Raw genomic sequence first — 55209 nt, 5'->3', positions numbered from 1 at the left:
CCTGACGGTGCCGGACGAGCTGACCGAAGCCGCGCGCATGGACGGCGCCGGCGCGGTGCGCTTCTTCATCGACATCCTGCTGCCGCTGTCGCGCAACAACATGGCGGCGCTCGGAACCATCATGTTCCTGTGGGCGTGGAACCAGTATCTGTGGCCGCTGCTCATCACCACCGATCAGTCGCATGCGACGGCAGTGACCCAACTCAAGCAGCTCATCCCGAATGTCGGCGGCATACCGGAATGGAACATCGCCATGGCCGGCACGCTCATCGTCATGCTGCCGCCACTGGTCGTCGTCGTGGTCATGCAGCGCTGGTTCGTGCGCGGCCTGATCGCCACCGAGAAGTAGGAGACGAAAAGATGGCCTCCATCACCATTCGCGACGTCTACAAAAGCTACGCCAAAATGCAGGTCGTGCATGGCGTCGACCTCGACATCGTGTCGGGCGAATTCGTCGTCATCCTCGGTCCATCCGGCTGCGGCAAGTCCACGCTGCTCCGGATGATCGCCGGGCTGGAGGAGATTTCCGGCGGCACGATCGCCATCGACGGCACCGTGGTCAACAAGCTCGAGCCGCGCGAGCGCGGCTGCGCCATGGTGTTCCAGAACTATGCGCTCTATCCGCATATGAGCGTGGCGCAGAATATCGGCTATTCGCTGAAGGTCGCCGGCGTTCCCACCGCCGAGAGCACCCAGCGCATCCAGGCAGTCGCCCGGATCCTGGAGCTAGAACAGCTGCTCGACCGCAAGCCGATGGCGCTGTCGGGTGGCCAGCGCCAACGCGTCGCCATGGGCCGCGCCATGATCCGCGAGCCCAAGGTTTTTCTCTTCGACGAACCGCTTTCCAACCTCGACGCCAAGCTGCGCGTGCAGATGCGTTCGGAAATCCGCAAGCTGCACCGCCGGCTGAGCGCAACCTCGGTGTTCGTCACACACGACCAGGTCGAAGCGATGACACTCGCCGACCGGCTGGTGGTGATGAATGGCGGCCGCGTCGAACAGGTCGGCACGCCCAGCGAAATCTACAGCCGGCCGGCGAGCCGCTTCGTTGCCACCTTCGTCGGCGCGCCAGCCATGAACATGCTCGAAGGGACCGTCACGCTCGACGGGCTGTCGCTTCTCGATGGCAGCCGCAAGCTCAACGTGTCACGCGCGGGCCTGCCGGTCGGCACCAAGGTCGCGGTGGGTATCCGGCCGGAAGCCGTGCGCCTGGTCGCGCCCGGCACGCCGGGCGCGCTCAATGCCACCGTCGATCTAGTCGAGGAACTGGGCGCGGGCCGCGTCGTCTATGTCGACCTCGACGGCGCGGCGTTTTCCGTGATGACGTCGGAGGCCGTCCATCCGGCGCCGGGCAGCTCGGTTGGCCTGCAGTTTTCCGAGGCCGACCTGCATTTCTTCTCCTCCGAGACGGGAAGCCGCCTCGACGTCTTCAAGGCATCGGTGCCGGTCCCCGCACTCTGATCTTCGCGGCCGTTCGCAAGATCATTCCTGCCCTCTCCGGGCGTTCAGAAAATTCCCCCGTCGGATCGAAGAAGGGCTGCGCAATGAAAATCATCCAGGTCACCGACGTGCATCTCGGCCGGCGAGGCGAAATTCGCCACGGCGCGGATCTGCAGGAGCGGCTCCATCGCTGCATCGCACACATCAACGCGCGTCACGGTGATGCAGCGCTCTGCGTCCTCACCGGCGACCTGACCGAATCCGGTGAGATCCAGAGCTATGCCGATCTGAAATCGGCCCTGGGCAGGCTTTCCCTACCTTACCGGCTGCTGCCCGGAAATCACGACAGGCGCGCCAACCTCGTCGCGGCATTTCCCGAAAACCCGGTCGACGACAATGGCTTCGTGCAGTCGGTCTTCGAGACGCCGGAAGCGTCGCTGCTGTTCCTCGACAGCCTGGCCGAAGGCCGCGTCACCGGCGAATTATGCGACAAGCGGCTTGGCTGGCTCGACGCGCGGCTCAGCGAAGCGGCAGGACGGCAGGCCTACATCTTCCTGCACCATCCACCGGTCGAGCTCGGCCTGCCGCTGCTCGATCCGCTCGGGCTCGAACAGCCCACTCGCTTCCTGGAACTGCTCAAGCGCCACGGCAATGTCGGCCACATCTTCTTCGGCCATGTCCATCGCGACATTGCCGGCACCGTCGCCGGCATCCCGTTTACCGCGCAACGCGGGCTGCATGCCCGCTTCGTGCTCGATCTGGTGGGAGAGGAGGTGGTCGAGCAGGCGCCGCCCACCTACGCGATCGTGCTCATCGATGCTGCCGCCCGACGGGTGGTCGTGCACAATTGCGACTTCCTCGAACAGTGGCCGACCTATTCGACGGCGACGGGCAAGCTCGTCGCCTAAGGCGTGTTGATATCTTAGTAGTCTACCGCTGTCGCACGAGATCCTGTGCGGTCAGGCAAATACATGCGCCTTGCCTGAAACCGTCAGCCGCACGATCTCGCCAAGGGCCGGCGCGTCCATGCCGGGCTTGCGCAGGGTGAGCGGCGTGTTGCCGATTGCGGCGGCGTCCGGCGGATCGGGGCTGTTCAGGAGCCGCACGGCGATGGTGCACATCGAACCGGCGAATTCGGATTCCGTAACCTCGCCGAACAGCATGTCCGGCGTGCCCGACATGCCTTCGCGCGACGTCCTTTTCAGCAAGATCTGTTCCGGCCGCAGCATGATGCGGGCGACGTCGCGCCGCTCGGAGGTGTCGACGGCGATGCGGCCGAGCGGCGAAGTGGCGAAGCCGTCCGCTATCCTTGCCGGCAGGATGATGGCGTCGCCAAGGAACTCGGCGATCATCCTGTCCTTCGGCTGGAAATAGAGCTCGCGCGGCGTGCCGACCTGCGAAAACAGGCCGTCGCGCATCACCGCGACCTGGCTGGCGAAGGACAGCGCCTCGGCCTGGTCGTGAGTGACCAGGATGGTGGTGATCCCCGCTGCTTCCAGAAGCTCGGCCACGGCCTTGCGCATCGAGGCGCGCAGGCCGGTGTCGAGGGCCGAGAACGGCTCGTCGAGCAGCATCAGCCTGGGTTTCATCGCCATGGCGCGGGCCAGCGCCACGCGCTGCTGCTGGCCGCCGGAGAGCTCGTGCGGGCGGCGTTTGAGGATCGCCTTGTCCAGCCCGACGATATAGGCAAGCTCGACGATGTGCTCGGCGCGCCTGTCGGCGCCGCGCGCCATGCCGAAACCGATATTGTCGGCAATGGTCAGATGCGGGAACAGGGCGCCGTCCTGCGCCACCACGCCGATGCCGCGGCGATGCGCCGGCACGGCGGCACCGCCGTTGGCCAGCACCTCGCCGTCGAGCGTGATGCGGCCCTGGTCGGGCGCTTCGAAACCGGCGATCAGCCTGAGCAGGGTCGTCTTGCCGCAGCCGGACGGTCCGACGATCGCCGTGCGGCTGCCGCTGGCGACGCTGAGGTCGACGCCGGCAAGTGCCGCCACCGGGCCGTAGTGCTTTTGCACGCCGCTGAGTTCGAGAAAGCTCATCGTCCGGCCATCCTTTTCGACTGGACGTAAAGCAGCCAGGTCAAAGGCAGCGACATCGCCACCATGATGAGGGCGTAAGGGGCGGCCGAGGCATAGTCGATCTCGCCGCTATAGGACCAGAACGCCATCGCCAGCGTGCGGGTGCCGTTGGGCGCCAGCATCTGGGTTGCGGTCAGTTCGTTGGTGATGCCGAGCGCCACCAGCGCCATGCCCGCCGCAGCACCGGGCGCCGACAGGCGGATCGTCGTCGCCCACAGCGCCTTGAGCGGCGGCCGGCCGAGGCTCGAGGCAGCGCGTTCGAGTTCGACCGGCGCCTGCGCGATCGACGCCCTTAGGCTGATCAAAGCGCGCGGCAAGAACATCAGCGCATAAGCGAAGAGGATGGTGAACAGGGTCTGGTAGAGCGGCATGGCGATGCGCACCGTGATGGTGACCAGCGCCAGCGCGATGACGACGCCGGGCAGGGAGCCGACGATGTAGTTGCAGCCTTCGAGAAGGCGTTGCAATGGTCCAGGCGCGCGGATCGAGATCCATGCCATCGGCATGGCGGCGATCGTTGCGAGCAGCGCGCCGCCAAGCGCCAGGAACAGGGTCTGGCCGAGCGCAAGGCCGATCTCGTCGAGGCGCCAGACATCGGCGCCGCCGGCGATCAGCCAGCGGCCGATGGTGACGAAAGGCACGCCGAGCGAAAGCAGCGCGGTGACGGCGGGCAGCGCCAGGCAGACAAGCGTGGCGCGGCCGAGCCGCGTGCGCTGCTGCTGGCGCGCCGCACCGGAGCCGACGCGGGCATAGCGCTCCTCACCGCGCACCAGCACTTCCACCCCGAGCAGCACGAAGCAGCACGTCACAAGCACCGCGGCCAGCATGTTGGCGGCCGGTCCGTTGAAGGTCGATTGGAACTGGTCGACAATCGCGGTGGTGAAGGTGTCGAAGCGGATGAAGACGTAGAGGCCGTATTCGGCAAGCAAATGCAGGCCGACCAGCAGCGAGCCGCCGCAGATGGCGAGCCTCAGCTGCGGCAACACGACACGGGCGAAGACCCGCCATGGGCCGAGACCAAGGGCAGCGGCGGCATCCTCAAGCGCGGGGTCGAGACGACGCAGCGCGGCCGCGATCGGCAGATAGAGGAACGGGAAATAGGCAAGGACCGAAACCAGCACCCCGGCCCACAGGCCGTGCAGCCCCGGCACCAGGCTGATCCAGGCATAGGAGTGGACGAAGGCGGGGATGGCGAGCGGCGCCACCGACAGCCACGCCCACAGGCGGGCGCCGGGCATGTCGCTGCGTTCGGTCAGCCAGGCCAGCGTCACCGACAGCACGATCGAAATCGGAACCGCCACCGCCACCAGAAGGACGGTGTTGACCAGGAGCTCGCCGACGCGTGGACGGAAGAACAGCGCCGATGCGGTTTCCCAGCCGGTCTGAACCGCCACCCAGACGATGAAGGCAAGCGGCAGCAATGCAAGCAGCGAGACAAAAGCGGCCGCGAGCAGGATCCAGGAGAGGGGCCGACGGCGCGTCCCGTGCCCGGCCACGAGGCCGGCCGGCAGGTCCGGACGCGGAAGATCGACCGCTTGCATCAGGCCGGACGCCGCGCCGCTTCCGCCTGCTGGCGGAGGTCATCGAAGGCACGCCGAAGGCGGCCAGAAACGCAGCTTGTCGTCATCGACGAATGCCACCTCGAAAACAGAGCGCTCCCGCGGAAGGCGTATTCCCGCGGGAGCGCAGTCGGTTGCCCTTTTAGGACGAACGCGAACTAAAGCAAGCCGACTGCCGTCATCAGGTCGGTGACCTTCTTCGGGTTCAGCGTCGCCGGATCGACCTTCGGCGCCTGCAGATCGGCCAGCGGCACCAGTTTCGGATTGGAGTCGGCGCCCTTGCCGACCGCATATTCGAAGGATGTGCCGTTCTTCAGCACCTCCTGGCCACCCTTGCCGGTGACCCACTTCAGGAAGGCCTGGGCTTCCTTCTGGTGCTTGCTCGAGGCCAGCACGCCGCCGCCGGAGATCGAGACGAAAGCGCCCGGGTCCTGGTTCTTGAAATAGTGCAGGGCGACGTTCTTGCTGTTCTCGCCGGTCTTGGCCTGATCGCCGAAGGAGTAGTAGTGGTAGATTACGCCGCCCTCGATCTCGCCGGCGTTGACCGCCTTCATCACCGTGCTGTTGCCCTTGTAGGCGGTGAAGTTTTCCTTCATCGCCTTCAGCCAGTCCGCCGTAGCGGCCTCGCCCTTCAGCTGCAGCAGCGCGCTGACGATGGCCTGGAAATCGGCGCCCGAGGGGGAGGCGGCCCAGCGGCCCTTCCAGCTCGGATCGGCGAGCTCAAGCAGTGACTTGGGCAGTTGGTCGTCCTTCAGCTTGGTCTTGTCGTAGGCAAAGACGGTGCTGCGTGCGGCGACACCGACCCATTTGCCGGTGGTAGGCTGGTATTCCTGCGGAACCTGCGCCAGCGTGTCGGCATCGACCGGCGTGAAGAGGCCGGCCGCCTCGACCAGCGCCATGGCCGGCGAGTTTTCGGTCAGGAACACATCGGCCGACGAGGCAGCGCCTTCGGCGACGATCTGGTTGGAGAAATCGCTGTCGCCGCCATTGCGCAGCGTGACCTTGATGCCGGTTTCCTTGGTGAAGCCTTCGGCCCATTCCTTGGCCAGGCTCTCATGCTGGGCGTTGTAGACGACGATGCCGGCATCCTCGGCCATGGCCGGGGCGGCGATCAGGCTGACCGCCAGCGCGGTGGCGCCAGCGAGAGCGGAAAGGGCATATTTCATGGGGCGTCGTCCTCGATCTTGTTGGTTGGTCTTGTTGGTCCGGTCTTGGGCACGGCTGCACCTACCAATACCTGATTGTCCGAGTCAACATTGGTGAACTGGTTTAATCGGCCGCCGGGGCGCAAACTTTCGTGATTCCCCGACAGTTTGGCTTGGACATTATTTCGCCGGGCACGTAACAAATCAGCGCCGAGACGCGAACATCGGGGGAGTGAACTCTTGTGACCGGCAAGGACGAGGCCGAGCTTTCCCGGCTGCTCAAGGCCGCGATCGCCGGAGATGAACGGGCCTACGCCGACTTTCTGCACCGGACGGCTGCTTTCGTTCGCGGCTTTGCCCGGCGCAAGATCGTACAGGGCGGGGTCGACCCCGAGGATGTCGTGCAGGAAACCTTGCTGGCCATTCATGTGAAACGGCATACCTGGCGCGACGATGCGCCGGTGCTGCCATGGGTCTATGCCATCGCGCGCTTCAAGCTGATCGATGCCTTCCGGCGGCGCGGACGACGTGTCGAGATCGAGATCGACGAAATCGCCGAAACCTTCGCCGAGCCTGAGACCGAGACCGTAAGCGAGCGCGACATCAACCGGGCGCTGGACAGCCTGCCGCCGGCGCAGCGCTCGGTGGTCTCGGCGGTGTCGGTCGAAGGCCGTTCGATCGGTGAAACGGCGGCGAAATTCGGCATCACGGAGACGGCGGTGCGGGTGTCGCTGCATCGCGGCCTTGCCGCCATTGCCAGGCGTTTCGGGCGGGAATGACATGAGGACCGAGGATCTCATCAAGGCATTGGACGCCGACGCCCGCAGCAACGCGGTGCCGCTGCGCTTGGCCTGGTGGATGGCCACCGCTGTTGCGGCGGTGATCGCGGCGGTGGTTTTCTGGTTCACCATCGGTCCACGTTCCGACATCATGATCGCCATGCACACGATGCGCTTCCTGTCGAAGTTCGTCTTCACCATCGTGCTTGCCGGCACCGCCTTCGCGCTGATCCACGCTTTGTCGACGCCCGGCGCTTCGACGGGCAGGGCCGCGGCCTGGATGGCCGCCGCGCCGCTGCTCGTCATCGTGGCTGTGGTTCTGGAACTCTTCGCGGTGCCTGAGGCGCAATGGGGCACGCGGCTGGTCGGCTCCAACATGATGATTTGCATGGGCTTCATCCCGCTGATCGGCATTGGCCCGCTGGCGATTTTCCTGTGGATGCTGCGCTACGGCGCGCCGACGCGGCCGGTGCTTGCCGGCGCGGTTGCGGGCCTGCTTGCCGGCGGGCTGGCGGCGACCTTCTATGCCGCGCACTGCTTCGACGATTCGCCGCTCTTCGTCGCCACCTGGTACACGGTCGCGATCATCATCCTTACGGCGCTGGGAGCCCTGGGCGGGCGGCTTTTCGTGCGCTGGTAGGGCAACGCACACCGATCCTTAATCATGCCGGCAATTGTTTGCCGGTTAGCATCGTCGCCGGGACTGCCAGCGCAACCTTTCCTTAAAATCGATCCGCCAGGGTTGCAGCAACGTGCAATTGCGCAACGGGTGGATCCGCATTGTGACGTGGACGTGGAAAGGCCTGCGGGCCGACAGACATGCTGCGCTGGTTTTGATGGTGGTCGGCCTTGTCGCCGGCCTTGCGTCGATCCTGTTGTCGCGCCTGGAGCTCAGCGCCGAGGCCCTGAAACTCTGCCTGCAGATAGCGGTCGCCATGATTGCGGCGTCGCTTTTCCTCACCGCCCTGTTCGTTCGCCAGATCGTCGAGGACCGCCGGCAGATCGGCGAGAGCGAGCAGCGTTTCCGCCGCGCCATGGAGGATTCGGCGATCGGCGTCGCCATCGTCGGGCTCGACGGCCGCATCCTGCAGACCAATCCGGCTTTCGCCACCATGCTTGGCTATAGCCGCGAGGAGATCGAGGCGCTGACCTTCTTCCAGATCACGCATCCCGATGATCTGCAGATCGGCAGGGACACGATGATCAGCCTGAAAGAGGGAAAGATCGACGCTTTCCACTTCGAGAAGCGTTACCTGCGTAAGGATGGGACGCCGGTCTGGGCGCAACTTGCCGGCTCGGTCATTCGCGACGAGGACAGCGGCCGTCCGCTCTACCTGGTTTCACAGATAGAGGACATCGATGCCCGCAAGCAGTCCGAGGCCCGCATCGCGGAAGCCGAAACGCGTTGGAACTTTGCGCTGGCCAGCGCCGGCCAGGGCGTCTGGGATCTCGACATGCGGAAGGGCGGCACGACCTATTCCGGCACCTGGGTGAAGATGCTCGGCTATGCCGATGGCGAACTGGATGGCGACCCCGACCGATGGCTGAAGATGATCCATCCCGACGACCGCGAGCTCGTCGCCGAAGCCGATCGCGCCCATCTCGCCGGCGAGACGCCGTTTTTCGAAGCCGAGTTCAGGATGCGCCACAAGGACGGGCACTGGGTCTGGATCCTCGACCGCGGCAAGGCCATCGAGCGCGACGCCGTAGGGCGGCTGATCAGGGCCATCGGCAGCCTGACCGACATCACCCAGCGCAAGGAGGCCGAGGCGCGCCTCATCGTGTCGGCGGCGATGCTGGCCGACGAGAAGGAACGGCTGCGCGTCACGCTGCAGTCGATCGGCGATGCCGTGATCTGCACGGATGCCGCAAACCGCGTCACCTTCATGAATCCGGTGGCCGAAAAGCTGACTGGCGTCACCAGCGGCGAGGCACTCGGCAAGACGCTCGGTCATGTCTACTGGGCAGTCGACGAAGAAACCGGGCAGAGGATCGGCGTGGCGCGGGCTTCGACCGGCGGCGCAGGTCCCGCCGAGCAGAACAGCCGTGCCGTGCTGGTCCGCCGCGACGACACGCGCTGCAGCATCCGCCAGGTCGCGTCGCCGATCATGAACGAGCGAGCTGAGTTCTGCGGGCTGGTCATCGTCTTCCAGGATTTCACGGATGCGCGCGCCCTGCAGCGCCAGCTCGCCTATGCCGCCGCCTATGACGCGCTCACCGGTCTCGCCAACCGCTCCAGCTTCATCCGCACCATGGAGGAACTGGTCGATCGGAGCGGCAAGGCCGGCGCGGCCGACACGACAGGGCCGATCGACACGGCAGGGCCGGTCGCCGGCACGACGAACTCGGCAGGCGATACGACAGGGTCGATCAGGGAGCATCAGTTCATGTTTGTCGACCTCGACCATTTCAAGCTGGTCAACGACACCGGCGGCCATGCGGCGGGCGATGCCCTGCTGAGGCGGGTCGCCGAGGCGATCCGTGGCGCGCTTGGTCCTGAAGACATTGTCGCCCGCCTTGGAGGCGACGAGTTCGCCGTCATCCTGAAGTCGAGCTCGGCCGCCAGCGGCATGATTGCGGCACGATCCATCATCGATGCAATCCGCGGCCTGAATTTCACCTGGGACGGACTGGCGCATTCGATCGGCGCCAGCATCGGCCTGGCCCCGATCCGTGCCGGCTGCGGCGAAGTCGACGAGATCATCGCGCGGGCCGACGCCGCCTGCTATGCGGCCAAGGCCGCCGGAAGGGGCTGCGTTTCGACGGTGGACGAGGACGTCAAGGCCGACGAGACGGCGCCGCCCAAGCCGCTTGCCGCGGCCTCTTGAAGGGCGCTTGCCGAGTTTGTGGACTTGCCGGAGCCGAAGGCTTCAGATTAGCGCGTCGGAACCGGATGCTCGCCGCGGTAATCGTAGAAGCCGCGCCCGGTCTTGCGGCCGAGCCAGCCGGCTTCGACATATTTCACCAGCAGCGGGCAGGGGCGGTATTTCGAATCCGACAGGCCGTCATGCAGCACCTGCATGATCGACAGGCAGGTGTCCAGGCCGATGAAATCGGCAAGTTGCAACGGCCCCATTGGATGGTTGGCGCCGAGCTTCATGGCGGTGTCGATGGCGTCGACCGAGCCGACGCCCTCGTAGAGCGTGTAGATCGCCTCGTTGATCATCGGCAGCAGGATGCGGTTGACGATGAAGGCCGGAAAGTCCTCCGACACGGTGATCGTCTTGTCGAGCTGCTTCACATAGGCCTTGGCCGCCTCGAAGGTCTGGTCCTCGGTGGCGATGCCACGCACCAGCTCGACCAGCTTCATCACCGGCACCGGGTTCATGAAATGTATGCCGATGAAGCGCTCGGGACGGTCGGTCTGCGCGGCAAGCCGGGTGATCGAGATCGACGAGGTGTTGGTCGCCAGGATCGCCTCGGGATTGAGCTGCGGGCAGAGCTGGGCATAGATCTTGCGCTTGACCGTCTCGTCCTCGGTCGCCGCCTCGATCACCAGATCGGCACCGGCAAGATCGGCCATGACCGGTGCGGCGGAAATGCGCGCCATCGCTTCGTTGCGCAGCTTTTCCTCAAGCTTGCCCGAACCGACCTGGCGGGCCATGTTGCCGCTGACGGTGGCGATGCCCTTCTCGATGCGGTCGGGCGAGATGTCGTAGATCAGCACCTTGTAGCCGGAAAGCGCGGAGACATGGGCGATACCGCCGCCCATCTGGCCCGCGCCGATGATGCCGATCGTCTCGATCTTGCTCATTACACCGATCCCGTCGAAGAAAGGCCTTTGCGGCCTGCTTTTTGTGCGGTGCAAACTAAAAGGGCGGGGCAGCTTCGTCTACCCCACCCTTCACAATTTAATACGCTTAGGCAGATAGCGTCAAAGCGCCTTTTGCAGTTCCGGCAGAATGACGAAAAGGTCACCGACGAGACCGTAGTCGGCGACCTGGAAGATCGGCGCCTCCTCGTCCTTGTTGATGGCGACGATAACCTTGGAATCCTTCATGCCGGCAAGGTGCTGGATGGCGCCGGAGATGCCGACCGCGATGTAGAGATCGGGAGCCACGACCTTGCCGGTCTGGCCGACCTGCCAGTCGTTCGGCGCATAGCCGGCGTCGACGGCGGCGCGACTGGCGCCGACCGCCGCACCGAGCTTGTCGGCGACCGGCAGGATGACTTCCTGGAATTTTTCCGCCGAACCCAGCGCACGGCCACCCGAGATGATGATCTTGGCCGAGGTCAGTTCCGGACGGTCGTTCTCCGAGAGCTTGTTCTCGACGAAGGAGGACAGGCCGGGATTGGCCGCTGCCTTGACGCCTTCGACCGCGGCCGAACCACCCTCGGGCGCGGCCTGGAAGGAAGCGGTGCGCACGGTGATCACTTTCTTGGCGTCGGTCGATTGCACCGTCTGGATGGCGTTGCCGGCATAGATCGGCCGCTTGAAGGTGTCGGGCGACACGATCTCGATGATCTCGGATACCTGCGCGACATCGAGCAGCGCCGCCACGCGCGGCGCGACATTCTTGCCGGACGAAGTCGCCGGCGCGACGATCGTGTCATAGGAGCCGGCCAGCGAAACGACGAGCGCGGCCAGCGGTTCGGCGAGGCGCTCGGCCAACTCGTCGGCCTCGGCGAGCAGCACCTTGCTCACGCCCTTGAGCTTGGCGGCGGCGTCGGCTGCGCCCTTGGCGCCCTTGCCGGCAACCAGCACATGCACGTCCGAACCGATCTGCAGGGCCGCCGACAGCGCCTTGGCCGTCTGGTCGGAAAGGGTTGCGTTGTCGTGTTCCGCGATGAGGAGAATGGTCATTTGTCTATTCCTTCCGATCTCAGAGCACGCCGGCTTCGTTCTTGAGCTTGTCGACCAGTTCGGCGACGCTCTTGACCTTGACGCCTGCCTTGCGGCCGCCCGGCTCCTCGGTCTTGAGCACCTTGAGGCGCGGCTTGACGTCGGCGCCGTAGTCGGCCGGGCTCTTCTCGTCGAGCGGCTTCTTCTTGGCCTTCATGATGTTGGGCAGCGAGGCATAGCGCGGCTGGTTGAGGCGAAGGTCGGCCGTCACGATCGCCGGCATCTTCAGCTCCACCGTCTGCAGGCCGCCGTCGACTTCGCGCGTCACCTTGGCCTTGTCACCGTCGACAACGACCTTCGAAGCAAAGGTGCCCTGTGCCCAGCCGAGCAGTGCGGCCAGCATCTGGCCGGTCTGGTTGCTATCATCGTCGATTGCCTGCTTGCCGAGGATGACGAGGCCGGGCTGTTCCGCTTCGACCACGCCCTTCAGCACCTTGGCGACGCCGAGCGGCTCGGTCTGTTCGTCGGTCTTGACCAGGATGGCGCGGTCGGCGCCCATGGCGAGCGCGGTGCGCAGCGTTTCCTGGGCCTGCTGCGGCCCGATCGAGACGACGATGATCTCTTCGGCCTTGCCGGCTTCCTTCAGACGGATCGCCTCTTCGACCGCGATCTCGTCGAACGGGTTCATCGCCATCTTGACGTTGGCAAGCTCAACCGCCGAACCGTCAGCCTTGACGCGCACCTTGACGTTCGCATCCACAACCCGCTTCACGGGCACAAGGATCTTCATTTCCTGTCACCTCTTTCAAGAATATTTGGGCGCGCTATAGCAGCGTGTGCCTCTTCTGAGTTGTCGAAAGCCGACATTCCGGACGGAATTCTGCTCTTCAAACGCCTAACGGTCGCGCTTCCGTAGTTGCGACAACCCGGCGCGTCAATATCCGTTGCGCAGTCAAATCGGTTCAGTCCGAACCGGAAGCGCCGCCACGGCCCCATTGCGGCGCTGGCTGGGCCGGGGCCGGCTCGATGGCCGCGGGCTCGGTTGCCGGCGCCTGGACGGTATCCGCCGCTGGCTCGCCGTCCGCGCCGGCAAGCAGCGGCACGCCGCGGCTGCGCAGGACAAGCACCAGCATGGCACCGGCGATGATGCCGCCGATATGGCAGGCCCAAGAAACCTGGTCTTCGCCGCCGGCCGCGAACATCACGATCTGGAAGAGGATCCACAGGATCAGCGGGATGAAGGCCGGGATGCGCAGCGGGATGCGGGCGAAGGCGAGAACCCACACCTTCACCCGGGGATAGAGGATCAGATAGGCGGCGACGACGCCGGCGATGGCGCCGGACGCACCGATCAGCGGCACCCGCGAATCCCACGCCACCAGGCCCTGGAAGAAGGCGCCGGCAATGGCGCAAAGCATGTAGAAGATGAGATAGCGGATATGGCCGAGCGCGTCCTCGACATTGTCGCCGAACACCCACAGGAACAGCATGTTGCCGCCGAGGTGGAAGATGTCGGCATGCAGGAAGGAATAGGTCAGGTAGCTCAGGCTCTCGGGGATGACGACGAATTCGGGCGACAGCTCGACCCTGTCGTGGACGACGGAGGGGATGAAGCCGAGGCCGAGCACGGCAGCGTTGGAGAAGCTCTCGCCGCCGAGCGCGGTGGCGAAGTAGATGAGCGCGTTGACCGCGATCAGGCCGATCGTCACATATTGCAGCCGGATGTGCCGCAGCCTGTTGGTGTCGTAGAGCGGGATGAACATGAGGTTTGACTTGCCCCTTCCGCTTCGGCCGATTTCAGCGGTTCTTGCCGGGCACCCATAACACGTCGGCGTTTCCGTTGTCATTGACCGCGCGAGCGGCGACGAACAGAAAGTCCGAAACGCGATTGATGTACCTGATCGCCTCGCGGTTGACGTGCTCGCGCGGATCCTGCGCCAGCGCCACCATGATGCGCTCGGCCCGCCGCGCCACGGTGCGGGCGAGATGAAGGGCCGCCGCGGCCGGCGTGCCGCCGTTCAGCACAAAGGATTTGAGCGGCTGAAGGTCCTTGTTGAGAAGGTCGATATCCTTTTCGACGCGGTCGGTCTGCGAGGCGATGATACGCAGCGGCTCGTAGCCGAGCGGCTTGCCGTCGTCCGGCACGGAGAGATCGGCGCCGAGGTCGAAAAGGTCGTTCTGGATACGGGACAGCATCGCGTCGATCGCCGGATGGCCGGCAGCGGTGTGGATGCGGGCCATGCCGATGCAGGCATTGGCTTCGTCGACCGTGCCGTAGGCGTCGACGCGCAGGTCGGACTTCAGCCGCCGCTCGCCCGTGCCAAGGCCGGTGGTGCCGTCGTCGCCGGTGCGGGTGTAGATCTTGTTGAGCTTGACCACGCTCTGCCTCCCTGAAAGCTCACTTGCGGGTGAAATACACCGCCAGCAGGATCAGCACCAAGGCCACGAACTGCAACAGCACGCGCGCCTGCATCAGCTTGTTCGAGGTCATGCCGGAACCGCCACGCATCATGTTGATGAGGCCGCGGACCAGCACGATCACGACGGCGACCATGACGAGGACGGCGAGGACGTTGAAGACGGTTGCCATGTCTGTTCCAGTTCGTTTTCGTTCAGGCGCGCCTGGCAAGCAGGCGGTAGAGCATCGATGCGGGCAGAATACGTTTGAGCGTCGCGCCGATCCTGGCCGGCACCGTTACCACATAGTGCGGTCGCGGGCGCCGCGACAGAAGCGCATGGCGCAAGGCCGTATGGACCACCTCCGGCCCGGGCTTCAGCTTGGAGATGCTGCCACCGGCCCTGAGCCGTGCGAGTTGCGCCTGATAGTCGGCACGGTGAACCGAGTTCTCGTGGTCGATATTTTTCAGGAACCAATACAGCCCGTTGCTGGCGATCTTCGACGTCACCGGTCCAGGCTCGATCAGCGAGACATGGATGCCGCTGCCCGCGAGCTCCTGATGCAGGCACAGCATCAGGCCTTCCAGCGCATGTTTGGAGGCGGAATAGGCGCCGCGAAAACGCACCGGCGTCAGCCCGAGGATCGAGGAGCAGTGCACGATGCGGCCATGGCCCTGGCCGCGCATCACCGGCACGATGCGGCGCGTCAGATCATGCCAGCCGAAGAGATTGGCCTCGAACTGTTCTCTCAGCGCCGCGACCGGCAGATCCTCGACGGCGCCCGGCTGGGCATAGGCGCCGTTGTTGAACAGCGCGTCGAGCCGCCCGCCGGTGCGGTCCAGCACCGAGGCGACCAGCGCCTCGATGGAGCCGGGCTCGCGATAGTCGAGATAGAAGGTCTCGATGCCGTCGGCCTCGAGCGCGGCGATGTCGGCGGGCTTGCGCGCTGTGGCGAACACCCGCCAGCCTTCCGCCTTGAGCGCCCGGGCGCAATAGGCGCCTATTCCGGAAGAGGCACCGGTGACGATGATGGTGCGCAATTCTCTCGCCGCGGGATCGGTTTGACCAAGGGTTGCCATTTGCTGCATTCCCTTCCCATATTCGCGGCGTCGAGACAATCGAAGGGAACGCGGGACTTGTTGCGGAAAATCGTCGTCCTGCGCCGCGTGCTCTATGACGCGATCGGTCACTTCAACACCGACGACGGCTGGGCGATGGCCAGCCATCTGGCGATCACTTCGCTGATGGCGCTGTTCCCGTTCCTGATCTTTGCCACGACGCTGGCGAGCTTTCTTGGCGCGCAGGCCTTTTCCGACACCGCCGTGCACCTCGTCTTCGACACCTGGCCGGAGCAGATCGCCAAGCCGATCGCGCGCGAGGTGCAGAACGTGCTCACCGTCCGGCGCACCGACCTCTTGACCTACGGCGTGCTGCTTGCCGCCTACTTTGCCTCTAACGGCATCGAGGCGCTGCGCACCTCGCTCAACCGCGCCTATCGTGTGTCGGAGACACGCGGCATCATCTACCGGCGGGTGCAGAGCGTCATCTTCGTGCTGATCGCCACGGCGTGCTTCCTGGCGATCAGCGTGCTCCTGGTGTTCGCGCCGCTGCTGGCGCGGCTGGCCGAAGCGCAGTTCGAATGGATCAGGCCCTATATGGGCACGATCACCCTATGGCGCTACATCATCGCCTCGGCGGTCATTGTCTGCGGGCTGTTCGCGGTGCATTTCTGGCTGCCGGCGGGCAAGCGCCGTTTCGTCTCGATCGTACCGGGCATCCTCTTCACGCTGATGGCATGGCTTGCCGGCTCGACCATCTTCGCCACCTATCTCGATCATTTCTCGTCCTATGTGACGACCTATGCCGGCCTCGCCTCGATCATGATCGCGGTCGTCTTTCTCTACATGCTCTCGGCGATCTTCATCCTCGGCGGCGAGCTCAATGCCGCGATCAGCCGCTATCTCGAGGCGCGCGCCCGCGTTGGCTGATTCCTGGTTGGCTGCGCGGTGGCTAGCCCGACACCCAGCGTGGCGATCGCCATGCCGATTATCTGCACAAGACTGAGCTGTTCGCCGAACAGCGCCCAGGCGATGACCGCGGTGACGGCCGGGACAAGGTAGAACAGCGAAGCGACCTTCGACATCTCGCCGTCGCGGATCATCACCATCAGCAGGAAGATGGCGCCGATCGACAGCACCAGCACCAGCCATGCCATGGCGAAGATCAGCTCGCCATTGATGATGACGGTGCGCGTCTCGAAGGCGAGCGAGGCGAGCGCCATCAGCGCGGCGCCACCGACATATTGCCACATCGTCGCCGCCACGAGGTCGCCACCGGAGGCGAAGCGCTTTTGCCAGATCGTGCCGGCGCTCATGCCGAGCACCGAGACAAGCGAGGCGGTCAGCGTCGCTGCCGTTACGCCGCCGCCGAGGGCACCGAGCTTCGGCCACAATACGATGACGACACCTAAAAGCCCGACGGCGAGTCCGGCCCAATGGCGCGGCAGGATCGCCTCGCCCAGGAACCGGCCGGCAAGCACTGCTGTGATCAGCGGCTGCAGGCCGACGATCAGCGCCGAAAGTCCGGCCGGCATGCCCCTGTGGATCGCCCAGAACACGGCGCCGAGATAGACGCCGTGCATCAGGACGCCGGCACCCGCCGCGTGAAGCGCCTCCGTGCGGGTGGCTCCTTTGGAGCCGAGCACGACCGTCAAGCCGCCCAGCAGGATGGCGGCCAGAACGAAGCGCACGGCCAGGAAGGTGAACGGTTCGGCCCAGGGCATGGCATAGCGCGCACCGATGAAGCCGGTTGCCCACAGGACGACGAAGGAGGCGGGGATGAACCGCTTGATGCTGTGCATTTTTCGGGGGCCGTCCGTGAACCGGGTGGAAACGTGTTGGATGAAGAACTGACTACGGCGATTGCTCTAATGCCGTTCAATCCGGCAAGCAAAATGAAACGATTGATCCATAAGCTCATTCGAATTCAACAAACGGCGTCGGGACAATCGGCCAATCGATTGATCCCCAGGGGCATGGCGGCTCGGTCGCCATGGATAGTCATGCTTTTGCATCTCGACACCAGTTGGCTGCTGATGACGGTCGCGACGGTGGCTGTCTTCGGTTTCTTCTTCGGCACCGCGCTCGACGCCATCATGAAGGATGACGGCTTCGGTTCGACCGGCAACACGCTGCTGTTCACGCTCGGCTTTTTCGTCGCGGTGATGGTCGCCAACGAGCATGGCATCAGCCTGCGGGATCTCAAACTCGCGATCGCCTGGGGCCTGGGAGGCGCTTTCACCTTCCTCAGCACGATGGCGTTTATCAAGGCCGGGATGGCCCGCTGGTAGCTGGGAATGCTGATATTCAGGTGAGGCCGGCCTGCAAACGGCGGTTCCCTGCGCTTCCGGTGCTCATATACTTTGAGTACGCTCCGTTCCGGTTCTCGAGAACCACCTAGTTTGGTCGCTTCGCGCCCGTCTTCGACTCCGGCTCGGCCTCACCTGAATCTCAACATTCCCAGATCGAAAACTTCTAGAGGCCGACCAGCCGCCTGACGTCGTTCGGGGAAGCGCCCGCCTGCCTGAGTTCCGCGAGACCGGTATTCCCAAGGCTCTTCGACAGCTTGCGCCCGTCCGGGCCCGGGATCAGCCGGTGGTGGAAGTAACCCGGCTGCGGCAGGCCAAGCAGGTCCTGAAGCAGGCGCTGCACGCCGGTCGCGGAAAACAGGTCCTGGCCGCGCACGACATGGCTGATGCCCTGCAGCGCGTCGTCGACGACGACGGCCAGGTGATAGCTGGTCGGGATGTCGCGGCGCGCCAAGATCACGTCACCCCAGTCCTGCGGGCGGGCTTTGACCTGCCTGGTGCCGGAAAGCGTCTCGTCGGTGAATTCGGTCCATGACAGGTCGGCCGAGGCGCGCGCCATCGCCGCGTCGACATCCAGCCGCCAGGCAAAGGCCATGTTCTCGGCGATTCGCCGCTGGCGTTCCCTGACCGGCAATGTCTTGTCGGCGGCGGGATAGAGCGGCACGCCGTCCGGGTCGCGCGGCCAGTCGCGGCCGCGCTTTTCGCTGCCGGCGATGAAGGCGCGGATCTCACTTCTGCTCATGAAGGCCGGATAGACAAGCTCTTCGGCGATCAGCCGGTCGAGCACCGTCCGGTATTCGGCGAAATGCCCGGACTGGCGGCGCACCGGTTCCTCCCAGTCGAGCCCGAGCCATTTCAGGTCGTAACGGACGCCGGCCTCGAATTCCGGCGTGCAGCGCGTTGTGTCGATGTCCTCGATGCGCAGCAGCAGGTGGCCGCCGGCCGCAGTCGCCAGTCTCTGGTTGAGCAGCGCCGAATAGGCGTGGCCGAGATGCAATTGCCCGTTCGGGCTCGGCGCAAAGCGGAATGTCAGGAGCGTCATCTCTCAGGCGGCTCGTCGGTTGTCAGGCGCTTTCGCCGATTGCTACCTTGCGCCCGCTCCAGGCGGAAGGGAACATGCAACGCATCGCTGATCTCAACGACATTGCCCAAGGGCTCGATGCGCTCTGCCTCATCGACCCGCGGCTTGAAAAGGTGCGCGGCATGGCCGTCGAGGTGCCGCTCAGGCTTTCGGAGCCGGGCTTCAGGAGCCTCGCCTCGATCATCGTCTCGCAGCAAGTGTCCCGCGCCAGCGCCGATGCGATTTTTGGGCGGCTGACGACGCTCCTCGATCCGCTGACGCCGCGGGCGATCCTTGCCGCCGGCGAAGACGTCTTTCGCGAGGCCGGCCTGTCGCGGCCGAAGCAGCGCGGCCTGATTGCCGTGGCAACAGCCGTGGCCGATGGGCTCGACCTCAACCATCTCTGCTCGCTCGACGCCCCTGAGGCGATCGCGGCGATGACGGCGGTGCCGGGCATCGGTCCGTGGACGGCGGAAGTCTATCTGCTATTTGCCGCCGGCCACCCCGACATCTTCCCGGCGCGGGACGTTGCGCTGCAGAGCGCCGTCGGCCACGCGCTCGGCATCGACCCGCGTCCGCCCGAGAAAACACTGATCCGGCTCGCCGAATCATGGAGCCCGTGGCGAGGTGTCGCGTCGCGTCTTTTCTGGGCCTATTACCGCGAATTGAAGGGCAAGGAGGCGGCACCGCCCGCCTGAATCCGCAAAAAAGCCTGAAAATCAGGCGTTTTTGACGTTTCTGGCGAGCGACAATCCGCTTCACATCCCTGTCATGTCGGGCTTACAGTATCCGCGCCGATCGGTTCGCGAGACAAGGAGGTCAACGCGTGACGATTGCCGTATCTCCGGATGGGCTTCCAGCGCTGGTGCTGAATGCGGATTACCGTCCGCTCAGCTATTACCCGCTGTCGCTCTGGTCATGGCAGGACGCCATCAAGGCGGTGTTCCTCGACAGGGTGAACATCGTCGCCGAGTACGAGCACGCCGTGTCCTCGCCGACCTTCTCGATGAAGCTGCCCAGCGTCGTCAGCCTGAAAGCCTATGTGAAGCCGTCAAGGCATCCGGCCTTCACCCGCTTCAACGTCTTCCTGCGCGATCGTTTCCAGTGCCAGTATTGTGGCACGCCGGAGGATCTGACCTTCGATCACGTCATCCCGCGCCATCGCGGCGGGGCGACGACCTGGGAGAATGTCGTCGCCGCCTGTTCGCCCTGCAACCTCAGGAAGGGCGGCATGATGCCGGCGCACGCCAAGATGTGGCCGCTGCAGAAACCCTTTCAGCCGACGGTGCATGACCTGCACAACAATGGCCGCCTGTTCCCGCCCAACCATCTGCATGAAAGCTGGATGGATTATCTCTACTGGGATGTCGAACTCGAACCATAGAGTTCGGCACAAATCCGCCATGCTGGCCGCCTGACGCAGCTTTCTGCGCTTCCGGTGCTCACGTACTTAAGTACGCTCCGCTCCGATTCTCGAAAGCCGCGCCATCCGACTCCGCCTGCCGAATTTTTGCGCGAACTCTGCGTCGCGTTAATTCAGTCGCGAGCGTAGGCGCTCCGGAAGGCGACTGCGGCCAGGATGAAGCTGGCGATGGCGTTCCAGCCGGCCAGCGACAGGCCGAGGATGCGCAGCGCCGCCTTGTCGCAGGACGGCGGCACGAATTTGTCGAGCGCGTCGAGCACGCCCTTGCCGCCGGTGTCGACCGGGCCGGCGCCGGCGGTGCAATCGGCCGGGCCCTGCCACCATGCCCATTCGACGCCGGAGTGATAGACGCCGAGATAGAGGCCGTAGAGCATCAGCAGGCCACCGATGGCGATCAGGCCGCGCGTCACCCAGGCGGGCGCGCCCAGCATTGACGCAAGCGCCGCCAGCAGCATCAGCGGCGCGCCGATGTAATAGGGCGTGCGCTGCTCCAGGCAGAGATGACAGGGGATGTAGCCGCCTATGTACTGGAAGGCGAGTGCCGAGCCGACGGTGGCCGCCATGACGACGGCAAGAAAAAGCGCCGCCCGCGTGCGCTGGCGTCCGGTATCGGCATTCATGGTCGCTGTCATCGGTGGTGGTCCGTCTGCTTCGTCGCCTCAGTGGGCGTATCTGACCGCGATATAGAGCAAAATCAGGGCAGCGGCAGCGGCGCTGGCGATCAGGCCGAGACGCTTCTCGATGAATTCGCGGATCGTTTCGCCGTAGCGGCGCAACAGCCAGGCCAGCAGCAGGAAGCGGGCGCCGCGCGCGACGATCGCCAGTGCGATGAACAACAGCAGATTGACGCCGATGACGCCGGAGAGAATCGTCACCACCTTGATCGGCGGCAGATGGGCGGCGCCCGAGGTGATCAGCATCAGGATGATGAAGCCGATACCGGACGAGGTGCGCAGCGCCTCGAACTCGTCGTACTTGCCGTAGAATTCGAGAATCGGCTTGGCCACCGCTTCATAGGCATAATGGCCGATGAACCAGCCGGCGATGCCGCCCAGGACCGAAGCGGCCGTGGCGATCAGCGCGTAGCGGTAGGCGCGGTCGGGCCGCGACAAGGCCATCGGCAGATAGAGCACGTCGGCCGGCACCAGGAACACCGAGCTTTCGACGAAAGCGATGAAGGCCAGCCACCATTCGGCGGATTTCCGCGCCGCCAGCGACAAGGTCCAGTCGTAAAGTCCGCGAAGCATAGGCTCTCCTAATGCATGTCGCCCAAAAGTGCACAGCGGTTTTGGAAAACGACATGAAAACAAAGACCAGAAGCACGCCGCATCCATCTCCCGGACGCGAGGCGCTTCAACGCGCCGTCTGTCTAGAAAGATTTTCCGCGCTGCACAATGGCTGAAGCTTCACGAAACAGAAAGGTGAGGTTTGGTCGCGGCCGCGGGACAGTCGAGAATTGGCCAGTTGACGAACAGGCCTCCAACCGTATAGTCCGCGCCCATCCAGGCCGCCCGGCCTGAGCCCCTATGGCGGAATTGGTAGACGCGCTCGACTCAAAATCGAGTTCCGCAAGGAGTGCTGGTTCGATCCCGGCTAGGGGCACCAATTTTCACGCAAAAGCCGCGAAAGCGAAGGATGCACCTGTGCCCTCGGGATACAACTTGTCCCGGGGTTGAGTCGAGTTCGCAGGGCCTGAAAGACCGCGCCCGGATAAACCCGCAGAGGCGGGGCTCACCCCGGCTCTGCGGTCAGTTCGACTCGGGGGCTACTCACATCGGCCCCGGCACCATCTTGGTCGGCTTCTCCGGCATCGGGAATGCGTAGTTATCGCATTTCACCTCCGGGTTCGTCGGGCTGAACATTCCGTCTGGGTTGTCCTTGAACAGCCAGGCGTGGAGGTCGTAGTGGTGGAACTCCTTCGGAATGAGCGGATAGTGCCCTTCCATCGGGCCCATGAACTTCTGGCCAAAGAGTTCCGGCGGCGCCTTGGTGTCGGGCGTCAGGGGCACCAGCCATTCCACGCCGACCAGGCGCAAGCCGCCATCGACCGGCTCGTAGATCAGAACATTGGGGCGCATCGGATCGACTGTCGGGCCGATGCTGGGAACATTGACGAAATGAATGCCCATGGCGCCCTTCGGGTAGTCCATCGTTCCGGGGATCTTTTCTCCGGTGTAGGAGACGCACCCGACCGTCGACAGATAGAGGTCGCGAATGGCGGCCGTGTAGTCTTCATACTTGGCCAGCGACTGCTTCAGGGCGTCGATCTCGGCCTTGTTGGGTTCTGCGGCCTGAGCTGCGGCCGCGCCTAGGAATGCGCCAATGAGACCTATCGAAATGAGGATCCCGCAACGCCCAAGACTAGCTATTTTCGTCATGCACTCCTCCCAGATTCTGATTCTGGCCGTGCAAGACCGAGGCGCAAATGATGCTAACCGCGCGGCCAACTCTACCGCCTCGTCCCCCTTGGAACTGTATCGATGCTAATCCTTCCCACTGCGTGGGAACAGCAACCCTTATGACCTAAGCCAAAAGGCTCCTTGGTCGGAGAAGGCACCCGACAAAGTCGGAAAGCCGCTACGCACTTTTCCTTGAATTGCTCCAGGTATCTGTTTTTGCGCAATTCCGGACGGAAAACCGCTACGCATTTTTCCTGGAATTGCTCTAGCGCCGGCCCAGAAGGCTCTTCATGCGGTTGCGCAGCAGGCGCGCCATATTGCGGGTCTCGCGGTAGAGATGCAGCTGCGACGCCGCCTGGCGCACCTGGCGGTCGGCGTCCGGCGAGAGCCCGATCACCAGCGTGCCCATCGGCTTGCGCTCGCTCCACAGCCGGCTCATCACCGGATGGTCGGGCACGGCGCAGGAATCGGTCATCACGATGTTGGGGTCGTCGAGATGCTGCCTGGTGACCTCGATCATCAACAGCGTGCCCGGCGAATAGGCCGACAGCGTCTCGTCATAGGCGGTCTTCCAGGTATAGGCGACGCCGGCCTCGACGAAGACGATCAGGCAGGCGACGGTGCGGCCGTCGAGCGTCAGCGAGTGGATGCGGCAGAGATCCTGCTCGGCCAGCCGGTGCACGGCCTCGCGGGCGAAGGCGGCGCGGAAGCGGTCGATCGCCATGGCCGTGCGCTCGCGGCCCTTCCAGCCGGCCGCCTCAAGCGTCAGGAAGCTTTCGATGGCATGGCGGATCTCGTCGGGTCCGCGCGCCACGACGTGCTCGAGCTTGCCGAGGTCGGCAAGGCGCCGCTTCAGGCGGCGGAATTCGCGATAGTGGTGCGCGCGCAGCGAGGCCTTGAGATACTCCTCGCCTTCGGCCTCGCTTTCGAGCACCGGCCGCTCCGCCTTGCCCGTGGTGACCATGGTCAGGCCGCGCGTCTCGGCGACGGAGGCAAGCAGGCTCTCCACCGGGCCGTCGAGCCGGATGTCGGGCAGCACAAACACCTTCGGCAGCTTGAGATGCGGCCGCGAAAGCATCGAGAAGAAATCCTCGATGACGCCGACCGGGTCGTCGCGGTCGACCAGCGGCGTGCCGATCGGGCCGAACGGGCTCGACCAGGTGCGCATCACCGGGACGCCGAGCGGGATCGCCGGCCGCTCGACCGAGAACGGCACCAGGAGGCGCAGCCGGTTGCGGTATTCGTCGCCGTCGCGGATCACAGCGAGGCGCACTTCACGGTCTTCAAGCCTTGGCATCGCCGGGGCGAGGAAGCGCGGGTTGAAGAAGACGTTGGGCTCGATCGTGCGGGTGCAGAGATAGTCCAGTTCCTCGACCAGATCGAAGCCGGCAGAGGCCGGGTAGATGGCGAGCTTGCGCTCGGGCCGGTTGTTGGCGAGGATCTCGATATGGGCGGGATCGGCCTCGCGCGCCAGGCCGGCAAGGCCTGACACCATGGCGCCGGCAGGACCGCCGCTGGTTTCCTCGAGCAACGGGACGGCGGCCATCAGGCGTCTCTCCTGGCGGGCACGAAGATGGCCATGACGATGCCGAGCTTGCGCCATACGGTGAAGGACAGCGCGCTGGCCTCGAACATCATGGCGAAACTGGTGGCGATCGCCGCGCCCCACAGGCCGAAATGCGGGATCAGCAGCACATTGAGTCCGATGTTGAAGGCCAGCGTCATGGCATAGACAGCGGCGCAGATGTTCTGGTTGCCGCTCATGGTCAAAAGGCTCTCGCAGGGGCCGACCGCGGCCCGCGCCACGACGCCGAAGACCAGCAGGAACAGCAGCGGATAGCCGGCGGTGAATTCGGGGCCGAACAGAACCAGCATCGGCTGCCCCAGTGCCAGCACCGAAAGCGCCATCACCAGCGAGGGCCAGAAGGTCCACGACACCGTCTCGCGGGCGAAGGCGGCAAGCTTTTCCGGCTCGCCATGGGTGAACTGGGCATAGCGCTGGGCAACGCCGGCCTTGACGGCGAAATAGACGAAATGCACCAGCGCCAGCGTCTTGACGGTGGCGAAATAGACGGCGACGTCATTGGGGTCGAGATAGGCGCCAACCATCAGCACATCGGCATTGGTGAGCAGGAAGAAGAAGCTCTCGACCAGGAAGATCGGCAGCGAGACGACGAACCACTGCCCAAAATGCACCTTCATCGGCCCGGTCGGGATGATCCGTTCCATGCGCGAGGTGACGCCGATCAGCTGGCCGAGCGTGGTGGCATAGGTTGCGGCGATCGAGGCGAAGATGGCGGTCCTGGCGTCGGGTGCGTAGCCCATCGCCAGCATCAGCGCCATGAACGCCAGGATCAGTATCGGCCGCACCAGATAGGTCGGCGAGAGCGCAAACAGCGCCCATGAGTTGGCGCGCGACAGCCCTTGCAGCAAGTCGCCCATCGCGATCATCGGCAGGCAGAAGACGCCGAGGATGAAGGGCACGACATAGTAGTTCTCCAGCCAGGCCGAGCCCAGCCAGACGCCGAGGGCGCCGAGCCCGGCGATCACCGTCGAAGCGATCAGCACGAACAGGCGGCTCGCCACGACGATGCCGCGCAATTCAGCCAGCATGCCGCGCTCCCGATATTCGGGGATGAAGCGGATGACCGAGGTGTGGAAGCCAAGGCAAGCGAGGTTGCCGACGATGACCATCGTCACCCAGACAAGCACGAAGATGCCGTATTCGAACGAGCCCATCCAGCGCGCCATCAGCACCTGGCTGACGAAGGCGATGACGGCGCTGATGATGCGGATGGAAAAGGCGATGACCGACATGCGACCGGCCTCGCCGCGCTCGTCGGCGGTGAACAGCACGGCGTCGATCCGGTCAAGCAGAGGCACCATGCGCAGCGCCAAACGCTGCGGCAAAAACCGCTCGGCTGTCGTGGCCGCGGAAAAGCGCACCCCGATCACACTCCGTTTTCCGCCTCTTTTTCAGCGTTTGGGTCTATCCGAAACACCTTAAGAAACGGTTGGGTGAGGAGCGGTCCGCGCAGCGGACGAAAAGCCAACGATTTGGCTTTTCGGGCGTCGAACGGCGAAGACCTGGTGCGCCTCCGGGCGGATCAGAAAAGTCCAGTGGACGTTCTGAAGGGACTGAACGCCCCAAGGGCAGGGAACCATAGCGGAGGGCCGGGAGGAATTGCGTGCGGCGTTCCGTGAACTCGCTACGTGGCGGCGGCTTTTGTTACCTGAAAGCGATCCCCGGGGGGCGCCACCGGCATGATCCCCACAGGTTGCTGCTCAATCGCGAAAGCTGGCGCCACCCCTCATCCGGCCCTGCGGGCCACCTTCCACCGTGAACGGGGAGAAGGAAGAAGGGTCGTCAGGCGAACGCGCCGTGGCAGTGCTTGTATTTCTTGCCGGAGCCGCAGGGGCAGGCTTCGTTGCGGCCGACCTTGCCCCAGCTTGCCTGGTTGTTCGGATCGCGGTCCTTGGGAGCGACGATGGCGTGGCTTTCCTGGCGGACCAGAAGTGCTGTTTCGCCGCCCTGGAAATCGTCCTCGCCGGTGGTGCCGTCGATATGGCTGCCGAACATGTCGGGCGCCTCCGGAGGTGGCGCTTCCGCCGCCTGGCGCACCAGCTCGACGCGCATCAGCTGCGCGGTGACGGCCTGGCGCAGATTGCCCAGCATCGCCTGGAACAGCTCGAACGCTTCGCCCTTGTACTCCTGCAGCGGGTCGCGCTGGGCATAGCCGCGGAAGCCGACGACCGAGCGCAGATGGTCGAGATTGACGATGTGCTCGCGCCACAGATGGTCGAGCGTCTGCAGCACCACCGAACGCTCGACATAGCTCATCACGTCCGGGCCGAAACGCTCGGCGCGCTCCTTGGCGGCGGCGTCGGCGGCGGTGGTGATGCGCTCGCGAATGTCGTCCTCGGCGATGCCTTCTTCCTTGACCCATTCCTCGACCGGCAGGTCGAGGTTGAGGAATTCGGCCACCTCGGCCTTGAGGCCGGCGACGTTCCACTGCTCGGCATAGGCGTTTTCGGGAATGTTCTTGGCGACGACCTCCTCGATGACGCCTTCGCGCATCTCGGCGATCGTCTCGGACAGGCCTTCGCCGTCCATCAGTTCGATGCGCTGCTCGAACACCACCTTGCGCTGGTCGTTCGACACGTCGTCATATTTCAGGAGGTTCTTGCGGATGTCGAAGTTGCGCGCCTCGACCTTCTTCTGCGCCTTTTCCAGCGCCTTGTTGATCCACGGATGTATGATCGCCTCGTCTTCCTTGAGGCCGAGCTTCTGCAGCATGCCGTCCATGCGCTCGGAACCGAAGATGCGCATCAGATCGTCCTGCAGCGACAGGAAGAATTTCGAGCGGCCGGGGTCGCCCTGGCGGCCGGAACGACCGCGCAGCTGGTTGTCGATGCGGCGCGATTCATGGCGTTCGGTGGCCAGCACGTAAAGGCCGCCGGCGGCGAGCGCCTTTTCCTTCAGCCTGGCGATGTCGTCGCGGATTGCCTGTTCCTTCGCCTCGCGCTCGGGCCCTTCAGGCAGGTCGCCGAGTTCCTCGGCGATGCGCATGTCCGCATTGCCGCCAAGCTGGATGTCGGTGCCGCGGCCGGCCATGTTGGTGGCGATGGTGATAGCGCCCGGCTTGCCGGCCTGGGCGACGATGGCCGCTTCGCGCTCGTGGTGGCGGGCATTCAGCACCTCGAAGTTCTTGAAGCCTTCCTTGCGCAGGCGCTCGGCCAGCTGCTCGGATTTTTCAATCGAGGTGGTGCCGACCAGCGTCGGCTGGCCATTGGCGCTCGCCTCGCGGATCTCCTTGACGATCGCCTTGTACTTCTCTTCGACCGTCCGGTAGACCTCGTCGTCCTCGTCCCTGCGGATGACCGGCAGATTGGTCGGAATCTCGGTGACGTCGAGATTGTAGATGTTGCCGAATTCCTCGGCCTCGGTCAGCGCCGTGCCGGTCATGCCGGCAAGCTTCTTGTAGAGGCGGAAATAGTTCTGGAAGGTGACGGAGGCCAGCGTCTGGTTCTCCGGCTGGATCGTCACATGCTCCTTGGCCTCGAGCGCCTGGTGCAGGCCTTCCGAATAGCGGCGGCCCGGCATCATGCGGCCGGTGAACTCGTCGATGATGACGATCTCGTCGTTGCGTACGATATAGTCCTTGTCCTTCTGGAACAGCCGGTGCGCCTTCAGCGCATTGTTCACATGATGGACAATGGCGACGTTCTCGACGTCGTAGAGCGACTCGCCCTTGAGCAGACCTGCATCGCGCAGCAGGTTCTCCAGCTTCTCGGTGCCGTCCTCGGTGAAGATCGAGGTCTTCTGCTTCTCGTCGATCTCATAGTCGGCCGGGCCGAGCTGCAGCATGAAAGCGTCGATGGTGTTGTACATTTCCGAACGGTCCTCGAGCGGACCGGAAATGATCAGCGGCGTGCGCGCCTCGTCGACCAGGATTGAATCGACCTCGTCGACGATCGCGTAGCTGTGGCCGCGCTGCACCATCTGGGCGCGCTCGTACTTCATGTTGTCGCGCAGATAGTCGAAGCCGAGTTCGTTGTTGGTGGCGTAGGTGACGTCGGCGGCGTAGGCGACGCGGCGCTCCTCGTCGGAGAGGCCATGGACGATGACGCCGACCGCCAGGCCGAGGAATTTGTAGACCCGGCCCATCCATTCGGAGTCGCGCGTAGCGAGATAGTCGTTGACGGTGACGACGTGGACGCCGTTGCCGGCGAGCGCATTGAGATAGACCGGCAGCGTGGCGACTAGGGTCTTGCCCTCGCCGGTGCGCATCTCGGCGATGCCGCCATTGTGCAGCACCATGCCGCCGATCAGCTGTACGTCGAACGGGCGCATGCCGAGCACGCGGCGCGCAGCTTCGCGCACCGTGGCGAAGGCAGGGATCAAGAGATCATCGAGCGAAGCGCCGTTGGCGATGTCCTGGCGGAATTTTTCCGTGCGGCCCCTGAGATCGGCATCGGAGAGCGCCCGCATCTCGTTTTCCATGGCGTTGATCGCCTCGACGCGCGGCCGGGTCGCCTTGACGCGGCGATCGTTGGAGGAGCCGAAAACCTTACGGGCGAGACCGCCGAGACTGACCATCCAATGGCCCTTTCGATAGCATTCTTAATCGTTGCGACGGGCGCCGGCCGGCCCCATCAATTCCGCGTGAAACGCGGACAAACGCAAAAAGCGCCCGGAAAACGGTTCTGGACGCAAAGTCGTTGGACAGATAAGAGGGGGCTCAACTGATGTCAACGCCGCGCTCGCCCTGCGGGCCGCGCCAAATTCCGCCACAATCTGGCTGATCTGCAAGCCATTTTGCTCAAGCAACCCCCATCGGCAATCCCCATCGGAGTTAACTTAATGTCCTTATCGTTTAGCCGTGCGTCGCTCGCCAGCCTTGGCCTGGCTTTCGGGCTGTCGGCTCTGTCGCTGTCGCCCCTGATGGCGCAGGAAGCCGCCCCCGCCCAGCCGGCGGCACCGGCCCCGGCGGCCGCGCCGGTCGACCCTAACGCGGTGGTCGCCACTGTCAACGGCCAGACGCTGACCGAGGCAGACCTTGGGCTTGCCGAAGGCGAGCTGTCGCAGCAGTTCGCTCAGTTGCTGCCCGAACAGCGCCGTGCGGCGGCCCTTTCGGCAGCCATCGAGATCCGCATCATGGCCGCCCAGGCGGTCACCACCGGCCTCGACAAGGATCCCGATTTCCAGCGCCGCATGGCCTTCCTGCAGCAGCGCGCGCTGCATGGCGAAATGGTCGAGAAGGGCGTCGTCGACAAGGTCACGGACGCCGAGGTGCGCGCCCGCTATGACCAGGAAATCGCCAACACGCCCCCGGTCAATGAGGTGCACGCCCGTCACATCCTCGTGAAGACGAAGGAAGAGGCCGTGGCGATCATCAAGCAGCTCGACGGCGGCGCCGACTTCCAGAAGCTCGCCAACGAGCACACCAGCGACCCGAGCGGCAAGTCCAATGGCGGCGATCTCGGCTGGTTCGGACCTGGCCAGATGGTGCCGGAATTCGACAAGGCAGCGTTCGCGCTCGAAGTCGGCAAATACACCAAGGAGCCGGTGCAGTCGCAGTTCGGCTGGCACGTCATCAAGCTCGAGGACAAGCGCACCAAGCAGCCGCCGGCCTTCGAAGAGGTCAAGGACCAGGCCAAGCAGGCGGTCATCCGCGACAAGTACTTTGCGCTGGTCAAGTCGCTGCGCGCCGCCGCCAAGGTCGAGATCCCCGACGCGAACCTGAAGAAGGCCGTCGACACGATGGAAAGCGCCAAGTAAGGCTGACAGAACTTCGAAAAGGGGCGCGGCAACCGGGTTGTCGCGCCCTTTTTCAATCGGCCGGCTCGGCCGCGGTTTTCTAGAGCGGTTCACCGTTTCACGGAAACGGAGAACCGCTCTATCTCTTTGTTTTGACGCAATTCCGGACGGAAAACCGTTTCACACTTTTCCTGGAATTGCTCGACCGGGCACTGCTATGCCTTGCGTCAAATAACGGACCGCCTTGCGTATCGTCGCTTCAGGTTCGTCGAGCCGGTTGGTCAGGAGATGCTTCCAGGCATAGGAGGCCACAATGTCGGCGACCAGCGCCGAATCGATATCGGCCGCAATCTCGCCCCTTGTCTTCGCGCGCTCGATGATCTGGCCGGTGTGGGCTCGGCGTCCACCGGCATACAAGGCAAGGGCTACGGCCGCGGTTTCATCCGACTGCGCCTCGGCGATCAGCGATCTGAACACATTGCCCGAGGACGTCTCGCGCCAATGCGAGAACAGGTTGTTCAGGAAGCCGACAAGGTCTTCCTCAAGATTGCCGGTGTCGGGAACGGCGACGCGCTTGCCGCGCTGATAGACCTCGAGCAGCAGGGCTGCTTTGCTCGGCCACCAGCGGTAGATCGTCGGCTTTCCGGCCCGCGCCCGCCGCGCCACCGCCTCGATCGAGAAGCCGGAATAGCCGGCCTCGGCCAGTACGGCCTCGGCGGCCGCGAGAATGGCATCGGCACTGTCGGGATTGCGCCTGGCGCCAATCGATCTGCGCCCCGGATGCGCTTGCTCACTCATCTGCTTTTCCTTGCCGGCAATTTTCGCCGGGATCATACAAGACCCGCGGCGAAACGAAACGGGCCGTTCTAACGGGTTGTTTCTCGACTGGGACAAGGGATAAACGCTACGGTCACTCCGCGGGACCGCAGAAATCTCGGACGCCTATTCATGGCTTCCGATGTTTCCGAATCGATGCGCCATTGACCGTCGCGCATATCAGCCGCGGCGACGCCAACGGATTTGAGGTGCAAGCTTGATCCGGAGTGCGTCCGCGCGGGCCGCGACAGCGACGAAAACGCCCTTGCACCGGCGCCGCGTATCGGGCAAACCGGCGTTCCCTTGCGATTTTCCCGCCCGAGGTTCCCATGTCCGCAACGATTTCGCCGCTCGCGCCGAAGAAATATCCGAAAATGCCCGCGATCGCGGGCGTGCGCATCGCCACTGCCGAGGCCGGAATAAAGTACAAGAACCGCACCGATCTGCTGGCCATGGTCTTCGATGCCGGGACTGCGGTCGCCGGCGTGTTCACCAAGTCGAAATGCCCGTCGGCGCCGGTCGATTTCTGCCGGCAAAACCTTGGCGCCGGCAAGGCGCGCGTGCTGGTCGTCAACTCCGGCAATGCCAATGCCTTCACCGGCCAGAAGGGCCGTGCCTCTACCGCATTGACCGGCGAGGCGGCGGCCAAGGCGGCCGGATGCAGCTCCGGCGAGGTGTTCCTCGCCTCCACAGGCGTCATCGGCGAGCCTCTCGACACAACCAAGTTCAGCCATCTGCTCGCCGGTCTGGTCAAGGACGGCAAGCCGGATCTGTGGAGCGAGGCGGCCAAGGCCATCATGACCACGGATACCTATCCGAAAGTCGCAACGGCGCTGGTGAAGCTCGGCGATGCCGACGTCACCATCAACGGCATCGCCAAGGGCGCCGGCATGATCGCACCCGATATGGCGACGATGCTGTCCTTCATCGCCACCGATGCACCGATCGCGGCGCCCGTGCTGCAGGACCTGTTGTCGCGCGGCACGGCCAAGACCTTCAATGCAGTCACCGTCGACAGCGATACGTCGACCAGCGACACGCTGCTGATCTTCGCCACAGGTGCTGCCGCCAAGCGTGGTGCACCCACGATCAGCGACGCCAAGGATGCGCGCCTCGGCGCGTTCCGCCGGGCGCTTGGCAAGGTTCTGAAATCGCTGGCGCTGCAGGTGGTGCGCGACGGCGAGGGCGCGCGCAAGCAGGTCGAGGTCACCGTCACCGGCGCGAAATCGGCGCGCTCGGCCAAGCGCATCGCGCTGTCGATCGCCAATTCGCCGCTCGTCAAGACGGCGGTCGCCGGCGAGGACGCCAATTGGGGCCGCGTCGTCATGGCCGTCGGCAAGGCCGGCGAACCCGCCGACCGCGACCTCCTGTCGATCTGGTTCGGCGACAACAGGCTGGCGCATGAGGGCGAGCGCGATCCCAGCTATTCCGAGGAAGCGACCTCGGCCTACATGAAGCGCGACGACATCCGCATCCGCGCCGATATCGGCATCGGCCGTGGCAAGGCAACGGTGTGGACCTGCGACCTCACCAAGGAATATGTCGCCATAAACGGCGACTATCGGAGCTGACGGCCTTGGTTTCCAGACATCCGGCAAGCGTGCTCGCCATCGTGCGCCGCTACGAGGCTGCAGGCTTTCGCGCCTGGCCGGCGGCGGCCGTCCACTATGACGGCACCTGGGTGGTGCGGCTGACGGCCGGCCATCCGGCCAAGCGGCTGAACTCGGTCAATCCGCTCGACCCCGGCGACATCCAGCACATTGCCGATCGCATCGGCCGCGCCAGCCGGCGTTTCGACGCCTATGGCAGGCCGCTGACCTTCCGCATATCGCCGCTGTCGGGTCCGGACCTGTCCAAACACCTCGATAGCGAGGGCTGGAACAGCTTCGACGAATCGCTGGTGATGCGCCTGCCGCTGGCGGACGCGCAACTCGCCCCGGCGATGGACCAGATCCCGCTGAAGGACATCAGCCGCTTCATCGGCGCATCGCTCAAGGTGAGCGGCTCGGACGTGTCGCTGCGGCCCGGCCTGTCGGAGATCATCGGCGCCATCCAGCCCGAGGCCGGGCTGTTCGCGCTCGAAGAGGGAAACGAGCCGCTGGCGACGCTGATCTGCGTCCATGACGGCGATCTCGCCGGTCTGTTCGAGGTCGCCACGGACAAGGCGGCGCGCAACAAGGGTCACGGCCGCAACCTTATCCTGTCGGCGCTGAAATGGGCGCGGCTGCGTGGCGCGCGGGAGGCCTGGCTGCAGGTCGAGGCCGGCAATGCGCCGGCCGTGGCGCTCTACCGTTCGCTGGGCTTCGAGGAAGTCTACCGCTATCACTATCGCCGGCCGCCCGGCGCATGAGCGACGTCAAACCAGCCGGAAAGCGTCTGCTTCTCGTCGCGGCCTGCGCCCTGGTCGATACCGATGGGCGCGTGCTTCTGGCGCAGCGCCCCGAAGGCAAGCAGCTTGCCGGCTTGTGGGAGTTCCCGGGCGGCAAGGTCGAGCCCGGTGAGACGCCGGAGGAGTGCCTGATTCGCGAACTGCATGAGGAGATCGGCATCGAGACCGACATCCCATGCCTGGCGCCGCTCACCTTCGCCAGCCATTCCTATGATGATTTTCACCTCTTGATGCCGCTGTTCGTCTGCCGCCGCTTTCGCGGCATCGCGCAGCCGAAGGAAGGCCAGACGCTGAAATGGGTGCGGCCGCGGCAGATGCGCGACTATCCAATGCCGCCCGCCGATGCACCGCTGATCCATTTCCTCATCGATCTGTTGTGATCGCCATCGATTAGTCAGCGTTAATAGAAGATTTATCCCGGTGTGAAAAATTGGGGCAAGGCCGGACTTCGGCCAACATGCTTGGGAGCGACAGCATGAACCTCGAGAAAGACTGGGACTCGATCCGGCCCGATCGCGGCTTCCGCGCCGCCGATGCCGGCATGGGTATATTGCGCATCACGCTCTTGTTCGGCTCGGCCGCAGTGGCGCTGGCCTTGATCGCGACACCATTTCTCGACAGCCAGGCCCGGTCGCAATCGGCCCGGGACAGTTTCGGCGGCCTCGACGCAATGAGCACGGGTTCGATCGGCCATCGCGACACCTATACGCTGCGCCGCAGCGTGCTGCAGCCAATGCCGAGTTCAGTCTGCGTGATCCGCAACGACGGCACGCGCAGCGGCGAATGCTGACTTGGTTAATACTTTTCGCCGAACCGGCCTGTTTCACCGCCTGTTAAGCCTTTGCCGTTAACCTTTCTTAACGGGTCGGCGCTAAGGTCCTGGCAAGAGGGATCGACGATCATGAAAAATCTGCTGCAACGGTTCATCAGAGACGAGACAGGCGCGACGGCCATCGAATACGGCCTGATCGTAGCTGTGCTGTCGCTCGCCATCGTCGGCGGCGTCGGCCAGGCAGCCAATGCAATCCAGTGGCTGTTCAGCGACACCAACAGCCAGCTTGCGAACGCCTTCGCCCAGCACTGATTGCGTCGCCGGGCTATCGCGGAAAGCCGATCAACGCCGGTCGGGATTTTCCAGTATCGTCTTCAACGAGACCTTGGCCGAGCCTGGCTTCAACGGCTTCTGTTGCGAGGCATCGGGCGCCCAGCCGGACATCCAGACAATCGAAAAACTCGCCCTGACGCGGCCGTCGGCATCGGAGAACCGTTCCGCGTAGATCTCGGCGGCACGGGCAAAGAGCCTTCGCGTGCCGGGCCGCCTGCTGCGATCTGCGAGCGCGCTGGTCTCGCCCATGGCCCTGAGATCGGCGACGAGGTCGAACAGGGTGTCGTAGCGCACCGTCACCGTCTCGACATCGGCGACCGGCAGCGCCAGGCCGGCGCGTTGCAGGAGCGCGCCGGCATCGCGGACATCGGTGAACGGAATGACCCGCGGGCTGGCGCCGCCGTAGAGCTCGGTCTCGGCGGCAAGCAGGCTCTCGCGCAATTCGGAAAGCGTGCCGGCGCCAGCAAGGGCGCCGAGAAAGAGGCCGTCTGGCCGCAGCGAACGGCGGATCTGCACCAGCATGCCGGGAATGTCGTTCGTTGCCTGCAGCGACAGGAGAGACACGACGAGGTCGAGACTCTCCGGCTCGAACGGCACGGTCTCCGGCGGCGCCACCAATCCCTGCCGGCCAGCGCGGAAGGCCGGTTCGGCTTCCAGGAAGGCCGGGTCGGCTTCCACCCGCACGATTTCCGTCACCTTTCCGCTTTCGGCGAGCACGTCCGCTGCCGCCGGCGTCTGGCAAAACAGCGCCGCCGCCTTGGCGAATTTGCGCTCGACGGCGTCGAGCCGGTCGGCAAGGTCCTCAGCCGCACGCCGCATCAGGAAATCGGCGCCGCCAACGGGGCGGGCCAAGGCGCGGCGCTTGTGCGCCAGCCACAAAGGCATATCGATCAGGGGCTGCAACGGACGGGTTCCTGTTTTCCGCGCTCCGAAAGAGTGGTTCTATGGTGGCGGACAACCAACCACGTGGCCGATCCAATGCCGAAGATCAAGACCGTTGCGATCAAGAGCGCTGCGCTAAAGGCCTTGGCCTTGCCGGTGCGCATCTTGTTTCCGCCGGTCTGCGCCGGCTGCCGCCGCCATGTTTCGCAGCCCGGCGTGCTCTGCGGCACCTGCTGGCCCAAGCTCAGGCTGCTGGAACGACCGTGGTGCGCCGTCATGGGCACGCCGTTTACCCATGACATGGGCGAAGGGTTCCTTTCCGCCGAGGCGATCGCCGATCCGCCGCCTTTCGATCGTGCTCGGGCGGCGGTCGTCTATTCGGGTGTCGCCCGCCAGATGGTGCAGGGGCTGAAATACCAGGACCGCACCGACCTGGCGCCGTGGATGGCGCGCTGGATGCTGCGCGCTGGGGCCGAGCTGATCGCCGAGGCTGACGTGGTCGTGCCCGTGCCGTTGCACTGGCGGCGCTTCTTCCGGCGGCAATTCAACCAGTCGGCGGAACTGGCAAGGGCCGTAGCGCATCTCAGCGGCCTGCCGTTCTCACCCTCTGCGATCCGGCGCGTGAAACTCACCCGCCAGCAGGTCGGGCTGGAACGGCAGGAGCGCGAGGAGAATGTGCGTGCGGCCTTCCGCGTGCCCACCGAGGCGCAAATCGAGATCGCGGGTCGCCGGGTGCTGCTGATCGACGATGTCTATACCACCGGCGCTACGGTTCGCGCGGTAGCCAAGGCGCTGAAACGGGGTGGTGCCGGAGCGGTCGACGTGCTGACCTTTGCGCGTGTGCTGCCGGGGGACTTTCGGGCCGACGAGTCCGCGACTATATAGATTGAAATTGTTGTTTTAGTGCATGCCGTTGTCCCAGAAGCGCTGCGCGCTTCCGGGTGACATGCATAGGCAGGATTTCTGACCGATGGTCGATGTGACGATCTATACGCGCATGATGTGCGGCTATTGCACGGCGGCCAAGCGGCTGCTCGAGCGCAAGGGCGTCGCCTACAAGGAGCATGACGCCTCCTTCTCGCCGGAACTGCGCCAGGAAATGATTTCCCGGGCGCGTGGCCGATCGACCTTTCCGCAGATTTTCATCGGCGATACGCATGTCGGCGGTTCCGACGAACTCCACGAGCTGGAGGCCGAGGGCCGGCTGGACAGGCTACTTGCCAACGGCTCGACCACGTAAGGACATGACCATGGGTGTTTTCAAGGCAGCGGCGATCCAAATGCGTTCAGGCGAGATCCCGGAGCGCAACGCGGTCGATATGGAGCGACTGGTGCGCGCGGCGGCAGGCCAGGGCGCGACCTACATCCAGACCCCGGAAATGACCGGTGCGCTGATCCGCGACAAGGATGCGCGCGCTGCGTCCTTCACCTCCGAGGACAAGGACGTCGTCGTCTCGACCGCGCGCAGACTGGCGAGCGAACTCGGTGTTTTCCTGCATATCGGCTCGACCGCCATCCTGCGCGCCGACGGCAAGCTCGCCAACCGGGCGCTGCTGTTTGGGCCGGATGGCGCCACGCTGGCCACCTACGACAAGATCCACATGTTCGACGTCGACCTCGACAATGGCGAGAGCTGGCGCGAATCCGCCGCTTACGAGCCCGGCACCGAGGCCGTCGTGGCCGAGATCGACGGCACGAAGCTGGGCTTTGCCGTTTGCTATGATTTGCGCTTTCCGCAGCTGTTCCGCGCCGAGGCGCTGGCCGGCGCCGACCTGCTGTCGGTGCCCGCCGCCTTCACGCGCCAGACCGGTGAGGCGCACTGGCATGTCCTGCTCAGGGCCCGCGCCATTGAGAACGGCGCCTATGTGGTGGCCGCGGCCCAGGGCGGATTGCACGAGGACGGCCGCGAGACCTATGGCCATTCGCTGATCGTCGATCCGTGGGGCCGCATTATCGCGGAAGCCGCGCATGACGAACCGGCGGTCATCGTCGCCGAGATCGATCCGGCGCAATCACTCGCGGCGCGCAGGAAGATCCCCAACCTGAAAAACGCGCGGGAGTTTGCCGTCAATGCCGGCTCGGCGGAAGCGCCGCGTCTGAGGGGTGCGGCTTCTTGATCCGATTTTCCCTTATCTGTGAGCATGAACACGAATTCGAGGCGTGGTTCCGCAGCAACGACGATTTCGACACGCAGAAGAAGCGTGGCTTCGTCGATTGCCCAAGTTGCGGTTCGCACAAGGTCGAGAAGGCGTTGATGGCGCCGGCCGTCTCGACCGGGCGCAAGCAGGAAAAGATTGCGCTGGCCATGGGCGAGGCGCAGAAGCAGGCGCTGGCGCGGCTGAAGGCCATGGCTGAGAAGGTGCGCGAGAATGCCGACTATGTCGGCGACAAGTTCGCCGAGGAAGCGCGCAAGATCCATTTCGGCGAAACCGATGCGCGCGGCATTTATGGCGAGGCGACGGTTGACGAAGCCAAAAGCCTGGCCGAGGACGGCGTAGAGTTCATGCCAATCCCGGTCTTTCCGGATGACCGGAACTGAACGCCTAGCTCAGGCTCCCAATCAATTTTCCGAGCAGGTGGGCGAGCGTCTCCCGCTCCGGCCCAGACAGGCCGGCAAGGATTTCGTGCTCATTGGCGACATGGGCTGCGACCGCCTCGTCGATCAGGGCGAGCCCCTTCTCGGTCAGTTGCACGACAATGCCGCGCCGATCGCTGGGGTGTGGGCCGCGCAGGGTCAATCCGGCCTTTTCCAGCCGATCGAGCCGATTGGTCATGGCGCCGGACGTGACCATCGTCGCCTCATAGAGCTCGGTCGGCGTCAGCGCGTAAGGCTGGCCGGATCGGCGCAGCGTCGCTAGCACGTCGAATTCGCCCGATTGCAGTCCGAAGCGGGCGAACAGCGGCGCGAGGCGCTCGCGCGCGATCAGCGAAGAGGCTTCGTTCAAGCGTCCGAGCACGGCCATCGGCGAGACGTCCAGATCCGGCCGCTCCCTCAGCCACTGCTCGATCGCCTTTGCGGCGCGGTCCATCTATCTCACCGTTAAGAATCTTTGCATTATCTTATCTCAAGATATGATGCCGGCCAAGCGCCGCGACTGGAACGACGGGATCATCCGATGAAAATTCTCTGGGATTCGGCGCTCGGCCTGCTGGTCGTCACCGGCGGCCTGCTCGGCCTGACGCTGCCGTTCGGCAAGCTGGCGACGGCGGCCGGCGTGCCGGCCATGGTCTGGGCCTTCGTCATTTCGCTCGGCGCGGGCGGCGTGCTCCTCCTGGCCTTGCTGCTGCGCGGGCAGGGGGTGAGGCTGACGCCGCACAGGTTGCGCTATTTCTTCATCACCGCGGCGGTGTCCTATGCCTTCCCCAATCTGTTGATGTTTTCGGCCATCCCGCATCTCGGCGCCGGCTACACCGGCATCATGTTCACGCTGTCGCCGGTCGTCACGCTGGTGTTTTCGATCCTGCTCGGTGTCAGGCGACCCAACATGCTTGGCGTCGCCGGCATTGCCGTCGGCTTCGTCGGCGCGGTGATGGTCGCCGTGACGCGCGGCGAGGCCGGCCAGCCGGCTGAATTTATCTGGGTGGCGGTCGGGCTGCTCATCCCGGTCAGCCTTGCCGCCGGCAACATCTACCGTACCGTCGACTGGCCCGAAGGCACCGGCCCGATTGAGCTCGCCGTCGGCAGCCATCTGGCGTCGGCCGCGCTGCTGCTTGCTGGCATTCTCGCGCTGTTCGGCGTCAAAGCCTTTGCCCCGCTTGGCGGCGTGCCGCTGGTGGCCGTCGGGCAAATGGCGTCGGCCTCGGCGATGTTTGTCTTCTTCTTCCGGCTGCAGGCGGTCGGCGGCCCGGTCTATCTCAGCCAGATCGGCTATGTGGCGGCCGCTGTCGGCCTGTTTGCCGGCACGATCTTCCTTGGCGAGCACTACCAGCTGCTGACCTGGGCTGGTGCGGTCATCATCACTGCCGGTGTGTTCATCACCACCAGGGCGCAGAGCCAGACCAGCGCGAAGGCGCAGAGCCAAGCAGCGTGAGCAGGTTCAGACCGAGCCCCTTTCCGCCAGAACCATGTAGTTGACGTCCATATCCTTCGACCGCTGCCAGCGGTCGGCAAGTGGATGGTAGACGACTCCGGTGCGGTCGATGATGCTCATGCCGGCGGCACCAAGTGCCTTTTCCAGCTCTTCCGGGCGCACCAGCTTGCCGAACTGGTGGGTGCCGCGCGGCAGCCAGCGCAGCACGTATTCGGCGCCTATGATGGCAAGGCCGAGCGCTTTCAGCGTCCGGTTGATGGTGGCCACGAACATGATGCCGCCAGGCTTGACCATCTCCGCGCATTTGGCCACGAACAGGTCGATGTCGGCGACATGCTCGACCACTTCCATGTTGAGGATGACGTCGAATGTCTCGCCGGCGTCGGCCAGATCCTCGGCGGTCGTGGCGCGGTAGTCGACATTCACGCCAACTTCGTCCGCATGCAATTTGGCGACTTCGATGTTGGTGGCGGACGCATCGGCGCCGACCACTTCGGCGCCGAGCCGGGCCATCGGCTCGCAAAGAAGTCCGCCGCCGCAGCCTATGTCGAGGAAGCGCAGGCCTTCGAAGGGCCTCGCCGCACGCGGGTCGCGGCCGAAGCGCGCAGCCACCTGGTCGCGGATATAGGCAAGCCGAACCGGGTTGAACTTGTGCAGCGGACGGAACTTGCCGTTCGGATTCCACCATTCGGCGGCAAGTGCCGAGAAGCGTTCCACTTCTCCGGCATCGATCGTCGATCGTCGGGGCTCTGGCATAGGCGGGTCTCCTCGGACGCTAGGAAGTCGGGTGCCGGGCAGAGAAAGTCAAGGCAGCATTTTTCGCCTGCTGCCAACATGACCTCACGAGGTCGAGAGCACGACCGCGGCATGGCCCATGTCGACGCTCGCGGGGTCGATCGCCTGCATGGCTTGGCAATCGCCGATCTCAGCCATGATCCGCCCGGCTGCCGCACGGGCCTGTTCCAGGCTCCGCCAGCGCACGACATCGATCCAGCTCTGATCCTCGCGCTCGGCCAGGTGGCGGCTGAGAAAGCCCGGCTGTTGCGCAGGCCAGTTCGTGACCACGCCGTTGCCGGCGACAAAGCCGGCCCTGGTCCCTGGCTTGAGGCGGAAGCTGACGATTTCCAGGGTCTCGATCATCAAATCCTCCACGGTTCGAGGTTCCTGTTTGTCTTATCGCATGGCAGGCGGATGAAAAGCTGTCAGGAGGGCTGCAAGTGCGGCCAAGCCGTTCTTTCCCGCCGTCGCTTGCGCAGCTTTGCTGTTTTGGCTAAGGAGGCCGCGCATTCAGCGGCCGGCACCAGCCGGGCGCTTCGTTCCGCATTCGGCAACAGGCCGGCTTCAGTCAAAGGCATTTCGCTTCCATGGCGCGCATCGTGATGAAATTCGGCGGAACCTCCGTCGCCGACATCGCCCGCATCCGCAATGTGGCGCGTCACGTCAAACGCGAGGTCGACGCCGGCCATGAGGTTGCGGTGGTGGTTTCGGCGATGGCCGGCAAGACCAATGAGCTGGTCGGCTGGACGCGTGAAGCCTCGCCGATGCATGACGCACGCGAATATGACGCCGTCGTCGCTTCCGGCGAACAGGTGACCGCCGGCCTTCTGGCGATCACCCTGCAGAACATGGGCGTGCATGCCCGCTCCTGGCAGGGTTGGCAGATCCCGATCAAGACCGACAATGCGCACGGCGCGGCGCGTATTTTGGATATTGACGGCGCGTTCCTGGTCAAGCGCTTCGGCGAGGGCCAGGTGGCGGTCGTCGCCGGTTTCCAGGGTATCGGACCCGACAACCGCATCGCCACGCTCGGCCGCGGCGGTTCCGACACCAGTGCCGTCGCCATCGCGGCGGCGGTGAAGGCCGATCGCTGCGACATCTACACCGATGTCGACGGCGTCTACACCACCGACCCGCGCATCGAGCCGAAGGCGCGCCGGCTGGCCAAGATTTCCTTCGAGGAAATGCTCGAAATGGCCTCGCTCGGCGCCAAGGTGCTGCAGGTGCGCTCGGTCGAGCTTGCCATGGTGCACAGGGTGCGTACTTTCGTGCGGTCGTCCTTCGACGATCCCGACGCGCCCGGAATGGGGGATTTGCTCAATCCGCCCGGAACGCTTATTTGCGACGAGGAAGAGATCGTGGAACAGCAGGTCGTCACCGGAATTGCCTACGCCAAGGACGAGGCGCAGATTTCGCTGCGCCGCGTCGGCGACCGCCCCGGCGTTGCCGCCGGCATCTTTGGGCCGCTGGCCGAGGCCAACATCAATGTCGACATGATCGTCCAGAACATCTCCGAGGACGGCAAGTTCACCGACATGACGTTCACCGTGCCGTCCGGCGACGTCGACAAGGCGCTTGCGGTGCTGGAGCGCCTGAAGGCGACGATCGGCTACGACGTCGTGCAGTCGGAAGCCGGCATGTCGAAGGTCTCGGTGATCGGCATCGGCATGCGAAGCCATGCCGGTGTCGCTGCCACCGCCTTCAAGGCGCTGGCCGACAAGGCGATCAATATCCGGGCGATCACCACCTCCGAGATCAAGATTTCGATACTGATCGACGGTCCGTATACCGAACTTGCGGTTCGCACTTTGCATTCCGTCTACGGTCTGGATAAGCAATAGCAAGACTGAATCAGTTGTTGCGTGAGTGCCGGGCACAGCTGAAACTGCGCCGGCAAGGACTCTATTGGAGAAGAAGCCGCGATGCGTGATACGGCCAGTGGCCCGCGCGTTCTGCTGAAACGGCTCCGCGAGCTCATGCAAGAGCCGCTGGAGCCGCAGGAGCGGCTCGACCGGATCGTGCGCGACATCGCTTCCAACATGGTCGCCGAAGTGTGTTCGCTCTATGTGCTGCGCGCCGATTCGGTGCTCGAACTCTACGCCACAGAGGGTCTGAACCCGAACGCCGTCCACCTGGCGCAATTGCGGCTTGGGCAAGGCCTGGTCGGCACGATTGCGGCGAGTGCCCGGCCGCTCAACCTTTCGAATGCGCAGGAGCATCCGGCCTTCGCCTACCTGCCGGAGACCGGGGAAGAGATCTATAATTCCTTCCTCGGCGTGCCAGTGCTGCGGGCAGGGCGCACGCTCGGCGTTCTCGTGGTGCAGAACAAGACCATGCGTCACTACCGCGACGACGAGGTCGAGGCGCTGGAAACGACGGCGATGGTGATCGCCGAGATGATCGCCACCGGCGACCTCGCCCGGCTGACCCGGCCAGGCCTGGAACTCGACCTGCGCCGCCCGGTCAGCTTCACCGGCCTGTCCTTCAACGAAGGTGTTGGGCTCGGCCACGTCGTGCTGCACGAGCCGCGCATCGTCGTCACAAATCTGTTCAACGAGGATAGCGAGGAGGAGGCCCGCAGGCTGCAGGCCTCGCTCGGCTCGCTCAGGCTTTCCATCGACGACATGCTGGAGCGCCGCGAGGTCGCCTTCGAAGGCGAGCATCGCGAGGTGCTCGAAGCCTATCGCATGTTCGCCAACGACAGCGGCTGGGTACGCCGGCTGGAAGAAGCTATCCGCAACGGCCTGACGGCGGAAGCGGCGGTCGAGAAAGTGCAGAGCGACATGCGCGCCCGCATGCTGCACATGACCGACCCCTATCTGCGCGAGCGGATGAGCGATTTCGACGACCTCGCCAACCGGCTGCTGCGCCAGTTGATGGGGCGCGGGCCGGAAGATGTCGCGGCCTCGCTGCCGAAGGACGCCATCATCGTCGCCCGCTCGATGGGGGCGGCCGAACTGCTCGACTATCCCCGCGACAAGCTGCGCGGCGTGGTGCTGGAAGATGGCGCCGCGACCAGCCACGTCGTCATCGTGGCGCGCGCCATGGGCATCCCGGTCGCCGGGCAGATGAAGGGCGCCGTTTCCATGGCGGAAAACGGCGATGCCATCATCGTCGACGGCGAGGAAGGCATTATCCACCTGCGGCCACAGCCAGACCTCGAAGCCGCCTATGCCGAAAAGGTCCGCTTCCGGGCGCGGCGGCAGGAAGTCTACCGCGAGCTGCGCAAGAAGCCGTCGGTGACCAAGGACGGCGTCCAGGTCGATCTGTTGATGAATGCCGGCCTGGCGGTCGACTTGCCGCAGCTCGCCGAGGCGGGAGCGGCCGGCATCGGCCTGTTCCGCACCGAATTGCAGTTCATGGTCGCCTCGACCTTCCCGCGCGCCGAGGCGCAGGAGCGGCTTTATCGCGACGTGCTCGACGCGGCGCGCGGCAAGCCGGTGACCTTCCGCACCATCGATATTGGCGGCGACAAGGTGCTGCCCTACTTCAAGGGCGCGATCCAGGAAGAGAACCCGGCGCTCGGCTGGCGGGCGATTCGGCTGACGCTCGACCGTCCGGGTCTGCTCCGGACCCAGATCCGCGCTCTGCTGAAGGCGTGCGGCGGGCGCGAACTGAAGCTGATGCTGCCAATGGTGACGGAACTTGGCGAGATCGCGCAGGCGCGCGAGATCATCGACCGCGAGGTGCGGCATCTGTCGCGCTTCGCTCATCATCTGCCGACCAGCCTCAAGCTCGGCGCCATGCTGGAAGTGCCGTCGCTGCTTTTCCAGCTCGACGAGCTGATGAAGGCGGTCGACTTCGTCTCCGTCGGCTCCAACGATCTGTTCCAGTTCGTCATGGCGGTCGATCGCGGCAACACGCAATTGTCCGACCGCTTCGACACGCTGTCGACGCCGTTCCTGCGGGTGCTGAAGCAGATTGCCGATGCCGGGGCGCGCAACCACACGCCGGTGACGCTCTGCGGCGAACTCGCGGGAAAGCCGATCTCGGCGATGGCGCTGATCGGCTTGGGTTACCGCTCGATCTCGATGTCGCCGGCCTCGATCGGCCCGGTGAAGGCGATGCTGACGGAATTGCCGCTGGACGAATTGCAGGCTTTCTTCGACGACAACCTGATGGCGCCTGCCCACGGCCTGCCGATGCGGGCGCTGCTGCAGGCCTTTGCCGACGACCGCTCTATCCCGCTATAGCGGCCGCCATGATCAACCTGCCCCGCGACCGTATGGATCAAGTCGTCAAGCGTTTCGACATGCTCGAAGCGCAGATGTCGGCCGGGCCGGCTGCGGACGCCTATGTCCGCATGGCGTCGGAGTATGCCGATATCCAGGAGATGGTGGCCAAGATCAGGGCGCTGCGCGCGGCCGAGCACGAACAGGCCGACCTGGAGGCGATGCTGGCCGACAAGGGCACCGACGCCGAGATGCGGGCGCTCGCCGAGGCCGACCTGCCCGAGGTCAAGGAGCGCATCGAGGCGCTGCAGAAGGACATCCAGATCCTGCTTTTGCCCAAGGACGCTGCCGACGAGAAGAATGCCATCCTCGAAATCCGCGCCGGCACCGGCGGCGACGAGGCAGCACTCTTCGCCGGCGACCTTTTTCGCATGTATGAGCGCTACGCGGCGTCGCGCGGCTGGCGTTTCGAGGTGGCCTCGGCCAGCGACGGCGAAGTCGGCGGCTACAAGGAAATCATCGCCACCGTGTCGGGCAAGGGCGTGTTCGCGCATCTGAAATTCGAGTCCGGCGTACACCGCGTGCAGCGCGTACCGGCGACCGAGGCCGGCGGGCGCATCCACACCTCGGCGGCGACCGTTGCCGTGCTGCCGGAAGCGGAAGAGGTCGACATCGAGATCCGGGCAGAAGACATCCGCATCGACACGATGCGCGCCTCGGGCTCCGGCGGCCAGCACGTCAACACCACCGATTCGGCGGTGCGCATCACCCATCTGCCGACCGGCATCATGGTGGTGCAGGCGGAAAAATCGCAGCACCAGAACCGAGCGCGCGCCATGCAGATCCTGCGGGCCAGGCTCTATGACCTCGAACGCGGCAAGGCGGATGAGGAGCGTTCGGAATCGCGCAAATCGCAGGTCGGTTCAGGCGACCGTTCGGAGCGCATCCGCACCTACAATTTCCCGCAGGGACGCCTCACCGACCATCGCATCAACCTGACGCTCTACAAGCTCGACCGGGTGATGATGGGGGAGCTCGACGAGGTCATCGACGCGCTGATCGCCGACCACCAGTCGAAGCTGCTCGCCGATATGGGCGTCGATGGCTGACAAATTGCCGGAGGTGCTGGGGCTGCTGCTTCGGGCAGCGCGCGAACGCGTTGCGGCCGCCGGCGTGGCCGACCCGGCGCTGGACGCCAGGTTGATCGTCGAGCATTTTTCCGGCACGACCCGCACCCAGGCCATTGCTGAGCCCCAACAAGCCGTCGACCCGAATGCGGTTGCCGCAATTGATGCAGCGCTGAACCGGCGTATCGCCGGTGAGCCGGTGCATCGCATCCTCGGCTACCGCGAGTTCTACGGCCTGCGCTTCGAGCTTTCGCCGGAAACGCTGGAGCCGCGGCCGGATACCGAAACGCTGGTCGAGGCGGTTCTGCCCTTTGTCGGGGCAACAGTGGAGCGGCAAGGCGAATGCCGCATCCTTGATCTCGGCACCGGCACCGGCGCCATCGCGCTGGCGCTGCTCAGCGCCGTTCCGGGCGCCGTGGCCACCGGCGTCGACCTCTCGGAGGGTGTCCTGGCAACGGCCAGGCGCAATGCCGAGACGCTGGGCCTTTCCGACCGGTTCGAGACGCTTCGATCCGACTGGTTCGCAAAAGTTTCGGGCCGGTACCATGTAATTGCCGCAAACCCTCCCTATATACCAAGCCAAGACATCGGAAATCTGCAGGACGAAGTCCGCGATTTCGATCCGCTTTTGGCCCTGGATGGTGGCGCGGACGGTCTTGGCCCCTACAGGATCATCGCCGCGGAGGCGGCAAGGTTTCTGGAAGTTCAAGGCAGGGTTGTGGTCGAGATCGGCCACACGCAGCGCAACGAGGTCACGGCGATATTCGCGACAGCCGGCTACAGTCTGGCCGGGGCGTTTCGCGACCTTGGCGGAAACGACAGGGTTCTGGTGTTTGAACGGACAAAGCCCTGATGCAGTGCAAAAAGGGCTTGGCAATGCCGGGGAATGCGGCTAGGGTCGCCTTAACCGGATGAGACGAAGCAGGCAGTGCTCTTAGCGATTCGGTTTTCCTTGGAAATAGCTGCCTTCTTGCGCAAACGACGCCCAAGCTTCGTGCGGGAATCGTCCGGCAAGTGATGTAACCGGAACAGGATGGCACGTGGCGCCAACGCAATTGATGCGGGCGAACGCCGGTGAAGAAACGAAACGGCTGGCTGCATGAGCGCCTCCGTTCGTGAAGAGTTTTCGAAAATTTCACACTGAAGAGAGTCGAATGAGGCCACAACAGCAGAACAGGCGCATGCGCGGTCGCAACAACAATGGCGGCGGCGGTGGCAACAACAACAATAATAACAACCGCAAGGGTCCCAATCCCCTGACGCGCAACTACGAGAGCAACGGCCCGGATGTGAAGATCCGCGGATCGGCTCAGCAGATTGCCGAGAAATACGCCACTCTCGCCCGTGACGCGCAAAGCTCTGGCGACCGGGTGATGGCGGAGAACTATCTCCAGCACGCCGAACACTACAATCGCATCATTGCCGCTGCCCAGGCGCAGATGCCGATCCAGAACGCCCAGCAGAACCGCGACGACTTCGACGATGACGGTGACGAAGACCGCGACGAGTTCGACACTGCAGGCAACGGCGGCAGCAATGTCAGCGACAACCAGACGGCCAGCCACGGCGCCGGCCCACAGCCGGTGATCGAGGGCACACCGGCCGAAGTGGCTTTCAACCAGGAAGGCGGCCGCGACAATCGCAACAACCGCGACAATAGTGGTCGCGACAATGGCGGGCGCCATCGCGATCGCCGCCCCAATGGCGGCTACGGCCAGAATGGTCAGCGCGGCGACCATAATCCGCGTGGCGAGCAGGGCAGCCAGCGCTTCGACCAGAACCGCTCCAGCGAGACGCCGGCGCAGGCGGAAGCCGTGTCCCAGGCCGAAACGAGCTTTACGCCCCAGGCCGAAACTGGTTTCGTGCCCCAGGTTGAGCCCACTTTCACCGCGCCGGCAGAACCGACTTTTTCGACCGAGACCGCGCCGCTGTTCGACAGTTTTTCGCCGGCCGGTCTTGCCGCCCAGGCGGAGCGCAACGAAGCTGCCGCCGACAGTGGCGCACGCCGTCCGCGGCGCCCGCGCCGTCCGCGCACCACTGCCGACCAGGCAGACAATCAGGCCGATGGCGGCAGCGACAATGCCGGTGGCAATGAGGTGAGTGCGGCGTCGGCCGAAGGTAACGCAAACGACCCGGTCATCGTCGACGTCGACAACTGATCGAATCCAGCTCGAACAGGGCTTTCAGGCCCATTGAACGGCGGAGAGAAATCTCCGCCGTTTTCGTTTACGCACTGGTGGAATAATATGCGTTCCCAGTCATCTGGACGTCTTGAGTGCCCATTGCCCCTGCACCATATCTCGCCTGAACAGGATCCGGCTCGAAGGAGCGGGTCCGTCACCGCAATCTGATCCGGTGCCGCGAAGCGGGCCGGTGATGGAAGGAGACAGATATGAACCTTGAGAAATACTCAGAGCGCGTGCGAGGTTTCATCCAGTCGGCGCAGACCATGGCGCTCTCGCGCAATCACCAGCAATTCACCCCCGAACATATGCTTAAAGTGCTCGTCGATGACGAGGAGGGCTTGGCCGCGTCGCTGATCGAGCGCGCCGGCGGCAATGTCCGCGACGTCAAGCTCGGCGTCGAATCGGCGCTCGATGCCATGCCCAAGGTGGAAGGCGGCAATGGCCAGCTCTATCTGGCGCAGCCTTTGGCCAAGGTGTTCTCGACCGCCGAGGAGCTGGCCAAGAAGGCCGGCGACAGTTTCGTCACTGTCGAACGGCTGCTGCAGGCGCTGGCCATGGAGAAATCGGCCAAGAGCGCCGATATCCTTTCCAAGGCCGGCGTGACCGCGCAGGCGCTGAACCAGGTCATCAACGAGGTCCGCAAGGGCCGCACCGCCGATTCGGCGAGTGCCGAGCAAGGCTACGACGCGCTGAAGAAGTATGCGCGCGACCTGACGGCGGACGCCCGCGCCGGCAAGCTCGACCCGGTCATCGGCCGTGACGACGAGATTCGCCGCACCATCCAGGTGCTGTCGCGCCGCACCAAGAACAATCCGGTGCTGATCGGCGAGCCCGGCGTCGGCAAGACGGCGATCGCCGAAGGCCTGGCGTTGCGCATCGTCAATGGCGACGTGCCGGAATCGCTGAAGGACAAGCAACTGATGGCGCTCGACATGGGCGCGCTGATTGCCGGTGCCAAATACCGCGGCGAGTTCGAGGAGCGGCTGAAGGCGGTGCTCAACGAGGTGACCGCTGCAGCCGGCGGCATCATCCTGTTCATCGACGAGATGCACACGCTGGTCGGCGCCGGCAAGGCCGATGGTGCGATGGATGCGTCGAACCTTCTGAAACCGGCGCTGGCGCGCGGCGAACTGCACTGCGTCGGTGCGACCACGCTCGATGAGTACCGCAAGCATGTCGAGAAGGACGCGGCCCTTGCCCGCCGCTTCCAGCCGGTGTTCGTCAACGAGCCGACGGTGGAGGACACCGTCTCGATCCTGCGCGGCCTGAAGGAGAAATACGAACAGCACCACAAGGTGCGCATTTCCGATTCGGCGCTGGTCGCTGCGGCGACGCTGTCCAACCGCTACATCGCCGACCGCTTCCTGCCGGACAAGGCGATCGATCTTGTCGACGAGGCCGCCTCGCGGCTCAGGATGCAGGTCGATTCCAAGCCCGAGGCACTGGATGAGATCGACCGCCGCATCATGCAGCTCAAGATCGAGCGCGAGGCGCTCAAGGTCGAGAAGGACGATGCGTCGAAGGACCGGCTCGCTCGCCTCGAGAAGGAGCTCGCGGACCTGGAAGAGGAATCGACCGGGCTGACCTCGAAGTGGCAGGCCGAGAAACAAAAACTCGGGCTGGCCGCCGATCTCAAGAAGCAGCTCGACGAGGCGCGCAACGAACTGGCCATTGCCCAGCGCAAGGGCGAATTCCAGCGCGCCGGCGAGCTTGCCTATGGCCGTATCCCCGAGCTGGAGAAGAAGCTGAAGGAAGCCGAGGCCCAGGACGGCAAGGTCGGCATGGTCGAAGAGGTGGTCACGCCCGACCACGTCGCCCATATCGTGTCGCGCTGGACCGGCATTCCGGTCGACAAGATGCTGGAAGGCGAGCGCGACAAGCTCTTGCGCATGGAAGACGAGATCGGCAAGCGCGTCGTCGGCCAGGGCGAGGCGGTGCAGGCCGTGTCGAAAGCAGTGCGCCGTGCCCGTGCCGGCTTGCAGGATCCGAACCGGCCGATCGGCTCGTTCATGTTCCTCGGTCCGACAGGCGTCGGCAAGACCGAGCTGACCAAGGCGCTGGCCAACTTCATGTTCGACGACGAAAGCGCCATGGTGCGCATCGACATGTCGGAGTTCATGGAGAAGCACTCGGTCGCCCGCTTGATCGGCGCACCTCCCGGCTATGTCGGCTATGAGGAAGGCGGCGCGCTGACCGAAGCAGTGCGGCGCCGGCCCTATCAGGTCGTGCTGTTCGACGAGATCGAGAAGGCGCATCCGGACGTGTTCAACGTGCTGTTGCAGGTGCTCGACGACGGGCGGCTCACCGACGGGCAGGGCCGCACGGTCGATTTCCGCAACACGCTGATCATCATGACGTCGAACCTCGGCGCCGAATATCTGGTCAGCCTCGGCGAGGACCAGGACGTCGACGCCGTGCGCGACGAGGTGATGAGCGTCGTCAGGGCATCGTTCCGGCCGGAATTCCTCAACCGCGTCGATGAGGTGATCCTGTTTCACCGGCTGCGCCGGCAGGATATGGGCCGCATCGTCGAGATCCAGCTCAGGCGGCTGGAGAGCCTGCTTGTCGATCGCAAGATCACGCTGGCGCTGGATCAGGAGGCGATCGATTGGCTGGCAGCCAAGGGCTACGACCCGGCCTATGGCGCGCGGCCGCTGAAGCGGGTGATGCAGAAGGAGCTGCAGGATCCGCTGGCGGAGAAGATCCTGCTTGGCGAGATACTCGACGGTTCGACCGTCAAGGTCACCGCCGGTTCGGACCGGTTGAACTTCCGTTCGAAGCCGACGGTGGTGGCGACCGAAGCGGCGGCCTGATCTCAGGCTGCCTTACCTGAACAGAGCGGCGAAGCCTGAATTGGGATAGCCTTTGCCGCTTTCTTCTTGTCCGAGATACCTTCTTTGTTTGAGATCACGGGGCGCGGATGACGCTGGACGATTACAACGGCTTCTGCGCCTCGCTGCCGCAGACGACCCATGTCGTCCAGTGGGGCGGCGCCCATGTCTGGAAGGTCGGCGGCAAGGTCTTTGCGATCGGCGGCTGGAACGATGGCGGGCAGCTTTTCGTCACCTTCAAATGCTCTGAAATCGCCTATGACGTGCTGAAGGAGCAGCCGGGCTGCCGGCCAGCACCCTATCTCGCCTCGCGCGGCATGAAATGGATCCAGCGTCAGACAAGCCAGAGCATGGATGATGCTGCACTGAAGGACTATCTCGGCGAGAGCCATCGCCTCGTCGTCCTCAAGCTGACGAAACAGACACGCAAGGAATTGAACCTCTAAACACCAGCAATCCGCCATCTTCATGCCCGGTTCATATTGGAACCTTAAGCTTGGTAAATGGTTTGCTGGCGAAGGGGTTCGCCGTAAAGGGACTGTGCCGGGCGGCGGCAATTACGGACCGGAGAGTTTGGCTACAATGCTGCGCACCATCTTCTGCCTTTCGGCACTCGCCGCCGGACTGGTGTCTACCGGCGTGTTCGCCGCGCCGGGTGAGGAAGGAGCACGAACCCGTACCGCCAATTCCGGCGTGATCCTTCTCGCCCAGGACGGCAATCTCGACATCTACTACGACGCCAGGGGGAACCGCGTCATCGTCGATGCCGACACCGGCAAGGTCATCGCCATCCAGCCGCCACAGACCAGGCTCGACCGCCGTGCGCTGCGCCGTCAGTTGCGCATGCAGCAGCTCGGGCGCGCGCCGGTCGAGGACGAGGACCGCTACTATCTCGACGATCCCGAGGACATGGCCCGCTTCCGCCGCAAGCAGCTGGAAGAGGAAGGCACCGTCATCCCACCGCCGATCAACGAAAACGATCCCTATGGCAACAATTCGGATCAGGTTTTTCCGGATGCGCCCCGGGACGAGGGGATCTATGGCAACACTTATCCGGACGGGGCCCAGCCTGGCGAACCGGACGGCATCAGGCGCCAACCGCTCGACGAGGCTTCGATAGATCCAGTCCAGCCGGCGGCGCCGGGCGACGAGGCAGCCCTGCCGCCGAAGGTTGACGGCAAGACGGTCGTCGATCCGTCGCTTTCGCTCGGCACACGTCAGGATGTGGCGGCATTGCAGGTGCTGCTCGATCGTGCCGGCGCTTCGCCCGGCGTCATCGACGGGCGATTCGGCTCCAATGTCGACAAGGCTGTGGCCGCCTACAACGAGATCACCGGCAGCAATCTCAAGTCGACCGATGCGGTCGGCATCCAGGCGGCGCTGGCGCAATCCGGCGGCGATGCCTTCGCCAACTACACGATCACGGCCGAGGACGCGGCCGGTCCCTATGTCGCGTCGATACCGGAAGACTACAGCCAGAAGGCGCAGCTCGACCGCATGGGCTACACGTCGGTGACCGAGGCGCTGGGGGAGCGCTTCCACATGGACGAGAACTATCTCAAGGCGCTCAATCCGGAGGCCAATTTCAATCGCCCCGGCACGATCATCAAGGTCGCCAATTTCGGCAGGCTGGTGTCGACGCCGGTTGCCCGCATCGTTGCCGACAAGGGCAAGAAAGAAGTGTTTGCCTATGACGCTGGAGGCAAGCTGGTCGCGGCCTATCCGGCCACGATCGGTTCTTCAGATACGCCGTCGCCGACAGGCATCCATGCGGTGTCGCGGGTCGCGCTCGATCCCAACTACACCTACAATCCGAGCATCAATTTCAGGCAGGGCCAGAACGACAAGATCCTGACCATCCCGCCAGGCCCGAACGGCCCGGTCGGCTCAGTGTGGATCGCGCTGGACAAGCCGACCTATGGCATCCACGGCACGCCCGACCCGTCCAAGATCGGCAAGACCGAAAGCCATGGCTGCGTGCGCCTGACCAACTGGGACGCGCGCGAGCTGGCCAAGCTCGTCTCGCCTGGGGTGACGGTCGAGTTCGTCGGCGGATCTTCAGCCGATGACCTTGCGCAGCAGTGAGCCGCGCAAGCGCGGTAGCGTAGATCAGCTGCACCACCAGGATGAAGCCGACGTGGCACCGATCGCCCACAGCATCTGCGCCTTGACGACGCGCTGGTAGACGGTGCTGGTCGTTTCCGCACCGACGTCCTCCGCGAGGAGGCTCGCACAGCGCCAGCTGGCGAACAGCGTCGCACCGAGCATCAGCAGGTTCAGCCAATAGACAAGACATCCGGCCATTGCACGCCGATCGGAGCGAGTCTGCCCATACGGGTCGCGGCTGGTTTCAACGAGAACGGCCCGCTGGCCGGTTGTTGCGGCCAGACCGGAGGTCTAAGCAAGCCCTTATGAAGTCGCCAAGCGAAGCTGCCGCTATCCCCTTGACGGGCGCCATTGCAAACGGAACGTTTTGTCCGCAATCGCGGCGCAGGTTCGTGCTGATCGCGGCGATCCTGGCATCGGCGCTCGGCTTCATCGACGGTTCGATCCTGGCCATCGCCACGCCGGCGATACGCGTCGATCTCGGTGCGAGCCTCGCCGAGGCACAATGGATTTCCAACGCCTACGCGCTGACGCTTTCGGCGCTGATCCTTGCCGGCGGTGCGGCGGGCGATCGGTTCGGCCTCCGGCTCGCATTCGTCGTCGGCATCGCCCTGTTCATTGCCGCGTCGATCGCTTGCGCGGTCGCACCCAATGCCGGCGTGCTGATTGCGTTTCGCGCCCTGCAAGGCATCGGCGCCGCGATCATGGTGCCGGGCAGTCTCGCCATCATCGCCAAGGCCTATCCGAAGAAGGAGCGGGGCCGGGCGATCGGCATCTGGGCGGCGGCCTCGGCACTGACGACGGCGCTTGGCCCGGTGCTGGGCGGACTGGTGCTGTCGACCTTCGGCAACGGCATCTGGCGGGCGATCTTCGCCATCAACCTGCCGCTTGGACTGCTCTCGATCTATCTTCTCCTTGTCAAGATTCCAGCTGACGCGCCAACGGAGAAACGAAGCCTCGATCTCGGCGGTGCTGCACTTGCAACGCTTGCCTTCGGATTGCTGGCCTATGGGCTGACCTCGATGAGCGCCGAAGGCGGCGGACACCTGTCTAGTCCAAGCATAGCCGCCGGCGCCGTGCTGCTCGTCGTCTTCATCGCCTTCGAACTGCGGCAGCGCGAGCCGATGATCGATCTCAAGCTGTTTCGCATCGGCGCCTTTGCCGGCGCCAATGTCGCGACCTTCTTCCTCTATTTCGCCCTGTCGGCCAATCTGTTCTACCTGCCGATGCTGCTGATTGCCGGCTGGGGGCTGAGCACGGCCGAGGTCGGCTTCATCTTCCTGCCGCTGTCGGCGTCGATCGCGCTGTTGTCCGGGCCGGTCGGCCAGTGGTCCGACCGCATCGGCCCGCGCTTTCCGATCGCCAGCGGCAGCCTGGTCGTCGCGTTTGCCTTTACCGGGCTTGCGCTGCTCGCCCATGCCGGCATCCACAATTTCTGGACCGGGGTATTTCCGCTGATGGCGCTGATGGGGCTCGGCATGGCGCTTGTCGTGTCGCCGCTGTCGACCGCGATCATGACGGCGGTCGAGGACAAGGACACCGGTGCTGCCTCGGGGATCAACAATGCCGTCTCGCGCATCGGCGGCCTGATCGCGGTGGCGGCGATGGGATCACTCGCGGCCTGGGTCTATTCGACGATGATGGACACAAGCGTCAGGCCGGGCATTCCGGGTTTCGGCGAACCGGCATCGGCAGGGCTAGCGCCCGAACTCGATGCAACGCGGCTCGCCGCCAGCGATGCGGCCTTCGCGGCCATCGCCTGGGTCACCGCGCTGCTTTGCCTGCTTTCGGCGGTCATTGCCTGGATGACCGTTTCGGGACGGGCACTGCCCTGGTCGCGCGGCACGGATGATTCGCCGGACTGATTCGGCACCGAATCGATTCGAGGCTGAGGGCTATCCCTCGACCTTGGCGCTGGCGACCTTCAGCGGATTGTTGTCTTCCTGCTTGAGCAGGTCGTCGATGCGCTCGCGTTCACGCTTGAAGGCAACGAGGTCGTCGCCCTTCAGCACCTTGCCGACCGGCAGGCGGACGCGCATCGGGTCGACCTTGGTGCCGTTGACGATCAGCTCGTAATGAAGATGCGGGCCGGTCGATAGGCCGGTCTGGCCGAGAAAGCCGATGGTCTGGCCCTGGCGGACATGGACGCCCGGTTCCATGCCTTTGGCAAAGGCGCTTTGGTGATTGTAGGACGTCTCGTAGCCATTGGCGTGGCGGATGATGATCTGCTTGCCGTAGCCACCGGCCCAGCCGGCCTTCTCGATGACGCCGTTGCCGGCGGCGATGATCGGCGTGCCGATCGGGGCTGCCCAGTCGACGCCGGTATGCATGCGGACATAGCCGAGGATCGGATGGCGGCGCGCGCCGAAGCCGGAGCGGAATTTTCCCGCCGGCAGCGGATTGCGCAGCAGGAACTGCTGGGCGCTCGAGCCGTCCTGATCGAAATAGTCGCTGCTGCCGTCCTGCATCTGGAAGCGGTAGAAATTGCGCGTCTGTCCGCCGAAGGTCGCCGAGACGTAAAGCAGTTGGGATTCGTCGGAAGCCTGGTCGTCGCCGTCCGGTTGCGAAAACAGGACGTCGATACGGTCCGAGGGGCTCAGCCGTGACTGGTAGTCGACGCCGGAAGCCAGCAGCCGGACCAGTTGCCGGGTCAGCTTTTTCGACATGCCGTAGGAATAGGCCGCACGGTAGATGCCGTCGTAGACGTTCGGCAGGTTGCCGCGCACCACCACCGGCGGCGAATCATCGAATGCCGTCAGCAATTCGGGATTGGGTTCGGGCTCCTGCGCCGGCACATACTGGCCGCGATCGTCGAGCGCGATGGTGACGATATGCTGGGTCCGGTCGTAGACGCTGGTGCGAACCACCTTGGCCGCATCGCCATGGATCTCGAGCCCGACGCGCAGCACGGTTCCGGCCTTCAGCGCCGGCGCGTTCAAGAGCTTGCCGATCGCCTCGGCCATGCCGGTGGCGTCCGGGCCGGTATAGCCCGAATCGGCGAAGGCCTCGGTGATGTCGAGATCCTTGGTGAAGGGGATGATTTCCTCGGCGAACGCCGGCGCCTGGTCGTCCGCAATGACGCGCGGCGACACC

The 55209-nt window shown here is 64.6% G+C and carries 55 protein-coding genes and 1 tRNA gene (2 of these 56 running past the window's edge); 31 read left to right on the top strand and 25 right to left on the bottom strand.

Annotation, left to right across the window (positions count from 1 at the left end):
- From ACSQ3Z_RS24545 to ACSQ3Z_RS24535, 3 genes are all read left to right on the top strand, one after another.
- Positions 1-349, top strand: partial view of an ABC transporter permease subunit gene (locus tag ACSQ3Z_RS24545; RefSeq protein WP_436173822.1) — the 3' end only. Its footprint begins 566 nt before the window's first position; 349 of the gene's 915 nt are visible here — the last part of the coding sequence; the start codon falls outside the window, past its left edge; it ends in the stop codon at positions 347-349.
- Positions 350-360: 11 nt separating this feature from the next.
- A complete protein-coding gene (gene ugpC / locus ACSQ3Z_RS24540) occupies positions 361-1461 on the top strand; it encodes a sn-glycerol-3-phosphate ABC transporter ATP-binding protein UgpC (protein ID WP_436173821.1) in 1101 nt (366 codons plus the stop codon).
- Positions 1462-1544: 83 nt separating this feature from the next.
- Complete coding sequence (locus ACSQ3Z_RS24535; protein WP_436173820.1) at positions 1545-2348, top strand: phosphodiesterase; 804 nt, start codon at positions 1545-1547, stop codon at positions 2346-2348.
- Between the two features lie 51 nt (positions 2349-2399).
- Here the strand turns inward: ACSQ3Z_RS24535 and ACSQ3Z_RS24530 are convergent, their stop codons facing one another.
- From ACSQ3Z_RS24530 to ACSQ3Z_RS24520, 3 genes are all read right to left on the bottom strand, one after another.
- Positions 2400-3482, bottom strand: a complete 1083-nt coding sequence (locus ACSQ3Z_RS24530; RefSeq protein ID WP_436173819.1) for an ABC transporter ATP-binding protein — start codon at positions 3480-3482, stop codon at positions 2400-2402.
- Positions 3479-5062: an ABC transporter permease gene (locus ACSQ3Z_RS24525; RefSeq protein WP_436173818.1), complete on the bottom strand. Its 1584-nt coding sequence runs from the start codon at positions 5060-5062 to the stop codon at positions 3479-3481. Before ACSQ3Z_RS24525 ends, ACSQ3Z_RS24530 begins: the two co-directional genes overlap by 4 nt.
- Before the next feature lie 176 nt (positions 5063-5238).
- Entirely contained in the window at positions 5239-6246 is a 1008-nt protein-coding gene (locus ACSQ3Z_RS24520; RefSeq protein WP_436173817.1) for an iron ABC transporter substrate-binding protein, read from the bottom strand.
- Between the two features lie 221 nt (positions 6247-6467).
- Here ACSQ3Z_RS24520 and ACSQ3Z_RS24515 point away from each other — a divergent pair, with 221 nt between their 5' ends.
- From ACSQ3Z_RS24515 to ACSQ3Z_RS24505, 3 genes are all read left to right on the top strand, one after another.
- Positions 6468-7004: a sigma-70 family RNA polymerase sigma factor gene (locus ACSQ3Z_RS24515; protein WP_436173816.1), complete on the top strand. Its 537-nt coding sequence runs from the start codon at positions 6468-6470 to the stop codon at positions 7002-7004.
- A 1-nt stretch (position 7005) separates the two neighbouring features.
- On the top strand, positions 7006-7644 hold the full coding sequence (locus ACSQ3Z_RS24510) for an NrsF family protein (protein WP_436173815.1): 639 nt from the start codon (positions 7006-7008) through the stop codon (positions 7642-7644).
- A gap of 142 nt (positions 7645-7786) precedes the next feature.
- Positions 7787-9832 carry a PAS domain S-box protein gene (locus tag ACSQ3Z_RS24505; RefSeq protein WP_436173814.1) on the top strand — a complete coding sequence of 682 codons (2046 nt, stop codon included), beginning with the start codon at positions 7787-7789 and terminating at the stop codon, positions 9830-9832.
- Between the two features lie 47 nt (positions 9833-9879).
- Here ACSQ3Z_RS24505 and ACSQ3Z_RS24500 read toward each other — a convergent pair whose 3' ends face one another.
- The 7 genes from ACSQ3Z_RS24500 to ACSQ3Z_RS24470 all read right to left on the bottom strand — a co-directional run bounded on the left by ACSQ3Z_RS24500 (position 9880) and on the right by ACSQ3Z_RS24470 (position 15263).
- On the bottom strand, positions 9880-10758 hold the full coding sequence (locus tag ACSQ3Z_RS24500) for a 3-hydroxybutyryl-CoA dehydrogenase (protein WP_120016339.1): 879 nt from the start codon (positions 10756-10758) through the stop codon (positions 9880-9882).
- A 120-nt stretch (positions 10759-10878) separates the two neighbouring features.
- A complete protein-coding gene (locus ACSQ3Z_RS24495) occupies positions 10879-11808 on the bottom strand; it encodes an electron transfer flavoprotein subunit alpha/FixB family protein (RefSeq protein ID WP_436173813.1) in 930 nt (309 codons plus the stop codon).
- Positions 11809-11827: 19 nt separating this feature from the next.
- Positions 11828-12577, bottom strand: a complete 750-nt coding sequence (locus tag ACSQ3Z_RS24490) for an electron transfer flavoprotein subunit beta/FixA family protein (RefSeq protein WP_436173812.1) — start codon at positions 12575-12577, stop codon at positions 11828-11830.
- Positions 12578-12749: 172 nt separating this feature from the next.
- Complete coding sequence (locus ACSQ3Z_RS24485; RefSeq protein WP_436173811.1) at positions 12750-13550, bottom strand: rhomboid family intramembrane serine protease; 801 nt, start codon at positions 13548-13550, stop codon at positions 12750-12752.
- A 34-nt stretch (positions 13551-13584) separates the two neighbouring features.
- Positions 13585-14166, bottom strand: coding sequence for a cob(I)yrinic acid a,c-diamide adenosyltransferase (locus ACSQ3Z_RS24480; RefSeq protein WP_436173810.1), 582 nt, complete (start codon positions 14164-14166; stop codon positions 13585-13587).
- Positions 14167-14185: 19 nt separating this feature from the next.
- Positions 14186-14377 (bottom strand): twin transmembrane helix small protein, encoded by a 192-nt coding sequence (locus tag ACSQ3Z_RS24475; protein WP_436173809.1) that lies wholly within the window; start codon positions 14375-14377, stop codon positions 14186-14188.
- Positions 14378-14399: 22 nt separating this feature from the next.
- Entirely contained in the window at positions 14400-15263 is an 864-nt protein-coding gene (locus ACSQ3Z_RS24470) for an SDR family oxidoreductase (RefSeq protein WP_436173808.1), read from the bottom strand.
- A gap of 57 nt (positions 15264-15320) precedes the next feature.
- On the opposite strand from ACSQ3Z_RS24470, the gene ACSQ3Z_RS24465 reads away from it, so the two are divergent.
- A complete protein-coding gene (locus ACSQ3Z_RS24465) occupies positions 15321-16172 on the top strand; it encodes a YihY/virulence factor BrkB family protein (protein WP_436173807.1) in 852 nt (283 codons plus the stop codon).
- Here ACSQ3Z_RS24465 and ACSQ3Z_RS24460 read toward each other — a convergent pair.
- Positions 16142-17044: a DMT family transporter gene (locus ACSQ3Z_RS24460; protein ID WP_436173806.1), complete on the bottom strand. Its 903-nt coding sequence runs from the start codon at positions 17042-17044 to the stop codon at positions 16142-16144. The genes ACSQ3Z_RS24465 and ACSQ3Z_RS24460 overlap by 31 nt on opposite strands.
- A 36-nt stretch (positions 17045-17080) precedes the next feature.
- Between ACSQ3Z_RS24460 and ACSQ3Z_RS24455 the strand changes: the two genes are divergently transcribed.
- The gene (locus tag ACSQ3Z_RS24455; protein ID WP_436173805.1) at positions 17081-17533 is read left to right on the top strand and encodes a hypothetical protein; all 453 of its coding nucleotides are present in this window, start codon (positions 17081-17083) and stop codon (positions 17531-17533) included.
- A gap of 184 nt (positions 17534-17717) precedes the next feature.
- Here the strand turns inward: ACSQ3Z_RS24455 and gluQRS are convergent, their stop codons facing one another.
- Positions 17718-18593: a tRNA glutamyl-Q(34) synthetase GluQRS gene (gene gluQRS, locus ACSQ3Z_RS24450; protein WP_436173804.1), complete on the bottom strand. Its 876-nt coding sequence runs from the start codon at positions 18591-18593 to the stop codon at positions 17718-17720.
- 74 nt (positions 18594-18667) lie between these two features.
- Here gluQRS and ACSQ3Z_RS24445 point away from each other — a divergent pair, with 74 nt between their 5' ends.
- A complete protein-coding gene (locus tag ACSQ3Z_RS24445) occupies positions 18668-19309 on the top strand; it encodes a DNA-3-methyladenine glycosylase family protein (protein ID WP_436173803.1) in 642 nt (213 codons plus the stop codon).
- Positions 19310-19437: 128 nt separating this feature from the next.
- Complete coding sequence (locus ACSQ3Z_RS24440) at positions 19438-19995, top strand: HNH endonuclease (protein ID WP_006199900.1); 558 nt, start codon at positions 19438-19440, stop codon at positions 19993-19995.
- Between the two features lie 152 nt (positions 19996-20147).
- Here the strand turns inward: ACSQ3Z_RS24440 and ACSQ3Z_RS24435 are convergent, their stop codons facing one another.
- Together ACSQ3Z_RS24435 and ACSQ3Z_RS24430 are read right to left on the bottom strand one after the other, a co-directional pair.
- On the bottom strand, positions 20148-20666 hold the full coding sequence (locus tag ACSQ3Z_RS24435; protein ID WP_436173802.1) for a disulfide bond formation protein B: 519 nt from the start codon (positions 20664-20666) through the stop codon (positions 20148-20150).
- A 27-nt stretch (positions 20667-20693) separates the two neighbouring features.
- Complete coding sequence (locus ACSQ3Z_RS24430; protein WP_436173801.1) at positions 20694-21281, bottom strand: YqaA family protein; 588 nt, start codon at positions 21279-21281, stop codon at positions 20694-20696.
- Positions 21282-21554: 273 nt separating this feature from the next.
- On the opposite strand from ACSQ3Z_RS24430, the gene ACSQ3Z_RS24425 reads away from it, so the two are divergent.
- Positions 21555-21639: transfer RNA gene (locus ACSQ3Z_RS24425), tRNA-Leu, on the top strand.
- A gap of 164 nt (positions 21640-21803) precedes the next feature.
- On the opposite strand, the gene ACSQ3Z_RS24420 is transcribed toward ACSQ3Z_RS24425, so the two are convergent.
- The 4 genes from ACSQ3Z_RS24420 to secA all read right to left on the bottom strand — a co-directional run bounded on the left by ACSQ3Z_RS24420 (position 21804) and on the right by secA (position 28533).
- Positions 21804-22412, bottom strand: a complete 609-nt coding sequence (locus ACSQ3Z_RS24420) for a hypothetical protein (protein ID WP_436173800.1) — start codon at positions 22410-22412, stop codon at positions 21804-21806.
- A gap of 286 nt (positions 22413-22698) precedes the next feature.
- Positions 22699-23979, bottom strand: a complete 1281-nt coding sequence (locus tag ACSQ3Z_RS24415; protein WP_436173799.1) for a GNAT family N-acetyltransferase — start codon at positions 23977-23979, stop codon at positions 22699-22701.
- Positions 23979-25379: an oligosaccharide flippase family protein gene (locus ACSQ3Z_RS24410; RefSeq protein ID WP_436173798.1), complete on the bottom strand. Its 1401-nt coding sequence runs from the start codon at positions 25377-25379 to the stop codon at positions 23979-23981. The genes ACSQ3Z_RS24415 and ACSQ3Z_RS24410 overlap by 1 nt, the downstream gene beginning before the upstream one ends.
- 421 nt (positions 25380-25800) lie before the next feature.
- Positions 25801-28533, bottom strand: coding sequence for a preprotein translocase subunit SecA (gene secA / locus ACSQ3Z_RS24405; RefSeq protein ID WP_436173797.1), 2733 nt, complete (start codon positions 28531-28533; stop codon positions 25801-25803).
- A 264-nt stretch (positions 28534-28797) separates the two neighbouring features.
- Between secA and ACSQ3Z_RS24400 the strand changes: the two genes are divergently transcribed.
- The gene (locus tag ACSQ3Z_RS24400) at positions 28798-29715 is read left to right on the top strand and encodes a peptidylprolyl isomerase (protein ID WP_436173796.1); all 918 of its coding nucleotides are present in this window, start codon (positions 28798-28800) and stop codon (positions 29713-29715) included.
- A gap of 159 nt (positions 29716-29874) precedes the next feature.
- On the opposite strand, the gene ACSQ3Z_RS24395 is transcribed toward ACSQ3Z_RS24400, so the two are convergent.
- Positions 29875-30492, bottom strand: coding sequence for a TetR/AcrR family transcriptional regulator (locus ACSQ3Z_RS24395; protein WP_436173795.1), 618 nt, complete (start codon positions 30490-30492; stop codon positions 29875-29877).
- 347 nt (positions 30493-30839) lie between these two features.
- Here ACSQ3Z_RS24395 and argJ point away from each other — a divergent pair, with 347 nt between their 5' ends.
- From argJ to ACSQ3Z_RS24370, 5 genes are all read left to right on the top strand, one after another.
- On the top strand, positions 30840-32081 hold the full coding sequence (gene argJ / locus ACSQ3Z_RS24390; RefSeq protein ID WP_436173794.1) for a bifunctional glutamate N-acetyltransferase/amino-acid acetyltransferase ArgJ: 1242 nt from the start codon (positions 30840-30842) through the stop codon (positions 32079-32081).
- 5 nt (positions 32082-32086) lie between these two features.
- Positions 32087-32860, top strand: coding sequence for a GNAT family N-acetyltransferase (locus tag ACSQ3Z_RS24385; protein WP_436173793.1), 774 nt, complete (start codon positions 32087-32089; stop codon positions 32858-32860).
- Positions 32857-33279, top strand: coding sequence for an 8-oxo-dGTP diphosphatase MutT (gene mutT / locus ACSQ3Z_RS24380; protein ID WP_436173792.1), 423 nt, complete (start codon positions 32857-32859; stop codon positions 33277-33279). Before ACSQ3Z_RS24385 ends, mutT begins: the two co-directional genes overlap by 4 nt.
- Positions 33280-33374: 95 nt before the next feature.
- Positions 33375-33689 carry a hypothetical protein gene (locus ACSQ3Z_RS24375; RefSeq protein ID WP_436173791.1) on the top strand — a complete coding sequence of 105 codons (315 nt, stop codon included), beginning with the start codon at positions 33375-33377 and terminating at the stop codon, positions 33687-33689.
- 111 nt (positions 33690-33800) lie between these two features.
- Positions 33801-33983 carry a Flp family type IVb pilin gene (locus tag ACSQ3Z_RS24370; protein WP_436173790.1) on the top strand — a complete coding sequence of 61 codons (183 nt, stop codon included), beginning with the start codon at positions 33801-33803 and terminating at the stop codon, positions 33981-33983.
- 30 nt (positions 33984-34013) lie between these two features.
- On the opposite strand, the gene ACSQ3Z_RS24365 is transcribed toward ACSQ3Z_RS24370, so the two are convergent.
- Complete coding sequence (locus ACSQ3Z_RS24365; RefSeq protein WP_436173789.1) at positions 34014-34907, bottom strand: methyltransferase domain-containing protein; 894 nt, start codon at positions 34905-34907, stop codon at positions 34014-34016.
- Between the two features lie 63 nt (positions 34908-34970).
- Here ACSQ3Z_RS24365 and ACSQ3Z_RS24360 point away from each other — a divergent pair, with 63 nt between their 5' ends.
- From ACSQ3Z_RS24360 to ACSQ3Z_RS24345, 4 genes are all read left to right on the top strand, one after another.
- Complete coding sequence (locus ACSQ3Z_RS24360; protein ID WP_436173788.1) at positions 34971-35771, top strand: ComF family protein; 801 nt, start codon at positions 34971-34973, stop codon at positions 35769-35771.
- 85 nt (positions 35772-35856) lie between these two features.
- Positions 35857-36126, top strand: coding sequence for a glutaredoxin 3 (grxC, locus tag ACSQ3Z_RS24355; protein ID WP_436173787.1), 270 nt, complete (start codon positions 35857-35859; stop codon positions 36124-36126).
- Positions 36127-36136: 10 nt separating this feature from the next.
- Entirely contained in the window at positions 36137-37003 is an 867-nt protein-coding gene (locus tag ACSQ3Z_RS24350; RefSeq protein WP_436173786.1) for a carbon-nitrogen hydrolase family protein, read from the top strand.
- Entirely contained in the window at positions 37000-37425 is a 426-nt protein-coding gene (locus tag ACSQ3Z_RS24345; protein WP_436173785.1) for a DUF1178 family protein, read from the top strand. The genes ACSQ3Z_RS24350 and ACSQ3Z_RS24345 overlap by 4 nt, the downstream gene beginning before the upstream one ends.
- A 4-nt stretch (positions 37426-37429) precedes the next feature.
- On the opposite strand, the gene ACSQ3Z_RS24340 is transcribed toward ACSQ3Z_RS24345, so the two are convergent.
- Positions 37430-37915: a MarR family winged helix-turn-helix transcriptional regulator gene (locus tag ACSQ3Z_RS24340; RefSeq protein WP_436173784.1), complete on the bottom strand. Its 486-nt coding sequence runs from the start codon at positions 37913-37915 to the stop codon at positions 37430-37432.
- Positions 37916-38002: 87 nt separating this feature from the next.
- Between ACSQ3Z_RS24340 and ACSQ3Z_RS24335 the strand changes: the two genes are divergently transcribed.
- Entirely contained in the window at positions 38003-38917 is a 915-nt protein-coding gene (locus tag ACSQ3Z_RS24335; protein WP_436173783.1) for a DMT family transporter, read from the top strand.
- A 6-nt stretch (positions 38918-38923) separates the two neighbouring features.
- Here ACSQ3Z_RS24335 and ubiG read toward each other — a convergent pair whose 3' ends face one another.
- Positions 38924-39673: a bifunctional 2-polyprenyl-6-hydroxyphenol methylase/3-demethylubiquinol 3-O-methyltransferase UbiG gene (gene ubiG, locus ACSQ3Z_RS24330; protein WP_436173782.1), complete on the bottom strand. Its 750-nt coding sequence runs from the start codon at positions 39671-39673 to the stop codon at positions 38924-38926.
- 84 nt (positions 39674-39757) lie between these two features.
- On the bottom strand, positions 39758-40057 hold the full coding sequence (locus tag ACSQ3Z_RS24325; RefSeq protein WP_436173781.1) for a hypothetical protein: 300 nt from the start codon (positions 40055-40057) through the stop codon (positions 39758-39760).
- Between the two features lie 224 nt (positions 40058-40281).
- On the opposite strand from ACSQ3Z_RS24325, the gene ACSQ3Z_RS24320 reads away from it, so the two are divergent.
- The 8 genes from ACSQ3Z_RS24320 (at position 40282) to ACSQ3Z_RS24285 (ending at position 52095) form a co-directional block, all read left to right on the top strand.
- On the top strand, positions 40282-41535 hold the full coding sequence (locus ACSQ3Z_RS24320; protein WP_065518125.1) for an aspartate kinase: 1254 nt from the start codon (positions 40282-40284) through the stop codon (positions 41533-41535).
- A gap of 81 nt (positions 41536-41616) precedes the next feature.
- Entirely contained in the window at positions 41617-43887 is a 2271-nt protein-coding gene (ptsP, locus tag ACSQ3Z_RS24315; RefSeq protein WP_436173780.1) for a phosphoenolpyruvate--protein phosphotransferase, read from the top strand.
- Positions 43888-43895: 8 nt separating this feature from the next.
- Positions 43896-44975, top strand: coding sequence for a peptide chain release factor 1 (gene prfA, locus ACSQ3Z_RS24310; protein WP_436173779.1), 1080 nt, complete (start codon positions 43896-43898; stop codon positions 44973-44975).
- On the top strand, positions 44968-45846 hold the full coding sequence (prmC, locus tag ACSQ3Z_RS24305; RefSeq protein WP_436173778.1) for a peptide chain release factor N(5)-glutamine methyltransferase: 879 nt from the start codon (positions 44968-44970) through the stop codon (positions 45844-45846). The genes prfA and prmC overlap by 8 nt, the downstream gene beginning before the upstream one ends.
- Before the next feature lie 301 nt (positions 45847-46147).
- The gene (locus tag ACSQ3Z_RS24300) at positions 46148-47152 is read left to right on the top strand and encodes a DUF4167 domain-containing protein (RefSeq protein ID WP_436173777.1); all 1005 of its coding nucleotides are present in this window, start codon (positions 46148-46150) and stop codon (positions 47150-47152) included.
- A 233-nt stretch (positions 47153-47385) separates the two neighbouring features.
- Complete coding sequence (gene clpB, locus ACSQ3Z_RS24295; protein WP_436173776.1) at positions 47386-49992, top strand: ATP-dependent chaperone ClpB; 2607 nt, start codon at positions 47386-47388, stop codon at positions 49990-49992.
- Between the two features lie 107 nt (positions 49993-50099).
- On the top strand, positions 50100-50456 hold the full coding sequence (locus tag ACSQ3Z_RS24290) for an MmcQ/YjbR family DNA-binding protein (RefSeq protein WP_436173775.1): 357 nt from the start codon (positions 50100-50102) through the stop codon (positions 50454-50456).
- A gap of 136 nt (positions 50457-50592) precedes the next feature.
- The gene (locus ACSQ3Z_RS24285) at positions 50593-52095 is read left to right on the top strand and encodes a L,D-transpeptidase family protein (RefSeq protein ID WP_436173774.1); all 1503 of its coding nucleotides are present in this window, start codon (positions 50593-50595) and stop codon (positions 52093-52095) included.
- Between the two features lie 24 nt (positions 52096-52119).
- Here the strand turns inward: ACSQ3Z_RS24285 and ACSQ3Z_RS24280 are convergent, their stop codons facing one another.
- Entirely contained in the window at positions 52120-52314 is a 195-nt protein-coding gene (locus ACSQ3Z_RS24280) for a hypothetical protein (RefSeq protein WP_436173773.1), read from the bottom strand.
- 107 nt (positions 52315-52421) lie between these two features.
- On the opposite strand from ACSQ3Z_RS24280, the gene ACSQ3Z_RS24275 reads away from it, so the two are divergent.
- A complete protein-coding gene (locus ACSQ3Z_RS24275; protein WP_436173772.1) occupies positions 52422-53981 on the top strand; it encodes an MFS transporter in 1560 nt (519 codons plus the stop codon).
- A gap of 30 nt (positions 53982-54011) precedes the next feature.
- Here ACSQ3Z_RS24275 and ACSQ3Z_RS24270 read toward each other — a convergent pair whose 3' ends face one another.
- Positions 54012-55209 carry the 3' portion of a M23 family metallopeptidase gene (locus ACSQ3Z_RS24270; protein ID WP_436173771.1) on the bottom strand. 770 nt of this gene lie beyond the right edge of the window, so 1198 of the gene's 1968 nt are visible here — the last part of the coding sequence; its start codon lies beyond the right edge, outside the window; its stop codon occupies positions 54012-54014.

Origin of the sequence: Mesorhizobium sp. LjNodule214 (assembly GCF_964252735.1) — a bacterium.
In the GTDB taxonomy this organism is placed as follows: domain Bacteria; phylum Pseudomonadota; class Alphaproteobacteria; order Rhizobiales; family Rhizobiaceae; genus Mesorhizobium.
This window is presented reverse-complemented; position numbering and strand designations above follow the sequence as displayed.

Coding starts and splice junctions, on each gene's coding strand:
- ugpC (WP_436173821.1), top strand. CDS start 361: ATGGCCTCCATCACCATTCGCGACGTCTACAAAAGCTACGCCAAAATG.
- ACSQ3Z_RS24535 (WP_436173820.1), top strand. CDS start 1,545: ATGAAAATCATCCAGGTCACCGACGTGCATCTCGGCCGGCGAGGCGAA.
- ACSQ3Z_RS24530 (WP_436173819.1), bottom strand. CDS start 3,482: ATGAGCTTTCTCGAACTCAGCGGCGTGCAAAAGCACTACGGCCCGGTG.
- ACSQ3Z_RS24525 (WP_436173818.1), bottom strand. CDS start 5,062: ATGCAAGCGGTCGATCTTCCGCGTCCGGACCTGCCGGCCGGCCTCGTG.
- ACSQ3Z_RS24520 (WP_436173817.1), bottom strand. CDS start 6,246: ATGAAATATGCCCTTTCCGCTCTCGCTGGCGCCACCGCGCTGGCGGTC.
- ACSQ3Z_RS24510 (WP_436173815.1), top strand. CDS start 7,006: ATGAGGACCGAGGATCTCATCAAGGCATTGGACGCCGACGCCCGCAGC.
- ACSQ3Z_RS24500 (WP_120016339.1), bottom strand. CDS start 10,758: ATGAGCAAGATCGAGACGATCGGCATCATCGGCGCGGGCCAGATGGGC.
- ACSQ3Z_RS24495 (WP_436173813.1), bottom strand. CDS start 11,808: ATGACCATTCTCCTCATCGCGGAACACGACAACGCAACCCTTTCCGAC.
- ACSQ3Z_RS24490 (WP_436173812.1), bottom strand. CDS start 12,577: ATGAAGATCCTTGTGCCCGTGAAGCGGGTTGTGGATGCGAACGTCAAG.
- ACSQ3Z_RS24485 (WP_436173811.1), bottom strand. CDS start 13,550: ATGTTCATCCCGCTCTACGACACCAACAGGCTGCGGCACATCCGGCTG.
- ACSQ3Z_RS24475 (WP_436173809.1), bottom strand. CDS start 14,377: ATGGCAACCGTCTTCAACGTCCTCGCCGTCCTCGTCATGGTCGCCGTC.
- ACSQ3Z_RS24470 (WP_436173808.1), bottom strand. CDS start 15,263: ATGGCAACCCTTGGTCAAACCGATCCCGCGGCGAGAGAATTGCGCACC.
- ACSQ3Z_RS24460 (WP_436173806.1), bottom strand. CDS start 17,044: ATGCACAGCATCAAGCGGTTCATCCCCGCCTCCTTCGTCGTCCTGTGG.
- gluQRS (WP_436173804.1), bottom strand. CDS start 18,593: ATGACGCTCCTGACATTCCGCTTTGCGCCGAGCCCGAACGGGCAATTG.
- ACSQ3Z_RS24445 (WP_436173803.1), top strand. CDS start 18,668: ATGCAACGCATCGCTGATCTCAACGACATTGCCCAAGGGCTCGATGCG.
- ACSQ3Z_RS24435 (WP_436173802.1), bottom strand. CDS start 20,666: ATGACAGCGACCATGAATGCCGATACCGGACGCCAGCGCACGCGGGCG.
- ACSQ3Z_RS24430 (WP_436173801.1), bottom strand. CDS start 21,281: ATGCTTCGCGGACTTTACGACTGGACCTTGTCGCTGGCGGCGCGGAAA.
- ACSQ3Z_RS24420 (WP_436173800.1), bottom strand. CDS start 22,412: ATGACGAAAATAGCTAGTCTTGGGCGTTGCGGGATCCTCATTTCGATA.
- ACSQ3Z_RS24415 (WP_436173799.1), bottom strand. CDS start 23,979: ATGGCCGCCGTCCCGTTGCTCGAGGAAACCAGCGGCGGTCCTGCCGGC.
- secA (WP_436173797.1), bottom strand. CDS start 28,533: ATGGTCAGTCTCGGCGGTCTCGCCCGTAAGGTTTTCGGCTCCTCCAAC.
- ACSQ3Z_RS24400 (WP_436173796.1), top strand. CDS start 28,798: ATGTCCTTATCGTTTAGCCGTGCGTCGCTCGCCAGCCTTGGCCTGGCT.
- ACSQ3Z_RS24395 (WP_436173795.1), bottom strand. CDS start 30,492: ATGAGTGAGCAAGCGCATCCGGGGCGCAGATCGATTGGCGCCAGGCGC.
- argJ (WP_436173794.1), top strand. CDS start 30,840: ATGTCCGCAACGATTTCGCCGCTCGCGCCGAAGAAATATCCGAAAATG.
- mutT (WP_436173792.1), top strand. CDS start 32,857: ATGAGCGACGTCAAACCAGCCGGAAAGCGTCTGCTTCTCGTCGCGGCC.
- ACSQ3Z_RS24375 (WP_436173791.1), top strand. CDS start 33,375: ATGAACCTCGAGAAAGACTGGGACTCGATCCGGCCCGATCGCGGCTTC.
- ACSQ3Z_RS24370 (WP_436173790.1), top strand. CDS start 33,801: ATGAAAAATCTGCTGCAACGGTTCATCAGAGACGAGACAGGCGCGACG.
- grxC (WP_436173787.1), top strand. CDS start 35,857: ATGGTCGATGTGACGATCTATACGCGCATGATGTGCGGCTATTGCACG.
- ACSQ3Z_RS24350 (WP_436173786.1), top strand. CDS start 36,137: ATGGGTGTTTTCAAGGCAGCGGCGATCCAAATGCGTTCAGGCGAGATC.
- ACSQ3Z_RS24340 (WP_436173784.1), bottom strand. CDS start 37,915: ATGGACCGCGCCGCAAAGGCGATCGAGCAGTGGCTGAGGGAGCGGCCG.
- ACSQ3Z_RS24335 (WP_436173783.1), top strand. CDS start 38,003: ATGAAAATTCTCTGGGATTCGGCGCTCGGCCTGCTGGTCGTCACCGGC.
- ubiG (WP_436173782.1), bottom strand. CDS start 39,673: ATGCCAGAGCCCCGACGATCGACGATCGATGCCGGAGAAGTGGAACGC.
- ACSQ3Z_RS24325 (WP_436173781.1), bottom strand. CDS start 40,057: ATGATCGAGACCCTGGAAATCGTCAGCTTCCGCCTCAAGCCAGGGACC.
- ACSQ3Z_RS24320 (WP_065518125.1), top strand. CDS start 40,282: ATGGCGCGCATCGTGATGAAATTCGGCGGAACCTCCGTCGCCGACATC.
- ptsP (WP_436173780.1), top strand. CDS start 41,617: ATGCGTGATACGGCCAGTGGCCCGCGCGTTCTGCTGAAACGGCTCCGC.
- prfA (WP_436173779.1), top strand. CDS start 43,896: ATGATCAACCTGCCCCGCGACCGTATGGATCAAGTCGTCAAGCGTTTC.
- prmC (WP_436173778.1), top strand. CDS start 44,968: ATGGCTGACAAATTGCCGGAGGTGCTGGGGCTGCTGCTTCGGGCAGCG.
- ACSQ3Z_RS24300 (WP_436173777.1), top strand. CDS start 46,148: ATGAGGCCACAACAGCAGAACAGGCGCATGCGCGGTCGCAACAACAAT.
- clpB (WP_436173776.1), top strand. CDS start 47,386: ATGAACCTTGAGAAATACTCAGAGCGCGTGCGAGGTTTCATCCAGTCG.
- ACSQ3Z_RS24290 (WP_436173775.1), top strand. CDS start 50,100: ATGACGCTGGACGATTACAACGGCTTCTGCGCCTCGCTGCCGCAGACG.
- ACSQ3Z_RS24285 (WP_436173774.1), top strand. CDS start 50,593: ATGCTGCGCACCATCTTCTGCCTTTCGGCACTCGCCGCCGGACTGGTG.
- ACSQ3Z_RS24280 (WP_436173773.1), bottom strand. CDS start 52,314: ATGGCCGGATGTCTTGTCTATTGGCTGAACCTGCTGATGCTCGGTGCG.
- ACSQ3Z_RS24275 (WP_436173772.1), top strand. CDS start 52,422: ATGAAGTCGCCAAGCGAAGCTGCCGCTATCCCCTTGACGGGCGCCATT.